This window comes from Rhizobium sp. AN73 (assembly GCF_030757975.1).
GTDB lineage: Bacteria > Pseudomonadota > Alphaproteobacteria > Rhizobiales > Rhizobiaceae > Agrobacterium > Agrobacterium arsenijevicii.
This window is the reverse complement of record NZ_JARWME010000001.1, coordinates 1-57,671: the sequence shown is the minus strand read 5'-3', so window position 1 is coordinate 57,671 and position 57,671 is coordinate 1. Positions and strand designations below refer to the sequence as shown.

Below are 57,671 nucleotides of genomic sequence, written 5' to 3'. Positions count from 1 at the left end.
CCGCGCCGGTATGGCTCGCCAAGGCCGGCCTGCTGAGCGACCGCCTTATCGCGCCGCACGCCACCAATGCGACGGAGGAAGATCTGGCGCTCTACGCGGAAAACGGTGTGTCCATCGTTCACTGTCCGCTGGTGTCGGCCAGAAGTGGCAGCACGCTGTCGTCCTTCTCTGCCTGTCGGCGCCTCGGCATCAATATCGCGATGGGCACCGATACGGCGCCTGCCGACATGCTGATGAACCTGCTGGTCGGTCTCATCACCTGCCGCATCAATGACGGCGCTCCCGATAGGGTCCGTTCAGCCGATCTGTTCGATGCCGCCACACTTGGCGGCGCTAGGGCGCTGGGCCGGTCCGATCTCGGGCATCTTTCCAAGGGTGCCCGCGCCGATATCGCGGTCTTCGATCTCGATGACATGGTGATGGCGCCGAGCGTCGATCCGATCACGACGATTGTCACCGGTGGTTCGGGCAAGATCACGCGCGCGGTGTTTGTCGATGGCCGTCTCTCCATGCGGGAAAGACAGGTCGCGAATATCGACATGGCGCGCGCCCGCATTCAGGCACAGGCGCAGTTCGATGGGCTGATCGCGAAATACCCCGAGCGAAGCTGGGCCAATCCGCCCGTTTCGGAAATTTTCCCCCCGAGCTACCCGGTGGAGGTGAATACCAATGGATGACATGAACCAGTCGGTTATCGATGTCCGCAATTTGAAAGTCGAGTTTCCCGGCCGCCGGGGAACGGTGACGGCGCTTTCGGATGTCAGCCTTTCCATCCGCCCCGGCGAAATCCTCGGTGTGGTCGGGGAGTCCGGTGCCGGAAAATCAATGACGGGCCTTGCGATACAGGGCCTGCTCGAAAAGCCGGGTCGCATCGCCGATGGCGAAATCTGGCTCGGCTCGCGCCGTATCGATCAACTCGATGACAGGGCGATGGAAAGCATTCGTGGCCGGGAAATCGGCGCGATTTTTCAGGATCCGCTCACCTCGCTCAATCCGCTGTTTACGGTTGGCGCTCAGTTGGTCGAGACGATCCGGCAACATCTGCCGCTCTCGAAAAGGGATGCGAAGGCACGCGCCATCCAGCTTCTGCGGGATGTCGGCATTCCGTCCCCGGAAGACCGCGTGGATCACCACCCGCATCAATTCTCCGGCGGTATGCGCCAGCGCGTCGTCATCGCACTCGCACTTGCGGCGTCGCCGAAATTGATCATCGCCGACGAACCGACGACGGCGCTCGACGTGTCGATCCAGGCGCAGATCATTTCTCTGCTGCGCAAGCTCTGCAAGGAGAAGCAGACGGCCGTCATGCTGGTTACGCATGATATGGGCGTCATTGCAGAGGCGGCCGATCGCGTGGCCGTGCTTTATGCCGGACGGTTGATCGAGGTCGGCCCGGTCGAACAGGTTCTCCACGCGCCAAGACATCCCTATACGCAGGGCTTGATGGCCTCCATCCCCTCGCTTGGCGCGCGGGTGGAACGGCTCAACCAGATCGACGGGGCCATGCCGCGTCTCGATGCCATCCCGCCCGGCTGCGCCTTCAATCCGCGCTGCGGTTTTGCGGGACCACGCTGTCTTCGCGAGCGGCCGGAACTGGAAGCGGTGGGTGATGGCGCCAGCGCTTGCTGGATGCATGCAGGAGGTACAGCATGAAAACGTCCGTGCAGAAAACGCCGGCATTGACGGTCAATGGCCTTACCAAGACCTTCGACGTCTCCGCCCCATGGCTCAATCGCGTCATCGAGCGGAAACCCCGTCAATTCGTGCAGGCCGTGAACGACATCGATTTTACGGTGCCGGCTGGCGGCTGTCTCAGCATCGTTGGAGAAAGCGGTTGCGGCAAATCGACGGTTGCCCGTCTGGTGACCGGACTGTTCCGCCCAAGCGCCGGTAATTTCCACTTTGCCAAGGGGCGCAAGGATACGCCGCTTTCGGCGCAGATGATCTTTCAGGATCCCTATGCCTCGCTCAATCCGCGCTGGCGGGTGAAGAACATCATTGCCGAGCCAATCCGGGAGTTGAAGCTGCGTGCGACCCATGCCGAAACCATGGAGCGGGTCGAGGAATTGTTGGTAACGGTCGGTCTCTCGGCATCGGACGGCGAAAAGTTTCCGCATGAATTTTCAGGCGGCCAGCGCCAGCGTATCTCGATTGCCCGCGCCCTGGCGAGCGAGCCGGAGTTTCTGGTTTGCGACGAGCCGACATCCGCACTCGACGTATCGGTGCAGGCACAGGTGTTGAACCTGATGCGCCGCCTTCAGGACGAGCTGGGGCTGACCTACCTCTTCATCAGCCACGACATGAGCGTGGTTCGCCACATGTCGGACCGTATCGCGGTGATGTATCTTGGCCGCATCGTCGAGGAGGGCGATACCGAAGAGTTGTTCGCCCGCCCGCGTCACCCCTATACGCAGCTTCTGCTGCAGACCATTCCCAATATCGAAGCGCCGCGTCGTGACCGGGAACTGGTTGCCGGGGAAGTTCCAAGCCCGCTTAAGCCCCCATCCGGATGCACGTTTCATCCGCGCTGCCCGCTTGCGACAGCGCGCTGTTCGGCGGAGGTGCCGCAGGTGCGCACGCTTGCCGGTGGTACGCGCGTGGCATGTCATCTTGTGGAAGAGCAGGAAGAGCTGGTGGTTGAGGAAAGAGAACTCGTCTGACCGTGAGGTCAGGCGAGTGCGGCACGCAGATCGTGGGAAAGGTCGCGGATTTCGCTGAGATCGAGTTCCGCTTCCACGTGTTCCAGATGGTGGGTCATCAGATGCGTGGCTTTTGCCGGGTCGTTATTGGCAATGGCGTCAACGATCTCCGCGTGCTCGTCCGGGCCGCAATTGAAGCGGTCGGTATTGCGGTAAACGGCGGTGATGAGGGAGGAACGCGAAATGAGGTCGCGCATGGTGGTGAACAGGAAATCGGAACCGGCCGTTTCCGCAAGCAACAGGTGGAAGCCGCCGGAAAGCTTGATAATATCGGTGGTGATGTTGTGAGCATTGGCGACACGCTCCTTGGAGACATGGTCGCGAAGCCGTTTCAGATCGGCCTTGGTGGCCGATTTGCACAGACGTTCAACGACACATTGCTCCACGGTGCGGCGCACGAAGAACACGTCTCTGGCTTCCTCGACCGACGGCTTGGAGACGAAAGCGCCGCGATTGGGCACGATGGTGACGAGGCCGTCGCGCTCCAGAACGGACAGAGCCTGACGGATGCGCGCGCGGCTGACACTGAAAATCGCCGCAAGCTGCTCCTCCTTCAACTGCACGCCCGGACGCAACCGTCGTTCAGCGATGGACAACCAGACTTTCTCGACAATTTGCTGCGTGGACTGGCTGTTCTGCTCGGTCATTGGGTTCGCTCTCCATTGGGGTTAGAGAAGCGTGATGCCGCCAAAAAAGTCAACTGTTTCAACAGGGTTTTGGTTGCATAATTGTCAACAATATGAAACAATATTGTATACTATAAATAGGGCAGTGTCATGGAATTCGACTTCACCACGCTTGAGCCGCAGAGCCGCTATCGTTTGCTGACCAATTTTATCGGTCCGCGGCCGATAGCGCTTGTCACGACGCGCTCGGTCGCAGGCCACAACAATGCAGCGCCGATGAGCTTTTTCAACGTCTTCTCCCATGATCCGCCCATCGTTGTTCTCGGAATCCAGCCGCGTCTGAATGGCGAGGAGAAGGACACGATGGCCAATATTCGCCGCACCGGCGAGTTTGTCGTCAATATGGTCGATATGGCTATCTCCGAACATATGCTGGTCTGCGGCCTCGGCTTCGACAGCGAGGTCGACGAACTTTCGATGGCGCAGCTGACGCCGGCACCCTGCAACAAGATCGATGCGAGCTTTGCGGCGGAATCGCCCTGCGCCTTTGAATGCCGGGTGGAGCGCCTGATCGATTATCCGCGCCGCACGCTGGTGCTGGGGGAGGTCGTGCACATGCATGTCCACAGGGACTGCCTCGACAGGGAAGGGCATTATGTCGATCCGGACCGATACCAGCCGATCGCGCGCCTCCATGCCGACAATTACATTACCTCGGATCGCCAGTTCGTTTTGAAGGCGCCACCGATTACCGACTTCATCAAGCCAGATGGCAAGTGAAAGTCCCGAAAGGCTGACCTGAATGCATATTCGTCTGATCAACCCGAACTCAACCGCCTCGATGACGGCGCAGGCGCTTGAGAGTGCCTTGCGCGTCAGGCAGGCGGATACGAAAATTTCCGCTGCAAATCCTGTCGATACGCCGGTCAGCATCGAGGGCGGGGCCGATGAGGCGCTGGCTGTTCCGGGCATGCTGGAAGAAATCTGCAAAGGCGAGCGGCTGGGCGTCGATGCCTATGTCATCGCCTGCTTTGATGATCCGGGCCTGCATGCGGCGCGTGAAGTGGCGCGTGGTCCCGTCATCGGCATCTGCCAGGCCGCCGTTCAGGTGGCCATGACGATCAGCCGCCGTTTTTCCATCATCACGACGCTGCCACGCTCTATCCCGATTATCGAAGACCTCGTCGACAGCTACGGCGCGGAGCGGCATTGCCGCCGGGTCCGCGCCATCAACCTGCCGGTGCTCGGTCTTGAGGAGGATCCGCTTGCAGCCGAGGCGATGCTGATCCGTGAAATCGAAGCGGCCAAAAAAGAAGATGCAGCGGAAGCCATCATCCTTGGTTGCGCCGGCATGTCTGCACTTTGCGACCGGCTGCGCGAGGCGACGGGTGTTCCTGTCATCGATGGCGTCACGGCCGCGATCAAGCTGGCCGAAGCACTGGTGGGCGCGGGTTACAGCACCTCCAAGGTCAATGCCTATGATTATCCGCGTGTGAAGGAAACCAAGCTCGTTGCCTGATCGGGAGAGGCGGGGGCGGCAAACCTCCTTCACGGGGTTTGCGACAATGCCCGCCTCGCTCTAGTGTCCGCTTTCGCACCGGCCCGCAGAATGGCCGCGTGCCAGGGGAGGCAGGATGATCGACAAGCTGGAGTTTTTCATAGCACTTGCGCGCGCGGAGCATTTCGGGCGCGCCGCGGAGGAGTGCGGCATTTCACAGCCGACGCTTTCCGCAGCCATCCGGCAACTGGAGGACCAGCTGGGCGTCGTGCTTGTCGTCCGCGCGGCGCGCTATCAGGGCCTGACGCCCGAGGGGCAGCGGGTTCTCGAATGGGCAAGGCGCATCGTTGCCGATACGCGCACCATGCGCGAGGAAATGCGCGCCGCCCGTAAGGGTCTTGCGGGACACATCCGTCTTGCTGTCATACCCACTGCTCTCGCCATGGTGCCCCGGCTGACCGAGCCATTTCAGGCGCGCCACCCGGCTGTCACCTTCTCCGTCACCTCCCGGACCTCGTTGCAGGTTCTCAGCCAGATCGAAAATCTCGAGATCGACGCGGGAATCACCTATCTCGACAACGAACCTCTGGGCCGGGTCACGACGGTTCCGCTTTATTCGGAGCGATATCACCTGATTGCGGCCGCCGGCACGCCGCTTGCCGATCAAGAGAGCGTGACCTGGAAACAGGTCTCCGGTCTTCGGCTTTGTCTATTGACTTCCGACATGCAAAACCGCCGCATTATCAACAAGCACATGGCGGAAGCGGGTGTCGAGGCGAAGCCAACGCTCGAATCCAATTCGATGATTGTGCTGTTCTCGCATATCCGCACGGGGCAATGGGCTTCGATAATGCCGCGTAACATAGCGGAATCGTTCGGTTTTCCAAAACAGATACGAATGATCCCCATAGTCGAGCCGGATGCCGAGCATCTTGTCGGCCTGATTGCCACCTATCGCGAACCTCATACGCCGCTCGTTTCCGCGCTGTTGCACGAGGCACGATTGCGTGTCGCGGCCTCCGCTTTTGATAGAAATTTCCTATCGATTGACGGAAAGCCGCTATTGACCTGATCTTGGTCCGCTAGCCATTCTTTCACCAACAGGAGTGCTGCGCGCCGGGACAGGATGTGGAGGTCCCCCGGTTCAAACGCCCACCACCTGTCGGTTTGGGAGGACTGGCTCATGAATATTCGTGCTGTCGCCGTGGATGAGGCGACACGTTTGCAGGCAATCATCGATGACTGTCTGCATCTGGAAGGGCCAATGCTGCCTATCCTGCACAGGGTGCAGGAAGAATTCGGTTACGTGCCGGAAAGCGCAAAACAGGTCATCGCCCTGGCGCTGAATGTGTCCCGTGCTGAAGTGCACGGTGTCGTCACCTTTTATCCCGATTTTCACGATCACCCCGGCGGGCGCCATGTGCTGAAGCTCTGTCGGGCCGAGGCTTGCCAGTCGATGGGCTGCGAGTCTCTTGCCGATACCATCAAGGGAAAACTCGGTCTTGACTGGCACCAGACGGCAGCGGACGGCTCCGTCACGCTTGAGCCGGTCTTCTGTCTCGGGCTCTGCGCCCAGGCGCCTGCTCTGATGCTGGATGGTGAAGTTCACGCCCGGGTGGACGAGCACTGTCTTGGCGACATTCTGGCGGAGGTGCGTCGATGAGCATCACCGTTTTCGTCCCTTGCGATTCCGCAGCCCTTGCCGTTGGCGCAGATCGTGTTGCCGATGCAATTCAACGTGAGGCCACCTCCCGCAATCTCGATATTCGTGTGGTTCGCAACGGATCGCGCGGCATGCTCTGGCTCGAGGTGCTGGTAGAGGTGCGCACCGAGCATGGCCGGGTTGCCTATGGTCCGGTCAAGGCCGCCGATGTGTCCGACCTGTTCGACGCGGATTTCCTTGATGGTGGCGATCATCCGCTCTGTCTTGGGCTGACGAAGGAAATCCCGTTCCTGAAAAATCAGACGCGCCTGACCTTCGCGCGCTGCGGTGTCACCGATCCGCTTTCGCTCGAAGATTACCGTGCCTATCAAGGTATGAAGGGGCTCGAGAAAGCCGTTTCACTACCCCCTGCCGAGATCGTCAAACAGGTCACCGACAGCGGGCTTCGTGGACGTGGCGGCGCCGGTTTCCCGACTGGTATCAAATGGAAGACGGTGGCGGATGCCGCCGCCGACCAGAAATACATTGTCTGCAACGCCGATGAGGGTGACAGCGGCACCTTTGCCGACCGCATGATCATGGAAGGCGATCCCTTCGTTTTGATCGAGGGCATGGCCATTGCCGGCCTTGCTGTCGGTGCAACGAAGGGCTTCATCTACACCCGTTCGGAATATCCCCATGCGATCAGGATGATGGAAAAAGCCATCGACATCGCCCGGCGCGAAGGGATGATCGGCGCTTCTGTGCTCGGTTCGGGGCGTGCGTTCGATCTCGAGGTGCGCATGGGCGCCGGAGCTTACGTGTGCGGCGAGGAAACCTCGCTGCTCAACAGCCTTGAAGGTAAACGTGGCACGGTGCGCGCCAAGCCGCCGCTTCCCGCCCTGCAGGGCCTGTTCGGCAAGCCGACGGTGGTCAATAATGTGATCTCGCTCGCGTCCATCCCGGTCATCATGGATCGCGGTGCGGCGTTCTACCGGGATTTCGGCATTGGCCGTTCGCACGGCACGATCCCGATCCAGCTTGCCGGCAACATCAAGCATGGCGGACTTTACGAGACCGCTTTCGGCCTGCCGCTCGGGCAACTGGTCAACGACATCGGCGGCGGCACGATTACGGGCCGTCCCGTCAAGGCGGTTCAGGTCGGCGGCCCATTGGGCGCTTATTTCCCGGTATCGCTATTCGATACGCTGTTCGACTACGAGGCGTTTACCGCAGCAGGTGGCCTGATCGGTCATGCGGGCATCGTCGTCTTTGACGATACCGCAGATATGCTGCGTCAGGCGCGGTTTGCCCTGGAATTCTGTGCCGTCGAAAGTTGCGGAAAATGCACGCCCTGCCGGATCGGTTCGACACGCGGTGTCGAGACGGTAGACAAGATTTCTCTCGGTATAGAACCCGAGCGAAACACGGCGCTGCTGGAAGACCTCTGCGAGACCATGAAGTTCGGTTCGCTCTGCGCGCTTGGCGGTTTCACGCCTTATCCCGTGATGAGCGCGCTCAGGCACTTCCCTCAGGATTTTGCACCCATCCCACGTGTCGAAGCGGCGGAGTAAGACCATGGCCCTTGTATCTGAAATCGACTATGGAACGCCGAAATCCACCTCGACGGAGATGGTGACACTGACGATCGACGGCCGTGAGATCACCGTGCCGGCGGGAACCTCCATCATGCGTGCTTCGAGGGAGGCGGGCATTGATGTTCCCAAACTCTGCGCGACCGACATGGTCGATGCCTTCGGCTCCTGTCGCCTCTGTCTTATCGAAGTGGAGGGTCGCAACGGCACCCCCGCCTCCTGCACGACGCCGGTGGCTTCCGGCCTTGTCGTCCATACCCAGACGGAGCGGCTGAAGCAGATCCGCAAGGGTGTGATGGAGCTTTATATCTCCGACCACCCGCTCGACTGTTTGACCTGTGCCGCGAATGGCGATTGTGAATTGCAGGATATGGCCGGCGCGGTCGGCCTGCGCGATGTGCGTTACGGTTACGACGGCGACAACCATGTGAAGGCCCGTGCCGGCGATGGCGGCCTTAACGCCAACTGGATGCCGAAGGACGAAAGCAACCCGTATTTCACCTACGATCCGTCGAAATGCATCGTCTGTTCCCGTTGCGTGCGGGCTTGCGAAGAAGTGCAGGGAACGTTTGCGCTGACCATCGAAGGTCGCGGTTTTGAAAGCCGTGTTTCGCCCGGTGCCCATGAGGCGTTTCTGGATTCCGACTGCGTTTCCTGCGGCGCCTGCGTGCAGGCCTGTCCGACGGCGACGCTGACCGAAAAATCGGTGATCGAGATCGGCCAGCCGGAGCATTCGCTGGTCACCACCTGCGCCTATTGTGGCGTCGGCTGTTCGTTCAAGGCGGAAATGCGCGGGGAAGAGCTGGTCCGTATGGTGCCGTGGAAGGACGGACAGGCCAATCGCGGGCATTCCTGCGTCAAGGGTCGCTTCGCTTACGGTTATGCCAGCCACCGCGACCGCATTCTCAACCCGATGGTCAGAGAAAAGATCAGCGACCCGTGGCGCGAAGTGACGTGGGACGAGGCATTTGCCCATGTCGCCTCCGAATTTCAGCGCATTCAGGGAACCTATGGCCGCGAATCCATCGGCGGCATCACTTCCTCCCGCTGCACCAATGAAGAGACGTTTCTGGTCCAGAAGCTCATCCGCGCCGGGTTTGGCAACAACAATGTCGATACCTGCGCCCGCGTCTGTCATTCGCCGACCGGTTACGGGTTGGGACAGGCGTTTGGCACTTCGGCTGGTACGCAGAATTTCGATTCCATCGAACAATCTGATGTCGTGCTCGTCATCGGCGCCAATCCGACGGACGGCCACCCCGTTTTCGGTTCACGCCTGAAGAAGCGGCTGCGACAGGGCGCAAAGCTGATCGTCATCGATCCGCGCCGCATCGATCTCGTCCGCACACCGCATGTGGAAGCGTCTTTCCACCTGCCGCTGCAGCCGGGAACGAACGTCGCCGTGCTGACGGCTCTTGCCCATGTCATCGTCACCGAAGGACTGTTCGACGAGGCCTTCATCCGCGAGCGTTGCGACTGGTCTGAATTCGAAGACTGGGCAGCTTTCGTGGCCGAGCCGCAGCATGGCCCGGAGGAAACCGAAAGCTTTACCGGCGTGCCTGCAGAGGAGCTGCGCGGTGCCGCAAGGCTGTTTGCCAAGGGTGGCAATGGCGCGATCTATTATGGGCTTGGCGTCACCGAACACAGCCAGGGTTCCACCACGGTCATGGCTATTGCAAACCTTGCCATGGCGACCGGCAACATTGGCCGTCCCGGTGTCGGCGTCAATCCGCTGCGTGGCCAGAACAATGTGCAGGGTTCCTGCGACATGGGTTCCTTCCCGCACGAACTTCCCGGCTATCGCCATATTTCCGACGATGCTACCCGGGAAATATTCGAAAAGCTCTGGGGCGTTACCCTCAACAACGAGCCGGGACTGCGCATTCCCAACATGCTTGATGCCGCCGTGGATGGCAGTTTCAAGGGCATCTACATTCAGGGAGAAGACATTCTCCAGTCGGACCCGGACACCAAACATGTTTCGGCCGGTCTCGCCGCCATGGAATGTGTCGTCGTGCACGACCTGTTCCTGAACGAAACGGCCAATTACGCGCATGTCTTCCTGCCGGGTTCCACCTTCCTCGAAAAGGACGGAACCTTCACCAATGCCGAACGGCGCATCAATCGGGTGCGCAAGGTGATGTCGCCGAAGAACGGTTATTCGGATTGGGAAGTCACCCAGAAGCTGGCGCAGGCCATGGGGCTGAACTGGAACTATACGCACCCGTCGCAGATCATGGATGAAATCGCTGCGACGACACCGAGCTTTGCCGGCGTTTCCTATTATTATCTCGAGAGCAGGGGCTCTGTGCAGTGGCCCTGCAACGAGAAGTTCCCGGAAGGCTCGCCGATCATGCATGTGGACGGTTTCGTGCGCGGCAAGGGCAAGTTCATCCGCACCGAATATGTGGCGACGGACGAGCGCACCGGCCCGCGCTTCCCGCTCCTGCTCACCACCGGCCGCATCCTGTCGCAATATAATGTTGGCGCGCAGACACGGCGCACGGAAAACGTCGTCTGGCACGAGGAGGATCGTCTCGAAATCCATCCGCATGATGCCGAACAGCGCGGTGTGAAGGATGGTGACTGGATCAAGCTTGCCAGCCGCTCCGGCGATACGACGCTGCGGGCGCTGATTACCGATCGTGTGGCGCCGGGGGTGGTCTACACCACCTTCCACCATCCGGGCACGCAGGCAAACGTCATCACCACTGACTACTCCGACTGGGCGACGAACTGTCCGGAATACAAGGTCACGGCCGTGCAGGTCTCGCCCTCGAACGGGCCGACTGAATGGCAGGAGGGATATGACGCACTCAGTCGCCGTTCGCGACGCATCGCGGGCAAGCTCGAGGCGGCCGAATAATCGGGGCCGGGGCAATCCCGGCCTTTTGACAACGTGAACGTCGTCCGTCAGGCGGCGCGGGGAAACAGCCATGTTGCTTAATCACACCGACGAAAAACTGGTGAGGATGGCGAACCAGATCGCGACTTTTTTCCTTTCCCAGCCGGAGGGTATCCGCGTTGAGGGTGTCGCCACCCACATTAACAAATTCTGGGAACCCCGCATGCGCAAACGGTTTTTCGAGATCGTGGATACCGGTGCCGGGGAGTTTCTGCCGCTGGTGCTCGCCGCGGCCCTCAAGATCAAGAGGCCCGGTGCGCCAGTCGCCGATGCGGTCGGGTTAGGTGACGACGCCAAGGGTGCGCCGGGCGGCAAGGGCGCTCAAGCGGGCGAGTCCCTTTCAGAACCGAGCATTCCCGAAACTACGTAAAGCCAGGCGGCGAAACGCCGCAAACAAATATCGCCGGATGGGAGGACATCCGGCGGTCTCGGTTGCGCCCGGTCAATGCGGCCATTGGGGCGCATCATGGTTGTCCAGACATTCACGAGGGAGGTAGTGTCGATGGCAGTAGCAGAGGTAACGGCGGGACGAACGGCGCAAGCCGGGATTTTGGACCGCGAACGGATCATAGCAAAACCGGGCTTTAACCGCTGGCTGGTGCCGCCTGCGGCATTGGCCATTCATCTGTGCATCGGCATGGCCTATGGCTTCAGCGTCTTCTGGCTGCCGCTGTCGAAGGCGCTGCCGGCGACGGATCCCAGTTGCGCCAGCCTTACCCTTGTCGGGGCGCTGTTCACCACCGAGTGCAACTGGCGTGTGGCCGATCTCGGCTGGATTTATACGTTGTTCTTCGTACTCCTCGGATGCTCGGCGGCAATCTGGGGCGGCTGGCTGGAACGGGTGGGGCCGCGCAAGGCGGGCTTCGTTTCCGCCTGCTGCTGGTGCGGCGGCATTCTGGTTGCAGCACTTGGCGTGATGACGCATCAGCTTTGGCTGATGTGGGTCGGGGCAGGGGTCATCGGCGGCGTAGGTCTTGGTCTCGGTTACATCTCGCCGGTCTCGACATTGATCAAATGGTTCCCTGACCGTCGCGGCATGGCGACCGGCATGGCCATCATGGGTTTCGGCGGCGGCGCGATGATCGGCGCACCGCTTGCCAATCTCCTGATGAATACCTTCAAGACGGACACATCAGTCGGCGTCTGGCAGACTTTCGTCGTTATGGCGTTGATCTATTTCGTCTTCATGATGGCCGGTGCCTTCGGTTATCGCATTCCGCCGGCTGGCTGGCGTCCGGAAGGCTGGACAGCCCCGGCGGCCAAAAGCGCGATGATCACCAACCGTCACGTTCATCTGCGCGATGCGCACAAGACGAAACAGTTCTGGCTCATTTGGGCGGTTCTGTGCCTCAACGTTTCGGCGGGCATCGGCGTGATCGGCATGGCGTCGCCAATGCTGCAGGAAATCTTCGCGGGTTCGCTGATCGGCCTGCCCGGTGTTGGCTTTGCCGACCTGGATGCCGGGCAGAAAGCCCAGATCGCCGCCATTGCAGCGGGCTTTACCGGTCTGCTTTCCCTCTTCAACATCGGCGGTCGTTTCTTCTGGGCTTCCATGTCCGACAAGATCGGCCGCAAGAACACCTACTTCTGCTTCTTCGTGCTTGGTATCATTCTTTATGCGCTGGCCCCGACGCTCGCGACGATGGGTTCCAAGGCGTTCTTCGTTCTGGCTTTCGGCATCATCCTGTCGATGTATGGCGGCGGTTTCGCAACCATTCCCGCCTATCTCGCCGACATCTTCGGCACGCAGTTCGTCGGTGCTATCCATGGTCGTCTGCTGACGGCATGGGCAACGGCGGGCATCGCCGGCCCCGTGGTCGTCAACTACATCCGCGAAGCACAGATTGCCGCCGGTGTTGCGCCCGGTCCGGCGCTCTATACCAGCACCATGTATATTCTGGCGGGCATGCTGGCGATCGGCCTCATTGCCAACGCGTTTGTTCGGCCGCTGCCGGAGAAATGGTTCATGTCGGATTCGGAGGTTGCAGCCCTTCAGGCCAAGACCGCCGCCGCCAATGCCGGGCCTACCGGTTCCTTCGGCATCGGCAGGGGTGGTCTCGACGCCAAGGCCGCATTCGCCTGGGCCGCGGTTGGCATCCCGCTTCTCTGGGGCGTATGGGTCACGGTCAAAAGCAGCCTTGCGCTGTTCGGCTGATGTACCGCAGCCATTGATGGATGTCCGGGCGGTCGTTGGGCTGCCCGGACTTCGTTCAGGCCCTCGGTTGCTCTCAGGTCCATTTGAGCTACTATGCGCCGATGGCGGGGAGGCCATTCTACAGGAGGGTTCATGAATTACCGGTCTTTGAGACGACGCATGGTGTTGAAACTTGGCGCCACGGCAGCTTCTTTATGCATGTTGGGACTGACGGCGAGCGCGCAGGGTTTTCCCGATCGACCGATCACGCTGGTCGTTCCCTTCGCTGCGGGCGGCTCCACCGATGTGGTGGCCCGTGTCATCGCGCAGAAGATGGGTGATGTGCTTGGCCATCAGATCGTCGTCGAAAATGTTGCCGGAGCCGGTGGCAATCTCGGCGCCGACCGTGTCGCCCGGGCAGAGCCCGATGGTTACACGATCCTGATGGGCACCGTTGCCACCCATGCGCTCAATCCACTCATTCTCAAGACAAAGCCCTATGATCCGGAAAAGGATTTCGCCCCGGTCTCCTTGCTCGTGGTGGTCCCCAATGTGCTGGTGGTCAATCCGAAGCTGAACGTCAACAGCGTCGAGGAGCTGATCGCCCTCCTGAAGGCCGAACCGGACAAATATGCCTATGCGTCTTCCGGTAACGGCACGCCGCTGCATCTTTCCGGTGAACTGTTCAAGAGCATGACGGGCGTCAGCATGCAGCACGTTCCCTACAAGGGGGCCGGTCCTGCGCTCAACGATCTTCTCGGCAACCAGATATCGATCATGTTCGACAATCTGCCGTCGTCATCGGGCCATATCAAATCCGGCACATTGCGGGCGCTTGGCGTGACGACCGCCGAACGCGCCTCGTCGTTCCCGGATCTGCCGACCATTGCCGAAACCGTGCCGGGTTATGAAACCTACACGTGGAACGCGCTGTTTGCGCCCGCCGGTACGCCGGCCGAGGTGGTGGATACGCTAAATGCCGCCGCCAAGAAAGCGCTTGCCGATCCGGCTATTGCCGCGCGCATGGCGGAATTCAGCGCCAAGATCGTCGCGTCTTCACCCGATGAGTTGAAAAGCCACGTTGCGGCCGAGATCGCCAAGTGGGAACCCGTCGTCAAGAACGCAAACGTGCAGATGGACTGAGCAAGACCCCGAGCCTCCAAGTGGGGCTCGGGATTTCGCTGCGCAACTGCGCTTCGGGTGAGCAGCGAAAGTGTCTATAAAACCACCAGTCCGCAAATCGTGGCGTTTTTGCATCACTTTCCGTAAGGTTGCATTTTTCCGGTTGGCAATGGCGATCTGGTCGGGTACAAAATAATCATCGCGTCAAATCGAACCAAGGGAGGCGTAGCATGACATCACCATTCATCAAGTTCCTCCCATGTGGAATGAACCGACACTAGGTCATTTCCATTCGTGGCCCGCCCTGAGCGCGCCCGACATGCGGTTTTTGTTTCCCTTCATAGCCCGATTGATCTGACGCCATTATTTCGTCTTCTCCACGGGCTGTGTCATCCAACTTCCTATTTTGAGGACCGGTTGCCGACAAGATGGCGCCGGGGCTGGCTAAAATGACTCGCAAGAAGCTCGATTTCCGCGCCGATGCCTACCGCCATGTGCTCGGCTTTGTTTTTCATCACTGGTGCCAACGGCCGGCATTGGTGGGTTTTATCGTTGTGCTGGTGATTGCCAGCACGCTGGCCGAAGTCATGGTGCCGGTTTTTTCCGGCCAGATCGTCGATGCCATTGCCGGCGGCAACGGGGCTGACCGGGCTCTCCGCGCCTTCGTCACCGTGGTCATCCTGGGGTTGACCAGCGTGGTGCTGCGCTGGTTCATCTTCAATGGCATCATCAGGCTGACGCTGCGAACCATGGCGGATGTGGCGAATAACGGTTTCCACCGGGTGCAGCGGTTTTCAACCGACTGGCACGCCAACAGCTTTGCCGGTTCCACGGTTCGCAAGATCACGCGTGGCATGTGGGCGCTGGACTCCCTCAATGACGTGCTGCTCGTCGCACTGTTGCCATCCATCGTCATGCTGGTGGGCGCTACCGTCGTATTGGGCAGCTACTGGCCGGTCATGGGCCTGATCGTCGGCATCGGTTCACTGATCTATGTCGGTGTTACCGTCGCACTTTCCATGGGCTTCGTGTCGCCGGCGGCGCAGCTTGCCAATGCCTGGGATACCAAGCTAGGCGGCGCGCTCGCGGACGCCATCAGTTGCAACTCTGTTGTCAAAGCCTTCGGTGCCGAAAGCCGGGAAGAGACACGGTTGCGGCATGTGCTGGCCAAATGGGACAGCCGTACGCGAAGGACATGGAAACGCGGCACGCTGAACGGCACGATCCAGAGCTTCATGATGGTATCCATGCAGGCCGGCATTCTCGGAACCGGCCTTGTCATGTGGCAGAAGGGGCTGGCGACGCCGGGCGACATCACCTTCGTGCTGGCGATGTTCTTCGTCTTGCAGGGCTATTTGCGAGATGTCGGACAGGATATCCGCAATCTGCAACGTGCCGTCAACGATATGGAAGAGTTGGTGCTGCTCGACAAGATGCCCCTGGGTATCGAAGACCGGCCGGACGCCAAGCAGATCAGGATCGCAAAGGGCGAGATCGTTTTCGACCACGTCACCTTTCGATATGGCGCGCATCCGACCCCGCTTTATGAGGACTTTTCGGTCACCATCAAGCCGGGCGAGCGTGTAGGTCTGGTCGGGCATTCCGGCTCGGGCAAGACGACCTTCGTCAAGCTCATCCAGCGGCTTTATGACGTCAATTCGGGCGCAATCCGCATTGACGGGCAGGATATCGCCAAGGTCCGGCAGTCAAACCTGCGCAGCCAGATCGCCATCGTGCAGCAGGAACCCATCCTGTTCCACCGCACGCTGGCGGAAAACATCGCCTATGGTCGTCCGAGTGCCTCGCGGCGCGAAATCGAGCAGGCGGCGAAACAGGCAAGCGCCCATGACTTCATCATGTCCCTTCCCAAGGGTTATGAAACCATGGTGGGGGAACGCGGCGTCAAACTGTCGGGTGGGGAGAGGCAGCGTGTCGCCATTGCCCGCGCTTTCCTTGCCGATGCGCCGTTGCTGATCCTTGACGAGGCGACTTCGAGCCTCGACAGCGAAAGCGAAGTGCAGATCCAGCAGGCCATGGAACGCCTGATGGACGGCCGCACCACGCTTGTTATCGCGCATCGGCTCTCCACGGTGCGGGCGCTGGACCGTCTGCTGGTGTTCGACAAGGGCAATATTGTCGAGGAGGGCGACCACCAGGCGCTGATCCGGCTGAATGACGGCATCTATCGACGGCTGTTCGAACGGCAGGCACTGGAATTGACCAAGGGTCTGGTCGCTTAAACACAGAACGCCGGGGCAATGCTCCGGCGTTTTTACTTTCTGCACGGATTGCGTTCGTCACGGCTTCCCAAGAGAAAACTTAGCGAGTTGACGAAGTTTTCCTTGCGCGACGGATATGTCGCGTGATAGTTAGTGACATGGCTAAGCATTCACTCGAACTTTCACTGATCTTTCAGGCTCTGGCTGATCCGACACGTCGGTCGATTTTAGCCCGGCTCGCCGAGGGGCCGGCTCCGGTCATGGAGTTGTCCGGTCCGACGGGGCTGCGTCTGCCCACCGTAATGCGGCATCTTTCGGTGCTGGAGGAGGCGGGTCTGATCAGCACGTCCAAAGACGGGCGTGTGCGCACCTGCGCCATCGTGCCCGAGGCTCTGGAGCCGGTGCGGACATGGCTCGATGACCAGCGGGCCATATGGGAGAGCCGGCTCAGCCGGTTGGATGCATTTGCAATGAAGGCGATGAAGGAGAATTCCGAATGACGTCTACACTCAATCTGCATGGCGCGACTGCTGCGCCCCATCTTACTGAGGGCCGTTTTGCGACGCTGAGCTTCGAACGGAATGTCGCTGTTCCCCTGTCGGCACTGTGGCAGGCCTGGACGGCCCCGGCCGCGCGGGCGGTCTGGGCTGCTCCCACGCCTTCGGTGACCGTGGAGTTTCTGGAGGCCGACACCAGCGTGGGCGGGCGCGAAATTTCACTCTGCAAGATCGAAGGGCAACCGGATATTCGCTGTGAGTGCGGATGGCTGGAGTTGCAGGAGGCCGTGCGTAGCGTCAACTATGAGGTGGTTTCATCCGAGGGCGTGACACAGTCGGCGGCGCTGGTGACAGCCGATTTTTCCGCTGCTGCCGGTGGCAGCCGACTGGTCGTAACGGTGCAGCTTTCCTCGCTCGCAAACAACATGCAGGCGGGTTACCGGCAGGGGTTCGATGCCGGCCTGAACAATCTCGCCGGAGTGGCCGAGCGAACCATGATACTGGAGCGAACGATAAAGGCGCCGCGCAACATTGTCTGGAATGCCTGGATGAATGCCGAGACGCTGCCGCAATGGTGGGGGCCGGAAGGGTTTTCCTGCCGCACAAAGAGGATCGATCTGCGAACCGGTGGCGAATGGGTATTCGACATGATCGGCCCTGACGGCACCGTCTATCCGAACCATCATCTCTATCACGAGGTCCGGCTGCAGGAGAGGATCGGCTATTCGCTGCTGTGGGGCGAGAATGGGCCGAAACATGCCGATGCCTGGGCCTCCTTCGAGGATCATGACGGCGCGACGAAAGTTGTATTGGGCATGGTGTTCAGCACGGCGGCCGAGTTTCAGGAAGCGAAGGGTTTCGGTGCGGTGGAACTGGGTCAGCAGACGCTGGGCAAACTGGAACGTTTCATCACCGTATCGGGATTGCACCGGGGCTGATCCTCGACAGGTGCGGGATGTTTTTTGGTGATCCTGCCCTGCGATTGAAGTCGAGTTACCGCACGGGCCTTGAGGCTCGTGCGTAAATTTAATTCTTGTTTATCCTAATATTATAAATAAATAAAATTATGTGTTCCTCGGTCACCATGTCCTGTTTCGCGTGGCAGCAGCTTTTTTTTCGACATTCCGCTAATTGATATAGCGCAAATTACAGCGCTGTCTTGCGAAGAAAAATACAGTCTTATCTGATAGTTATCACCATGAAAAGGAGGCTTTTCGATCCGTTGGCTCCGGTCTTCCGGTTTTAGTTGGTCGCCTATCGTCTCACGGATTTGTAGAAGTTTTCGTGGCAACTCCTTAGGGTTGCGAAGCGGTTGCGTCTGTGGCGTACTCGCACTCGTCAAATGGAATGGGTTGGGAAATCATTCAATTCGACGGGGGGATGATGAATTATCGTTGCCAATTGCGGGGCTTAAGACGATTTCTCTGTTCTGGAACTGCATTAGTTTCAGGTGCGATCTTTTTCTATTCGGAGCCTGTGGATGCAGCGTGCATCTTTACTCCGACAGCGGGTGACGACAGTTACATCTGCGACAGCGGTACGTCGGCGGGTGGGCTGACGGATACGGGTGGCAACAATACGTTGCTTCTTCCAACTGCCGGTACGGGAACTATCGCCGGCAACGTTACGTTTGGAGCCGGTGCCGACAGGATCGAAATCTATTCCGGCAGCATAAATGGCGCCGTTGTCCAGGGAAACGGCGACGACGCCTTTGTGATGTCCGGTGGAACCGTTACCGGCAATGTGCAGCAGGGCAGTGGCGTAGACGATTTCCGGATGACGGGCGGGACTATCCAGTCCCTCAACCAGGGCGACAATCTCGATACTTTCTTCATGTCCGACGGACGCATCATCGATGCGTTCGATGATGGCGATGTCGCCACCATGACGGGTGGCCGTATCGGTCGTGTCAACATGAAGCTCGACGACAACGTTTTCGACATGTCGGGCGGCATTATCGACCGGAATCTGGTGACCGGTTTTGGCAATGACACGATCATTCTCTCGGGTGGAACGATCGGCGGCAATATCAGCGTCAGCGGCGGAACCGACAGCGTCACCGTTACCGGTGGCGTGGTTGGCGGCAGCGTGCTGCTGAGCTTCGGCAACGACAGGTTCAACTGGAACAGCGGCGGCATCATCTATGGCGCGATCGACCTTGGCGCGGATGATGACACCGCCACGCTCACCAATCTTGCGAATGCTCACATAGGCGCAACCACGCAGATAAGCGGTGGTCTGGGCAACGACAGCCTGACGATGAGCAACGTCAAGACGGAAGGGGTTGCCCGCTTCGACAGTTGGGAAACGATAAACCTCACCAACGATACCGAGCTTGTCTTCGATGGCACGCTGACGCTTGGTGACAGCGGCACCGGGACGGGAACCTTGGCAATCGATTCTGCCAGCACGATCTATGGCGGCGGGCAGAATGGAAGAGTTTCCGCCTTTTCGGCGGGTGCCTTCGCCAATCTGGTCAATTCAGGTCGTATCGATCTTACCAACGGCGGCGGCGGCGCGTCGGACACGTTTACGATTTCCGGCAATTATGTGGGTAATGGCGGCCAGATTTTTCTCGACACCGTTCTTGGCAGTGACGGCTCCGCTTCCGACAAGCTGGTCATCGATAGAGGCACCGCATCCGGAAGCACGGGCATGAACGTGGTCAATGCAGGAGGTTCCGGCGCGGCGACTAATGCGGACGGCATCATGGTCATCGAGGCCGTGAACGGCGCGACCACCGCCGGCGGGGCATTTGCGCTCAACAGCCGCGTTGCCGCCGGCGCATACGAATATTACCTGTTCAAAGGCGGTGTTTCTGCCGGAACGCAGGACAATTGGTATCTCCGCTCGACGATCGTGCCGGGGAGTGGGGCGATTGCCGGGGCGCCGGACCCGCTTCAGCCAAATATCACGCCGGAGGCAGAAGCGCCCGAAATCACCGGAGCGCCTCCGGCTTCGCAACTGCCGTCCACGCCCATACCCACCGTGGGGGACCCGACGACGGCCCCGACGGACCCGACGCCGCCCATCAATGCGGGCGATCCGCAACCGGCAGCTCCGCCCACGCCACAGGCGGCCGCGGCCGCAAGTCCTCCTCCTGCGCCACCGTCGCCGCCGACCACGCTTGCATTGATCCCAAGCGCCGGCGCCGCGCCGCCGACACCGGGCGCCACGGCGGTGATTGCCGATATCGTGCCGCTCTACCGGATCGAGGTTCCGACCTATTCGGTTGTGCAGCCGCTTGCTCAATACCTGGCGCTGTCGACACTTGGCACCTTCCATGAACGGCGCGGCGAGCAGGCTTTGTTGCAGGACGACGGATGGATCCCGAATACATGGGGCAGAACCTTCGGCCAGAACACGGACATGAAGTGGGACGGCACCGTTTCGCCGAGCTTTGACGGCAATCTCTACGGCCTTCAGGCCGGTCAGGATCTGCTCGGTCGCGAAAGCGGCGATGGGCATTTCGACCGGTTCGGCCTGTTTGTCGCTTATACGAAGATGGATGGCGACGTGAAGGGGCAGGCACTCGGCTGGAATGATCTTGCCGTCGGCAACGTTAAAATCAGCGGCACGAGCGTTGGTGGTTACTGGAGCCATATCGCGCCACAGGGCTGGTATGTGGATGCGGTCCTCATGGGCACCTGGTTCGATGGCCGCGCCTCGTCAAATGCCGGCCAATCGATCGACATCGACGGTTCGGGTGTAACCGCCTCTCTGGAGGGCGGTTATCCGATCGCTCTCGACGAGCAATGGAGCCTCGAACCACAGGCGCAGATTGTCTGGCAGCACCTCTCGCTGGACGATACCGCCGATCGTTATTCTTCAGTCTCCTTCGATAGCGACGACACCGTCACCGGCCGGTTGGGCTTGAGGCTGCAGGGCAAATACGAGACGAGCGCCGGGCTCATTCAGCCCTATCTCAAGGCCAATCTCTGGCACAGCTTTTCGTCCGACCAGACGGTCCGTTTTGCGGGCGATCCGATTGTTACTGAACTCGGCGGAACATCGCTCGAGCTTGGCGGCGGCATCACTGCCGCATTGACGGAGACGGTCAGCCTGTTCGCGACGGTGGATTACACGACCAATCTCGGCGGCCAGAAAACGCGCAGCTGGGAGGGCAACATCGGCCTGAGCGTCAAGTGGTGATCGGCAGATCAAGACAGGTGGGAACGGGCTGATCGAGACGATCTGACGTCTCAGGCACAGCAGGTCATTTGGGGCATTTTGAGGGGTTTACGGAATGCGTAAAAGCAGGATTGTGGCAACGATTGCCTTCGTTTTGGGATTGTCCTTCCCGAGTTGGGCAGAGGCCGCTGGCTATATTACTCCCTGTCTTCCCGCGTCGGTCTCTCTCGGAGACCAGATGCGCAATCCCACGTCGTAACGGAAGGTGAGCCTGCCTCATGTCGTTGCGCTGGATTTCACTCTCAATATGCGGCCTGATCCTCATCTCCGGTTCCGCCCCGGCTCTCGCCCAAAGCTGTTCGACGATAAGAAGCCAGATGGGGGCCAGCGCCAGCGCTTCGAACGCGGAGACGATGCAGAAACAGCGGCAGATCGCCGCCATCCGGGCGCTCGAAAGGCAACGGTCCTGCACGCCCGAGAAGGCTGCATCGGGCGGGTTGTTCAATGCCTGCCGGGGGCTCGCCCGCCAGCGTGCTGATGCCGAGAGCGAACTTGCCGCCGCCCGGCGGAGCGAGCGGTCGGCCTCGTTGCAGGCACGCTTTCAGGCACTTGGATGCGACAGCACCAAGCAGCAACGCACGTCGGAGGCAGACCGACGTTCGGGGTCCGATGTCTATGCCCGCAACGCCCTTTATTATTGCGTTCGCCCTTCCGATGGATATCACTTCCCGGCACCGAACTCACAATTTGGCGGACCGAACTATGCCAAATCCGCAATCGATCAATGCCGCTTTATTTGTGAAAACCCGGCGATGACGGTTTATGTTCTCGAAAATCCGCAGCTGGAAACGTCGGAAATGCTGTCGGTCGAGACCAGAACGCCATACAAAGACCTCGCGACTGCATTTCGATATCAGACTGATCCGGGCCAAAATTCATGCAACTGGTCGCGCTATTTCGCGCGGATCAACGAACTGAAATCCCGCGCGGTTTCGACCACCGATCTCACCAGTTCGATTATCCCCGTTCCTTCCCTGCGGCCCGCAAACGGAGCATCTCAGGCCCTGGCCTTCGAGGAACCCAATCCGCCACCAAATATTGATCGGGTAGTCCGCATTGTCGGGCCGGTCTTCCTTCAGGATAGCGAGGGTGAGTTCCGCGCCAAGACCCAGCTGGACAAGGAGCGCTAGCCGCCGCCCTTAATGCTGCTCATTTGGCAAAAAGATTGGCGGCCATATAATCCACAAATGCTCTCACTTTCGGAGAGAGATATCGGTTGGTGGGCCAAAGGACACAGTAAGTACCTGTATCGGCCAGATAGTCGTCCAGAACTGGCACCAGTTTCCCCCGTGCGATTTCGGACGCGACGGCGAATGAGGGCAGGCATGTGATGCCGAAAGATCGCTCCGCAAGGAAGATCAGCGGATCGAGCGTGCTGGCAACGGTCGCAACCGGCAGATCGATCCTGATCTCGCGCCCTTCGCGAACCAGCGGCCACGGCTCGAGTTTGCCTGAATTTGCAAAACGGTGGTGAAGGCAACGGTGCCGGGCAAGATCTTCGGGAACCTGCGGACAGCCATGGGTTTCAAGATAAGCGGGGCTGGCCACGATCTTGTGTTTGAAAGTTCCGAGTTTGCGGCTCATCAGCCGCGTGTCCCTGATCTCGCCAGTTCGGATGACCGCATCAAACCCCTCCTCGATGACGTCAACCAGACGGTCGGTAAAATCGAGATCGAGATTGATCTCCGGATAGGCTTCCATGAAGGCCGATATTGCCGGCATCAGCAACATGCCCGCCAGCGGAAGGCTGACACGCAGCTGCCCGCGCGGCGCAGCCTGCGATCTCGACAATTGCGCCTGCGCCATCTCGTATTCCGACTGGATGCGCCGGCATGTATCGAGGAAGAAACCACCATCCTCCGTCAGGGTCATGCTGCGTGTCGAGCGATTGAACAATCGCACGCCCATCTCCTCCTCCAGACGGGCAATGGCCTTGCCGACCGCGGATCCGGAGATGCCGATACGGTGTCCGGCCGCCACGAAGCTTCCCGCCTCTGCCGCCTGAATAAATATGCCGAGGGTTCCGAGCTTGTCCGTGGTCATCTGATTAAGGAATTTTCTTCCTGTAAGTTGAGAATTACAGCCTGTTTATCCCTTATTTCTCCTCCGATATCCAGATGCAACCGCGGCTGAAATGGCCACGGCTGCAAATGGAGATACTTATGGAAACGAAACCCGTTGCAACCTTCGTGGGCGCTCCCGCTCCCACGACCTTCATTGTCAACGTCATTCACGTTCATCCGGGAAAGCAGGAAGAAGCCTTCGCCATCATTCAGGATGTCGTACATTACGTCGCCGAACGGAAAGAAGGGTTCCTCTGGAGCAGCCTTGCAAAAAGCACGGACGGACAGACGGTCGTTAATGTCGAGGCTATTCAGGGAGCGGGCAATATCGACGAATTCTTTTCCGATCCGGTATTCGTTGAAAAATTCCGGAAGCTGGACACCGTTTCAAAGAGCGAGTTCCATACCTACACCGTCGACGATCTGGTTCTCCCCAAGCTCATGACGGCATAACAGCTGTGAAGGCTGCTCGCCTGCGGCAACCACAGGCGGGCAGCCCGGTTGGCGTTATTTCGCCGCTGCCTGAATGATCTCCGGAGACGCCCCGTATTTTTTCTTCGTCAGGCGATGATAGGCAACGAATTCATTGACGGGAAGCGCCTTGGAGAACAGCCATCCTTGCCCGAAGTCGACGCCTTGCGCCTTAAGATATTCCGCCTGTTCCTCCGTTTCGATCCCTTCCGCCACGGTAAACAGGCCGAGCGCTTTGGCCATGCCGATGATGTGCGACGTAACCGAACTGGTGGCCGTATCCTTGCCCACCGTGTCGACAAAGGATTTGTCGATCTTCAATGCATCCATCGGCAGACCTTGCAGATATTGCAGGCTTGAATAACCGGTTCCAAAATCGTCGATCGCCACGGAGTGGCCGCGCTGCCGCGCTTCGGCCAGCGTAATTTTTGCCGCTTCGATATCGATAAAACCGCGCTCCGTCGCTTCCAGCCAGATTTGTTCGGGCCGGATACCCGTATGCTTCAGCTTCTCTTCGATAACGGTGAGGATGCGGCCGGATGCGACATCCTCCGCGCAGAGATTAACGGCGATATGCAACGTCCGGTCCTCGACTAGCACCTTCCGCAGATCGGTGACGATGGCATCGACAACCTGATCGGTGATCGCCAGGATCAACCCACTTTCTTCCGCCAGCGGAATGAAGAGGTCAGGGCGCACCAGAAAACCATCCGGCCGCCGCCAGCGAACAAGCGCTTCCGCCCCGATGCAGATACCCGTCTTCAATTCCACAATCGGCTGGTAATGAACGATGAACTCACGCTTCTGGACGGCAATGCCGAGTTCAGTCAGGGGAGACAGGCGGTTCCGCGATAACCAGATGACGGTGCCGACAAGGAATGCCGCGATGATCGCCCCGGCGGGCAGGTAAAATATCTGCTCGCCCCGAACCTTCGCGGTGATGTTTGCGCGGGGTTCCATTGCAATCGCGGCCAGTCCGTCGCCGCGGCTGACCGCGTAGATCACCTCGTCCGTCATGCCCCTTTTCGGCTCGCCCAGCAATTCCTTCACAAGCTGCGGGGCAGGCGCATTCAATTGGTTTATCAGGACGCCTTGCTCGGTTGTGAGGGCAAGGGACATGCTGTCATCGATCAGAATATCGACAAAACGGGAGGGGGCGACGAGAACATTGTGAGCGCCGAAGTGAAGCGCCGTCATTCGCGTGCCCTGGCTGACTGTCGGCTCTATCCGGACGGCGACTTCCATTCCGTCGGGCGTCGTATATTCGGTGCGGGATTTAGGGAAAAACCCCTCGGTAATGCCCCAGGATGTGCATTTCAGATGGCCGTCTTCGAAGTATCCGACTTCCTCCACTGACGGCGCGTTCATCGTCAGTCTGCGCATCAATTCAATATGTTCGGTGGAGCATGGCGGCAGATGGGCGGCCTCGGCTGCGTCGAGCACGCCTTTTGCATCCTTGAACGTATCGGACGCCCGCTGAATGACCTGGCTGGCAAGCACTTTCAGAGTGTCCTGATCCTTCCGGACGGCAATCACCCATGATGTATAGGCCATTGTCGCAATCGGGATAACAGCGCCGAGAACGCCCAGAAGAACGCCAAGCGCGATGATGCGGGAACGTCTTGCTTCCATTTAACGGCACTCTCGCGGATGCAATTGAACGTTACTCTCCATGCGCCTACCAGATGTTTTTTCCAATATTATTTCGGTTGTTCGAAGTGGTCCAAGGTGCCACTTTCAATCCAGCGATAAATTGCGGAGCCGGAAACCGGGCTTTCCTGACCCGTCCTTTTAAACCTTAAATTGCTAAAATATTCCACCATTCACCCTTCACTTCGCAGACGGCTCCGGCACACCTGAGTTTCAGATGAAGTAGCCGTTCGAAACCACAAAACAGACCAAGCCCGATAGCCGTCCCAAAAATGACAGCATCGAGCTTGGCGGGAACGCAGTCCCGGAGTGATGGAAGCCTGCTGCGCAAAACGCAAAGGTTGGAATATGACGGTCACATCCACAAAGCGATTGCGCGACAGCCAATTTTCACCGGGGGCAGGGATAGCCCGGTGCGATCCTGCACGTCGGCCGGCCGGGCTTTTGCCAGTGCGGAGGTCTCGGCCGGTGCGGAGGACGAATGACGATAGTCGGCGCAATCACGACGGGCCGTTGCCATCCCGACCGCTGCACATAATTCGCTGATACCCACCCCGAAACACCAAGGGCCCGCACGCTGCACCAGTTCGAGACACAACGACCGATATCAACGCGTGCACCTGCAGGTAGCGTGGCAATCTTTTGATAGTCCGCTCCCGGGCCACTGCGCATGTTGACATTCCCAGTCGTATGCCCCGGCGCCGCCGCCGCCATCGCCTGCATGAACAAAAGACAGAAACCGGCAGTTATCACCGTCTTGAACCCGTTTCGAAACATCATAGCCCTCCCGGCTGTTTCATGGATTAGTTCAACTCCGGCGGGAATGATGTCGCACTGCGCTCGCAAATACAATGCGATGTGTCTAATATAGTAAATTGTCTGGACGGCAGCGCTCGGGTGCTTGGCGTTTTCTGGCGGAACTACGATTTGGGTGCAAAGTTCATGGGGGCTGGAGGTTCGCTCAACTCTGGAGCAAAAGACACCAATTTACCGTCTGCCTACTGTCCTCGTGCTGCTATACGTCATGTGGTTGCCAAAGCAAAGTAGGGCTCGCACGGGCATCTGTCACATAGAAACGCTGTCGCGAAGATGGGTCGGAAACGATACCTTTGCCTGACTATGCCAAGTCCGAAAAGGAATCTTAGCATTCTCTTTACTCTGGCTTACACTGAGGTCTTGCAGCGCAACACACATTCCCTTAACTTGTAGTTGTCATTTGACTCGAAGGTTTGAGGTGCGAAGGCCACTCTTAGAATTTACATATGAAAAATGATAAGTGCGTCAACCCATTGTCGACGTTCATTATTATGTGAATTTTGGAATATTTTTGCTCGCCAGATTGCTTGAGAAATGATCGCTTCCGATTGGCGTTTCGCAACGGAAACTACTACTTTAACGCTTCTGCGGTCAGATGATCTGATCGACGGATCCGGTGAGGATCAACAGCAAGTACAGCTGCATAGTGAAGCATGAGCGGCATTGTCGCGCCATACTTCTTTCAAACGCAGGCTTACTGAAATGCTCCTTGCTGCTTTCCGTCCTTGTTTCCACCGGACGCTTCTTTTAGTTTTGGATATCGCAATCGCGTTGTGCGTTCCGCTCTCCGTCGGGGCTTCGATAGCTGCAGAGGCAACACATAAAGCCTCGCTGAGGTTGGAGAACGGGGAGGATGTCAATCTCCATTTCTTACACGGCGATCTGACGGCAGCGCTTGCCGCCTTTCATGCGACATCTGTCGAATAATCGGACGGCAGATACGATGAAACAAGCTGACCGGACATTCCTTGCGGTAATGATATCCTTGAGCTTCTTGGCTGCTGAGCCTGTGTGGGCACAAACGCCCGCTGATGATTTTTCCCGGCGACAGGATCATCAAGAGCAGATGCAGCGGCTCGAACAATTGAAACAGGTAACCCCGGGTGACTCAGGCAGTCGCCCAGCCCGAACAATCCCGGGTGAAACGAATACCTCAGGCCCATGCTTCGAAATTTTGCGTGTAAAGATCGAAGGGGCTGCAAATATTTCCGCAGGTACGCTCGGGAAGGTGACGCAGCCTTACAACAACCGCTGCGTCGGCGTTTCCGACATTACCAGCCTGCTCAAGACAATCACGGACCTCTATCTCGACAAAGGACTCGTGACCTCGCGAGCCTATATTCCGCCGCAAGATATTGCCGGAACAAAATTGCTCCGGTTGGTCGTCGTCGAAGGCACGATCTCGGACATTTATTTCAACGGCAAATCGACCGAGCGAAATAGTGTTTTCGCTACGGCCTTTCCCGGCATGAAGGGAGAGGTTGCCAACATCCGCGACATTGAGCAGGGACTGGATCAGATCAACCGCCTGTCATCGAACGACGCAAAGACCTCGATGTTACCGGGCAGGAAAGATGGAACGTCCATCCTCAACGTCGAGAACAAGCCGGGCAAGCGCTGGCACTTAACTCTTGCCAACAACAACCTCGGTCAGGAAAGTACAGGCTATTCGCAGAGCAATATTTCGTTCGGTTTCGATAACCTCCTCGGCCTCAATGACCAGTTGGGGTTATCATACGGACGAACCGGTCCGGATTACCCGTGGGATAGTGATGGTCGTGGACACAGCAACAGCTATTCGGTCAATACGAGTATTCCCTATGGCTACTGGACCTTTTCGGCAAACGGTTCCTGGTACGAATACGATAGTTCCATTCCGGGTAACTTCGGGCCTATCGAAACCTCCGGTGCTTCCGGCCAGGTTGGGCTCGGTGTTGATCGCGTCATTCTGCGGGACAAGGACTCGATTACGACACTGAGAGGTGGCCTCACTTATAAGCAGACCGACAATTTCCTTCTGGGTAACCGGATTGAGGTCGGGAGCCGTAGGTACACTTTCGGTACGATCGGCCTGTCTCATTCTGCCCGGACGTTGGGGGGAGTCGTAGCCTTCGACTTTGCCTTGGATCAGGGGCTGGATCTTTTTGACGCGGTTGCACCGGGGGAGCCGGGAGCCGGCATGGCTGATCCCCGATTTTCAAAATTCAGCGCAACGATCAGCGGCACGCGCCCGTTCGAGGTTGCCGACGAACATTTCGAGCTGTCCACACTCCTGAATGCCCAGTACTCGCAGGACAACCTGTTTGGCGCAGAACAGATCGGACTCGGTGGCTATAGCAACGTTCGCGGTCTCCGTGAGGGCGTTATTTTCGGCAATAACGGCTTTTTCAGCCGCAATGAACTCGCATGGCGAACGGTGCCCTGGGAGGGAAGCACGCTGGCTCCCATCCTTGGGGAACTGCGTCCTTATGTTGGGTTCGATTTCGGCCGGGTATTTTCACAAGATCGTTTCGACATTCCGGGTGGCCATCTCGCCAGCTGGACGGTTGGCGCAAAGCTTGTGGGCGGGAGTTTCAGCGCCGATATCGGCTATTCACAGACCTTTTCCAGTAGCGTCGGTGAAGGACGCGGCAACCTCATTTTCGCCAGCGTGACTGCACGCTGGTAATTTTCTAGAGAGAGAATCGTGATCAATCCATCTTTTCACACGCGTAAATTATCCTTCACAGGCGCCATAATGGCGACGGTCATTGCCGTCTCCGGTTGTGGTGGCCGAGCAGCCCATCCCGTTTCAGCCACCAACCCAACCGACAGCGCTTTCGATTGCGCCGGTATCAAGCGGGAATTCGATGCCAACGAGCGACAGGTCTTGGCGACAGTGAAGGAGCGGTCGGATGCGCAGGGCAAAAATGTGATCCTTGGCGCAACGGGTGCTCTGCTTTTCTGGCCAGCGCTGTTCTTTATGGATCCGAAGTCCCCGGAGAAGTTGGAGATCGACGCGCTGCGTAACCGCAATCAGGTCCTAGCCGAGATTGCCAAAAGCAAAAAATGCCCAGCGCCACAGTCTAAACTGGCAGACGTCTACAAGAAACTCGACAGCAAGCCATCCCCGGCCGACACGAGCAGAAAAGACCGCTAAGCCCAACTTTTATCGTCTGACACGAGAGGCGAACAGCAATGACATCACAGTTCAAGCGTCTTTCACGCAAAGAAACCAAAATAGTGCTGTTCGCCAGTGCCGGAAAACTGGCTCGAAAAATCATCGCGACAGTTGTCAGTTGTACGCTCGTGCTTCAGCCGGTGCTCCTCCATGCACAGGACATAACGCCGGATACAGGGGCTGCCGCGATCAATCGACCGGGTGTTGGCGCGGCCCCGAACGGCGTGCCGCTGATCGATATCGTCACTCCAAATGGTCAGGGTCTGTCGCACAATAAATACGGCAATTTCAACGTCGGCACGCCGGGTGTCATCCTCAACAACTTCAATGGTGAGGTGGGCACGTCGAAACTGGGTGGCGTGACACCTGGCAATCCAAACCTTCAAGGCAGAGGTTCTGCCACTGTCATCCTCAATGAGGTGACGTCGCAGAACCGCAGTTCGCTTCTCGGTCCAACCGAAGTGTTCGGCGGCAGGGCCGATGTCATCATCGCCAATCCGAACGGGATTACCTGCAACGGCTGCGGCTTCATCAACACGCCACGCGCCACGCTGACGACGGGTGTGCCTGATATTGGCGTCGACGGAGGCCTTAATGGCTTCACGGTCAACGCAGGGGATGTCACCTTCGGTCCTAACGGTGGGAATTTTGCGCTCGGTGATGGTGCGGTCGATCTGTTCGATGTCGTGTCCCGCACGATCCAGATCGACGGCACGATCTATGGCGAGGACCTGCGCCTGACTGCCGGTCAGAGCAAGTTCGATTATGCCACGGGGGAGGCAACTCCACTTGATGCGACCTCCGGAACACCTGAATACGCAATCGACGGTTCAGCACTTGGGGCCATGCAGGCCGGCCGCATCAAGATGGTCGTGACGGAAAAAGGCGCTGGCGTTCGCATGCGCGGCGACATGGCCGCCAATGCCGGGGAGCTCTCGCTGTCGGTAGACGGCAAGATCTCGATCGGCAACGCCTCTGGCAATAACGGCGTAAGCATTTCCTCGAAGGGAAGTGTTTCGACTGGTCGCCTGACCTCGAAAAAATCGGTGTCGGTCAAAGGGGGCAAGGACGTCAGCGCCGCATCGGTCGGCGCAGAAGAGGATATTCTGATTAATGGCGGAGCAGGCTTCGTCGATGTCAGCGGTACTCTCGGGGCTAGTGGTGCACTCCACGTTCTGGCAGATGGGCGTATTGCCTTGGCCGACGCGTCGGCTGCCGGTCCTGTTTCGCTGTGGTCGGGGGCTGGTTCCATTGCCATCAGCGGCACGGCCCAGTCTGGCGCGGCGATGTCGCTTACGGCTGCCTCAGGCGCGATCGCAGCGGGCTCACTACTTTCGAAAGGCGATTTGGCACTGCTCTCCGGCCTTGATCTCGGGATTTCCGGGCTCGTACTTGCTGAGGGCAATTTGCAGGCGTCCGCAGGCGGGAACATCCACTATGACAGCATGGAGGCAAACGGAGACGTTTGGCTGTCTTCGACACATGGTGTCATCAGCTTCGATAAACGCACAGCCGCCGGGGGCGACATCAGGATCAGGCAGCAAAATGCCGACCTTTCCAATAACAGGAGCAGGCTTGCCACATCTGGCACGCTCTACATCGATGCCAATAATATTAATCTCACCAACAGTACGCTGACATCAGGCGGTATTGATCTCACGTCATCTGGAACGACAGATCTGACGGGCGCGCGGCTCAATGCTGTCACTGCGAGCAGCACTGCTCGTTCCGCTCCTGGGTCAGGTGATATCGCGATCACAGCAGGTAGCCTCACTGCGAATGGCACCACCAATATTTTGGCTGCCCATGATCTGACGCTCTCCGTTTCACAACTTGTCAACGCCGGTCAGCTGGCCGCTGGCAACGATCTTACCGTCAATGTCGCCGGCAACCTGACCAACACCGCCACGGGGCTGATCTATGCCGGCAACGACGCGGCTCTCTTTGTCGGTGGCGTGCTCGCCAATGATCAGGGCGCGATTGTCGCAGGTCGTGATCTCACAATTGCTGGAAGTGTTTCTGGAGGGCGCAACGGAGCCGTTGTCAACAGTTCTGGCCTGATCTCCGCTGGCCGCAACATGTCTATCGTTACCGCAAATCTGCGTAACGAAAGAACAGTTGCTCCCACTTACACAACACAACTCCTCTCTAACACACTCGTTTCCGCGTATGACACGTATTATGCGAGAGAGTGCGGGAATTGTTCGTCGCCTATCGAGTTTTATAATCGGTCATTCGTTATCGGTAGCCCAATCCATCACGTTTACCGGGATGTTGTCGAGGATCGGCTCATATCTTCTGGTAGTCCCGCAGCTCTGATCAAGGCGGGTAACACCCTTTCCCTCGACACAGTCGATCTCACTAATGCCTATAGCGCCATTGAAGCTGGCTCCGGCATGACGCTTGTTGGTTCCGGCACGCTGACCAATCTCGGTTTGCAGTTGCAGCGCACAACTTCGCTCAATTGCAACCAACAAGGTGGCTGCCAATATTATCCCGATGTCATCTATGAGTGGCAGGAATCGAAAACAAGCGGCGATACAGGTGGTTGGGAAGGTTCATGGCAGGTCGCCATGCCTGGTCCCAGTCCCTTTGGAACGCGGGATGCGTCAAAGGATATCGGGCCAGGACGGAGTGTAGAAAGCGTCGAGGCGATCGGCGGTGTTCCCGCGGTGATCCGCTCTGGCGGAGCGCTGGGCATTACCGGCTTTGGTGCCGTTAACAATACCGCCGCAGCAGGTACGATCGCCGACCATGTCGCTGTGGCAGCGCCTGCGCCTTCGAGCGATCCCACCGGATTGCTCGCTGGTATGACCGCAAGCGGTGCGCTGTTCACTATCGGCTCCGTTGCAAGCCCGCAGTCCGGCGGCTTTGGCGGCACCATTCCCGGCCAGAGCTTTCTCTATGAGACCCGCGCTGCGTTCCTCGATGTCTCGAAATTCTACGGTTCCAGCTATTTCCTTGGCCGCATCGGTTACCAGCCGGATCGCCAGATCCAGTTCCTCGGCGACGCTTATTTCGAGAACCAATATATTGAGCAGCAGCTCAGACTGGCGACGGGCTCCGGTTTTACCGGGCAGGATTCGATCGCTCAGATAAAGCAGCTGCTTGACAACGGAGCCGCCTATCTGGGAGCGCAGCAGCGCCCGCTTGGTGAGCCGCTGACGGCTGAGGAGATCGCCAGCCTCACCGAATCCGTCGTCGTTTATGAGTGGCAGACGGTCAACGGTACGACCGTTCTTGCGCCGGTGCTGCATCTTGCCGCCAACGACAGAGAGAGACTTAACTCCGCTGGTGCGCTGATTGTGGGCAATCAGGTGACGATCGATACTGGCCTGCTTGCAACATCGGGGATGATTGCATCGACTGGCGATCTCACCGTCTCCGGTTCATCGATTGCGGCAATCGGCGGCACCTTCAACGCGGGCGGCAATGCGTCAATCAAAGGCAACGAGGGCATTCTGCTCGCCAACGCGAAGGTGAATGCCGGCGGCAATCTCGGCCTGACCTCGGACGGAGACATCAATATCTCCGTGACCGAAAGGTCGACAATCAGCACCTTGCGCGACAAGCGGAGCTCAACGACCGTTGTGAGAACCACAAGCCAGGGTTCCGAGATCACCGCGGGCGGATCGATCTCCGCCAATGCAGGCGGTAACCTCAACGTCATCGGCAGCACGATTGCCGCCGATGGAACCGTTGGTCTGAAGGCGACCGGTGATGTGACGATTGCCGAAGCTGTCGACACCACCACGATTGACTACGCCTACACGAAAAAGGGCGGTCTTTTCGGTGGCAAAAAACAGACGACGAGCCACACGGAAACGCAGACCGTCGTCGGATCATCGGTCAGCGGCGGGAAGGGCGTGTCCATTACCTCGGGTGGCGATACCGTCGTCTCCGCCTCGAAGGTGACGGCTGGTGATGAAACCAGCAAAGCCGATATCAATGTCAGCGCAGGTGGAGATCTGCTGATCGCCTCCGGCAAGAATACGGCGGAGTTTGAGCAGAGTTCATCAGCCAAGGGTTTCCTCTCCAAGAAAAGCTCCACCCAGTACAACTACGACGAAGCGACAGTCGGCTCCGAGCTTTCCGCGTCTGGCAACATCAAGCTGGATGCTGGCGGCAACACCGTCATAGCGGGGTCGAACATAACAGCAGGCGATGCAATCAGCGTCGCGGGTGACAGCGTCGCCATCATCGGAGCCGAGGAGCAGCATGCGCTGGAAAGCAGCAGCAAGAAATCCGGCCTGTTCGCCGGCTCCGGCGGCGGCTTCCTCTCGCTGTGGGGCAAGGAGCAGAAAGAAAAGAGCCAGTCGTCTACCCTCAACGTTGGCTCCGGGCTCAGCGCTGGAACCGATGTCACGCTCACGGCGCGCGAAAACGACGTCAATGTCATCGGCTCCTCTATCGCAGCCGGTCAGGATATAACGCTTGATGCAGCCCGCGACGTCAATATCACTCCCGGGGCAGAAAGTGCCTCATCGCAGGAGAAGGAAAAACGCTCGGGCTTCGGTATCAGCGTCTCATCCGGCGGTGGCGGCTTCTCGGTGGGTCTGGGAGTACAGAAGACCAAAGACAGCAAGGAGCAGCAGGCCAACACGAACGCGGTCTCGGTTCTCACTGCCGGTCGTGATCTCCTTGTTTCCGCAGGAAATAACGTCAATCTGCAGGCGGCAACCGCCTCCGCCGGACGTGACGTCGACCTCTTTGCCGGGAATGACATCAATCTCCTCTCGGCCAAAGACCGCACCAATTATCAGGAGATGCACGAGAAAACCTTTGCCGGAGTTACGGTTTCCGTGTCCAGCCAGGTTGGCAAAGCCGCCCAGAGCATCATGAACTCGGCTGAACGGCTGTCGGACGGCGGTGGGGTCAACTCCATCACAAATACCGCCATTGCCGGCCTTGGTTTCTATCAGGCCTATAAGGATTTGCAGGGCGTCTCGTCGGACCTTTCCGCGGGCAAGGGCCTGTCCTTCAACGTGGGTATCAATGCGGGCGTCAGCCACCAGGAAAATAGCGCTTCTTCTTCATTCTCCACGCCTGTCGTCACCGACATCCGTGCCGGTCGCTCGATCGCCATCGAGGCAGAAAACGGTAATATCACAAGCGAGGGAGCACAGATCCTCGCCGGTTACGGCAAGAATGGCCTGCCAGTCATCTCGCCCGATGCGCTGACCGGCGATATCTTCCTGTCCGCAGAGAATGGTGACATCAATCTCAATGCCGCCACAGGAACGTCTGACGCGGCAAGTTCAAACAACTCCTGGAGTGCAGGCGTCGGCATCAACATTGGCTGCGCGACATCAGGCGGCTGCAATGCCAGCGTTGGTGTCAACGGGTCTTACGGCAAGGGCGGTTCCACCACTTCCGCAACCAGCCATACGAATACCCATATTAACGGCACTGGCGATGTGACCATTGTCACCAATGATCTGGCGCTCAAGGGCGCGACTGTTGCTGGCAACTCGGTCACCGCCGATGTCAGAAACCTGACGATTGAAAGCCAGGTCGATACGGCCAAGGCAAAGGCGGACCAACTCAATGTGTCTGGCCAGCTTGGTATTGGAAACAACGGTGTCTCCGGCTCCACGCAGAAGGCCAAAGGCGATGCGGCGGTCGTTACCGAACAATCCGGCATCCATGCTGGAACGGGTGGCATCGACCTCAACATTGAGCAGCACACCTCGCTTATTGGCGGCGTGATTACCAGCGAGGCTGGCGCGGGACGCAACAACCTCTCCACTGGCACGCTTGACGCCACCGATATCGATACGCATTCAAGCTGGAAAGCCGAAACCTATGGCGGCTCGATCGGTACTGGCGGCCTCTCCATCGCACCGCCGGTCAAGGCTGGCGAGAGCGAGACCGGCAAGGCCTATTCGGCGATCGGCGGCAACATCCCGATCACCATTACCGATCCAGCCAACCAAACGCAGGATATTGGTACAATCCGCCGCGATACCGCCAATACCAACATCGCGCTACCCGGTCTGCCGGATCTCGTACACATTCTGCGTGAGCAATACAGAACACAGGCCGATCTCCAGGAAGCGCAGAAGACAATGGCCGGTTTGGCTGGCGATATTGCTTCCAGTCTCTACAACAACGCGACGACTCAGGCCGAACGTGACCTCTGGGATGAAGGTGGCGCAGGTCGAGCCCTTCTTCACGCCATCGGAGGCGGTATCCTTGGCGGCGTCAATGGATGGGAAGGAGCTCTCAGGGGTGCGCTTGGGGGAACCGCGTCGGCGCTCATGGCGCCAGCCATTGCGGACCTAGTCAAGGGCATGCTCAAGGACAGTAGTATGTCCGATCAGGACAAGCAGATACTTGCCACGTTGATCGGCGCAAGTTTGAGCGCCGGGGTCGGCGCGGCTGTAGGCGGCGGAGAAGGCGCTGCCTACGGAGCTGCGGAATATCAATACAATTATCTCAATCACGATGAACAACTGGCGCGGGAAAAGGCGAAACGACAGCTTGCAAAATGCGAGGCGGAAAACGCCTGTACAGACAGGCAAATCGCAGCGCTGCAGGAGCAGATTGGATATTGGGATCAGCTTGATACGCACCGCGATACGGTTCTTGTGGACGCTTGTAATGCTAACCGGACAAGTCAGGCCTGCGTTGCCGCCATTACCGATGCGCTGAAAGCCGTCGAGTATCTGCGTAACCCTGCCAACCCTATGGACCCCTCATCAATGGTTCCGGGCGGCTATGCCGACATGGAAAGGCGGCTGGTCAATGGAGGCTTCGGTGGCCTCTCAAACCAGGAGCTGAAAGCGGCTGTTTACGCCGAACGTCTTCAGACCATCGAGTTGCTGGCGCGATATCCGGATTCTGTCCAAACGGCTCTCAAGGGATTTGTTAATCAGTCAATTGTCAACGCAGCCATCGCTGTACTGACATTTGGCATCGCTGAAAAGCTGGGGCAGACCAGGCCCGGAAGCGCTGGGTCGAATGGCGCCGCTGGACAAGCTGTCAAAAGCATAGATGATATCTTAAAGCCGCATGGTGACTTTGTTGGGACCGTTAACAAAGGAGCCACACCAAACATTCGAACTCTTTCTTTAAGTGAGTTCAATACTCTGAAAAATGATTTGCTGAATGGAGCCACAATGTCTAGACCCTACGCGGGGGGAAGGGCGTTTGGTACGATCTCCCAAGCGGAGGACGGGTGGGGGTCCGAACCTCCAACAATTCCGGGGTAACGTTGGATATTGATATTCCCGGCTATCCCAAAGGTTTTAAGGTACACCAGCAATGACCCAAGAGCCTGTTGAAAAGTATTTTGGAACACCGATCAGCGAGTGGATCGCCCGTGTTGCGAACGAATTGGAGGTGGATGCTGTCGGGTTATGGCAGATTATTCCGGTGGGCATTGATAGCTTTGGGCTATCGAACGAGCAACTCGAAGATTTTGGATATCGTTGCGTGGTGGCTCTTCTTAAACGAGGAGCGGTCCCTGTCAAAAGCTCATCAGAACTTCCAGGTTGGGTTCCTGAAATGAAATATCACGGATCTCATGAAGAAATGGCGATGCGAATCATTAGTGATTGGAAGGCTGGTAAGCTTGTGCCCGATCATGATGGGTTATGGTTTGCGCTTCTTCCCTGATCTTGGGCGTCTCCGGAAAATCCGCTGATATCTATACACATTCAACCTGAAAGGCCGAAACCTATGGCGGCTCGATCGGTACCGCCGGCCATCGGCAGGAATGCCTCAGAGGTGGTTCGGTTTGTCTGAACAGTTTCGGGCGTTTCGCTAAGTGGATTTCCGCCTCGATTATGCTGCCACCATCATTGGTGCCAGCGCGTTAAAGTAGGCCTGATCCGGCGTCTGCCGGTCAAGGGATGAATGTGGGCGTCGGCTATTGTAGAAGGTCAGATATCGGCTGATGCCGACGCGGGCCTCGGATACTGTTTTGTAGGCGTGGAGGTAGACTTCTTCGTATTTGATCGAACGCCAGAGCCGTTCGACGAAGACGTTGTCCCGCCACGCACCCTTGCCATCCATCGAGATGGCAATCTCAGCCTTCTTCAGCACGGCGGTGAAGTCCATCGAGGTGAACTGCGATCCCTGGTCGGTATTGAATATGTCGGGTTTGCCATAACGGGCCAGCGCTTCCTCGACTGCTTCGATGCAGAAGGCTGCTTCCATCGTGATCGACAGTCGCCACGACAGAACCCTCCGGCTGAACCAGTCCACGACGGCGCAGAGGTAAACAAATCCGCGAGACATGGGGATATAGGTCAAGTCCATCGCCCACACCTGGTTGGGTCGGGTGACCTCCAGCTTGCGCAGGAGGTAGGGATAGATTTTGTGACCTGGCGCTGGTTTGGATGTGTTCGGGCGACGATAAATCGCCTCGATGCCCATCTTCTTCATCAGCGTGGCGACGTGGAGCCGCCCGGTTTTCAGCCCTTCTCCTCTCAAGAGCCCTTGCAACATCCGACTTCCGGCGAATGGGTAGTCGAGATGCAGTTCGTCGATCCGGCGCATCAAAGCCAGATCGCCGTCGGGCACTGGACGAGGCAGATAATAGACGCTGCCACGGCTGAAGCCGAGAAGCTTCGCTTGCCGTGCGACCGACAGTTTGTGTGCGCGGTCGATCATTTCTTTCCGCCCAGCAATCCCGCCTTGCCGAGCGCTCCGGCTAAAAAATCGTTCTCCAGTGTCAGTTCACCGATCTTGGCGTGCAGTGTTTTCACATCGACGGTTGGGCTCGCCGGTTCGGCCTTGGTTTCATCACCAAAAACGCCTGTCGCCCCCTCAAGGAGCTGGTCTTTCCACTGTTTGATCTGGTTGGCATGCACGTCAAACTGCTGGGACAATTCCACTAGCGTCTGCTCGCCTCGGATGGCGGCCAGCGCCACTTTTGCCTTGAAAGCCGGGCTATGGTTCCGACGCGGTCGTCTCGTCATGGTCACTCCTGTTCCCGGCATTTAAGCCGAAGTCAGGCAGAAATTCCACTTATCCCCGCTGTCCAGATTTCCCGAGCCAGCTCTTGATCCAGCCGGGCACGCGAGGTGCTCCGTCTGTGCACCCCGGATAGGGGAGCATTCCGTTGTCGGTTTGTTTTAACCCCACGGTGCAGGCTGATCCGCAACAATTGAGTTGAAGTCGCTAATGGAAGCGTAGCGCGCGGCTCGCACCTTGCCGAACTTGCTGGCGTCCACCACAAGATGCTTTTGCACCGAGCGTTGCATAACCATCTGTTTGATCGGCACTTCATGGAAATGTGAACAGGTAACGCCGTGCTGTTCGTCCACGCCACCGGCAGACAAAAATGCTTTGTTGATGTTGATGCGCTTCAGCACCTCAATACCCTCATCCCCCGAAAACGAGGCTGCTTCCGGGTGATAGAGCCCCCCGAGCATGATCAGGCGCACATCGCTTCTGCTCGCCAGCTCCTCTGCAACATTGAGGGAGTAGCAGATGACGGTTACATGGGCGTTAGCCGGAATTTGCCGCGCCAGATGCGGCATTGTCGTTCCGCAATCGATGAATACGGTATCATACGGTTCGATCAGAGCTGCCGCCTGCGTACAGGCGCGCGCTTTGGCTGTCGCATGGCAGTCCTTTTCCTGGTCCAGCACGTAGTCGCTGCTCACTGCGCCGTCCTGAACCGGAATAATGTAGCCGCCAAGACAGCTCAACCGCTCGCCGTCGGCGGCAATGTCGCGGCGAATGGTAATTTCGGATACGCCAAGCCGGGAAGCCGCGTCCCGCAGCCTCAGTACGCCCGTTTCCTGAACAAGAAGAGCCAGCGCGTCCAACCTGGCATTGTGTGCACTTATTCTGCTCACCGTATCTCCGCTTTCGGTTTGTCCCCTGCGCTTCTTATTTGGGTGTTACTTTCCTGGCAATTGCCCCCTGACTGCGCTTGACAAGGGAACGTCAATCATGAAACGATCGAAACATAATGATCGGATTGTATCATAATAGTTCGCATTATCGGGAGAGGAAAACAACAGGTTTCTGGGTCACATAGTGGTCCATGTACCGGGGCGTGGGAAGCCTTTCCGGGAGAATAAGGAGGCGTCAGGCGCGTGAGAAGCGATTGCCGGCGTTAGGGATCGAACATTGTCGGGTGCTGCGACCGGGATAGGCGTGGCACATTGCAGTTTCAAAGGGAGGAGTTATCCGTGAATAAAATCTTCGCAACCATTGCGCTTGCTGCGACGCTTTCGGCGTCGGCTGTCTTTGCGCAGAGCGCCGTCGATACGTCGAAGGTCAACAAGGAATTGATCACCGCGGCGAGCGGCAAGAAGTACACGATCGCAACCGTCGTGAAGGTGGATGGCATCGCGTGGTTTGACCGCATGCGTGATGGTGTGGAGCAGTTCAAGGGTGATACCGGCAACGATGTCTGGATGGTTGGCCCGAGCCAGGCTGATGCCGCCGCCCAGGTGCAGATCGTCGAAAATCTCATCGCGCAGGGCGTTGATGCCATCGCCATCGTGCCGTTCTCGGTCGAAGCGGTTGAGCCGGTGCTCAAGAAAGCGCGTGATCGTGGCATTGTCGTCATCAGCCATGAGGCTTCCAACATCCAGAACGTCGACTTCGACATCGAAGCCTTCGACAACAAGGCCTATGGCGCGAACCTGATGAAGGAACTCGGCAAATCCATGGGCGGCAAGGGCAAGTATGTTGCCACCGTTGGCGGTCTGACGGCCAAGTCGCAGATGGAATGGGTTGATGGTGCCATCGAGTACCAGAAGGCCAACTTCCCGGACATGTCGCTGGCGACCGAGCGGCTGGAAACCTATGACGACGCCAATACCGATTACACCAAGCTCAAGGAAGCGATGACCGCCTATCCGGGCATTACCGGTATTCTGGGCGCTCCGATGCCAACCTCCGCAGGCGCTGGCCGTCTGATCGCCGAGGGCGGTCTGTCGGGCAAGGTCTTCTTCGCGGGCACGGGTCTGGTTTCCGTCGCCGGCGAATATATCAAGAACGATAACATCCAGTACATCCAGTTCTGGGATCCGGCCGTTGCCGGTTATGCCATGAACATGCTGGCTGTCGCGGTTCTCGAGAAGAAGAACGATCAGATCAAGGCCGGTCTGAACATGGGCCTGCCCGGTTACGAAAGCCTGCTGGTCCCTGACGCCTCCAAGCCACATCTGCTCTATGGCGCAGGTTGGGTCGGCGTGACCAAAGAAAACATGGATAAGTACGACTTCTGATCCGAACCTCGGAGGGAGGGGCAACCCTCTCTCCTTTTACATCCGCGTTTTCCAGCCTTGCATGAGGCCATTATGACTGAAAATCTGATCGAGCTGCGCCATATCGGCAAGCGGTTTGGCGGCGTGAAGGCGCTCGACGACGTGTCGCTGAGCATTCGCCCGGGAGAAATCCATTGCCTTGCCGGTGAAAACGGTTCCGGTAAATCCACCGTCATCAAAATCATGTCCGGGGTTTACACGCCCGAGGACGGCGAGATTCTGATCGACGGGAAGCCTGTTGGCAAACTCGATCCGGTAAAATCCGTTCACCACGGTATCCAGGTGATCTACCAGGACTTTTCGCTGTTCGGAAACCTGACGGTGGCCGAGAATCTGGCGATCAATACCTTCCTGATGGAGGGCCGCAAGACGGTCGACTGGCGACATGTCCGCGATATGGCCAAGAAAGCGCTGGACCGCCTCGGCGTGACCATCGATCTTGATGCGGATGTCGAAAGCCTGCCGACGTCGGGTAAGCAGATCGTGGCGATCGCCCGCGCCGTCATGGCCGATGCGCGCCTGATCATCATGGATGAGCCGACGACGGCGCTGACGCGCCATGAGGTCGATGCCCTCTTCAAGATCGTGCGTGATATTCAGGCACAGGGCATCGCTGTGCTCTTCGTCAGCCACAAGATGCGTGAGATGCTCGAAATCAGCGAGCGCCTGACAGTTTTCCGCAATGGCAAGAAGGTTGCCGAAGGACCGATCGCCGAATTCGACGAGCCGGCGATCACCCGTGCGATGACGGGGCAGGAACTCACCGCCCACAGCTATCAGTGGGTGCCGCAGGAGGGCGCGGATACACCGGTACTGGAAGTGCGCAATCTCTCGGTTCCGGGTTCCGTGGAAAACGCCGATCTGACGCTTAAGCCGGGCGAAATCGTTGGCATTTCGGGCCTGATCGGTTCGGGCCGCACCGAACTTGCGCTGGCGCTGTTTGGCATGCGCCCCGGCTTCACCGGTTCCATGCGTGTGGGAGGCCGGGAGGTTCACCCAAGGACCGTTCAGGAGGGTATTGCCTGCGGTATCGCCTACGTGCCGGAAGACCGCCTGACCGAGGGCCTGTTCCTGACGCAATCGATCGAGCGCAATATCATCGTGACGTCGATAGATAAATTTGTCCGTGGTCTTTTCATCAATCGCAAAAAGGCGGACGAGACGATCCGCGATATGTTCTCGGCCATGCAGATCGTGGCGCCGGGACCGCATACGCCGGTCAATCATCTCTCCGGCGGCAATGCACAACGCGTGGTTCTGGCCCGCTGGCTGCTGACCGGCGCCAAAGTGCTGATCCTGAATGGCCCGACTGTCGGTGTCGATGTCGGCTCCAAGGCGCAGATCCATAACATCATCCGCAAGCTTGCCGAAAAGGAAGGCCTGGCTGTGCTGATGATTTCCGACGATGTGCCGGAACTGGTGCAGAACTGCAACCGCGTGCTGGTTATGCACCGCGGCCGTTTCGTCGACGAACTGTCGGGAGAAAGCATGACCGAAGACGCCGTTAATGACCGGCTCAAGACGCTGAATTGAGGGGTCGCAAAACATGAAATTCTTCAGAAGCACAGAATTTATTATCGCCTGCGTCTTGCTTGCGGCCATGGTCATCATTGGCCTCATCAACCCGGCATTCTGGTCACTCGACAACATCTTCGGCCTGTTACGGTCCAATGTCGTGATCGGCATCATGGCGCTCGGCGTCCTGCTGGTGATGATTTCAGGCGGTATCGACGTATCGTTCACCGCCTTTGCCATTGCAGCGATGTATCTGACCGTGCGGACCATGGTCTATCTCGACTATGACGGCGTGCTCATTCCCTTCGTTGCGGCAACGCTGATCGGCCTGGCTCTCGGTGCGTTCAACGGTTTCATCATCCACCGTTTCAAGATGATACCGCTGATTGTGACGCTCGGAACCGGCTCAATGGTGCGCGGTCTGGTTCTCGGCCTCGTCGGCACCAGCATCGTCAACATCAACAAGATGCCAAAGGAATTGATCGAGTTCGGCAAGACCGACGTGATCTCGCTGACCTCGGCCACGGGTTCGACTTTCGGCCTGACTGCGATGTTCGTGGTCTATCTGGGTCTGGCATTGGTCATTCATCTCGTCCTCACCTACACCATGATCGGGCGTAGCGTTTATGCCTATGGCGGCTCTCCTGAGGCAGCCAAGCGCGTTGGCTTTAATACGGGCGCGACGATCTTCTTTGTCTATTGCGTTGCCGGTGCGCTGGCGGGCTTCTCGGGCCTGCTGCATTCGTCGATGATCTGGCTCGCCAACCCGCGTGATTTTGTCGGTCTCGAACTCGACGTGATCGCGGCCGTGGTTCTGGGCGGTGCGTCGATCTTTGGCGGACGCGGCACGGTTCTCGGCACATTGATGGGCGTGTTCATGCTGGTGATGGTCAAAAACTCGCTGATCATCATGAAGGTGGACACCACCTGGCAGCGTGTCGTTGTCGGCCTGATCATCATCGTCGCCACTGCCATCACGGCATGGCGCGACCGTAAAAGCATAGCGTGACGGGAGAGCGCATCATGAAAAATTCGTTCGACATGCGCCGGCTTTTCGGCAACGACAACAACATCCTTCAGCTTCTTGTGATCACCGTCATCGTCTTCGCCCTGATGACCTGGATGAACCCCGGCAAGTTCCTGAATTATTACAATTTCGGATCCATCAGCTACATCATGCCCGAACTGGGGATCCTCTCCATCGCCATGATGATCGCCATGCTGACCGGTGGTATCGATCTTTCCGTGGTGGGAATTGCCAATCTGGCGGGCATCATCGCCGGCATTTATTTCCATTCCACCATGGTTCAGGCAGGGCAATCCTCCACGTCGGGCATGGTGTTCTACACCGGGCTTGGCATCGTGCTGGCCATGGCGGTCGGCCTGCTGGCCGGGCTGGTCAACGGCCTCTTGGTGGCGAAGCTGCGCATTACCCCGATCCTCGCGACACTCGGCACAGGCCAGGTCCTGATGGGGCTGGCGCTGGTGCTGACCGGCGGGCCGGCAATCGTCGGCTTTCCTGACGCATGGAACTGGATAGGTAACGGCAAGATCTTCGGTGTCGCGACGCCGTTTCTGCTGTTCATCGCCGTCTGTATCACCGTGGCAATCCTGCTGACGCGCTCCACGCTCGGCATCAACCTGATGCTGATCGGGACCAATCCGCGAGCCGCAGTGTTTGCGGGCATCCGCAAAGATCGCATGATGCTTTATTCCTACATGCTGACCGGCGTTCTGGCGTCGCTGGCGGGGATCATTCTGTCCGGGCGCACCAATGCGGCGAAATCCGACTACGGCGCGTCCTATCTGTTGCAGGCGGTGCTGATCGCCGTTCTCGGCGGCACCAACCCGGCCGGCGGGAAGGGGCGGGTTCTCGGCATCGCCATTGCGCTGATCGCCCTCATGCTGCTCTCTTCCGGCTTCCAGATGATGCGGTTCTCCAACCACCTTATCGACTTCATCTGGGGTGCATTCCTCATTCTCGTCATTGCCATCAATGCATGGCGAAACCCCGGCAGGTGATCCCATGCAGGCGACAGAATTTCATCTCCGCAGGCAGGACTTTACGGACGTCCCGCATCTTCTGGCGGCAAACTGCGGAGGGCTATCTCGACCGCGTTGCCGCCGATCAGTTCGGCGCCAGGATCAGCGCCCTTTGAAACAGGATATCCAGGGAATGTCAGCATGAGCAAGAAAATCGGGGTCGTAGGCTCCAACATGGTAGATCTCATCACCTATGTGAACCGTATGCCCGGACCGGGCGAGACCCTTGAGGCTCCCGCCTTCGAAATGGGTTGCGGCGGAAAGGGTGCCAACCAGGCTGTTGCTGCGGCGCGCCTTGGCGCTGAAGTCATGATGGTCACCCGGGTCGGTGACGATGTCTTCGCCGACAATACCATTCGCAATCTCGAGAGCTTCGGCGTGGATACGCGCCATGTGGTGAAGGTTGCCGGCAAGTCCAGTGGTGTCGCGCCGATTTTCGTCGAGCAATCAGGCGAGAATTCCATCCTCATCGTCAAGGGAGCCAATGCCGATCTCTTGCCGGCAGAAGTCGACAAGGCGGCCGCCGATCTGAGAGAGTGCGGTCTGATCCTCATGCAGATGGAAGTGCCGGTTGAGACCGTCTACCATACCATTGAGCTTGCGGCCCAAAACGGTATCGAGACGATCCTCAATCCCGCGCCTGCCGCTGCCAATCTCGATCCGGAGCGCATCCGCCAGGTAACGTTCCTCGTTCCGAACGAGAGCGAGCTGGCGTTGCTGTCGGGGTTGCCGACCGACACCGACGAAGCCATCGTCACCGCTGCCCGTTCACTGATCGCACGCGGTATTCGTACCGTCATCGTGACGCTGGGCGGACGTGGCGCGCGCATGATTACGTCAAATGAAATCGTCAACATCGAACCCGTCAAGGTAACGCCCAAAGACACCACGGGCGCTGGCGATGCCTTTATCGGCTCCTTCGCCCGCTTTTATGCCGAAACAGGCGAGGTTGTATCTTCACTAAAGAAGGCATCGCTTTATGCGGCGCATTCCATCACCCGTCCCGGAACACAGAAGGCCTATGCCAGCATCGAAGAGTTCGAGGTATTCTGCCGCGAACATGCCAATGCCGCAGCCTGACCAGAAGAATGGACAGAAAATGAGCGAAGCATTCCCCAGAAACAACGGCACCGCTCTCAAACCGGAATGGTTTGAAGATGTATCGGTCAATCGCAGTGCCTCCGAACGGCGTGCAGCAACAATCACCACCCGGCGCTCGGTCAAGAAGGAATATCAGGTCGCCTGGCAGATCAAGGCGATTACCTGCATCGATCTGACAACGCTTTCCGGCGACGACACGGCCGGCCGTGTGCGCCGCCTGTGTGCGAAAGCGCGACGTCCGGTCCGGGACGACATTCTCGAAGCACTCGGCCTTGCGGACGCCGGCATCACAACCGGTGCCGTCTGCGTCTATCCGACCATGGTGTCCCATGCCGTCAAGGCGCTGGAAGGCACGACTATTCCGGTCGCATCGGTGGCGACGGGCTTTCCTTCCGGCCTGACGCCGCTGCCGCAGCGGCTGGCCGAAATCCGCTACGCCGTCGAGCAGGGCGCCAAAGAGATCGATATCGTTATAACCCGTGAGTTCGTTCTGACACAGAACTGGACCGCACTTTATGATGAGATTGCCGCGATGCGTGAAGCCTGCGGCGACGCCCATATGAAGGCTATCCTTGCGACGGGTGATCTCAACACGCTTACCAATGTTTACCGTGCCTCAATGGTGGCGATGCAGGCGGGTTCGGACTTCATCAAAACCTCGACCGGCAAAGAAGAGGTCAACGCCACTCTGCCGGTTAGTCTGACCATGGTGCGTGCGCTGCGCGATTACGGCGAACTGACTGGCCAGATGGTCGGCTTCAAACCTGCAGGCGGGTTGAAGACAGCGAAGGACGCGCTGTCATGGCTGACGCTGATGAAGGAGGAACTGGGCAATCGCTGGTTGGAGCCAGACCTGTTCCGCATCGGCGCCAGCTCTATGCTTGGCGATATCGAGCGGCAGCTCGAACATTTCGTAACCGGCCGCTATTCCAGCGCTCATCATCACGCTGCCGCATAAGGACTGAAAAAATGCGACCCATTAAGGACATTTTGGAAACCATGGAATATGGACCTTCTCCCGAAGCCAATGGTGATGTGAAGCAGTGGCTCGACGCTCACGGACGCTCGTTCGGTCATTATATCAACGGCCGGTTCGTTTCCCCTGATGGCCGCAAGACGATTGCCGTATCAAACCCCGCAAACGGGGATAAGCTGGCGGAGATCGTTTGCGGCAATGAGGAAGACGTGGATCAGGCGGTCAAGGCCGCCCGCACGGCCTTCGGAAAATGGTCGAAGCTGTCGGGTCATGAGCGCGCCCGCTACCTCTATGCCATTGCCCGTCATATACAAAAGCGTGAGCGCTTCCTTTCCGTTCTGGAAACGATGGACAACGGCAAGCCGGTTCGGGAAACCCGTGATATCGACATTCCACTCGTCGCCCGCCACTTTTACCATCACGCCGGATGGGCCGAAATGGTGGAAGACGAGTTCCGTGGTTTCTCGCCCGTCGGTGTTTGCGGTCAGGTGATCCCCTGGAATTTCCCTCTGCTGATGCTGGCCTGGAAGATCGCGCCAGCGCTTGCGGCCGGCAATACCGTGGTGTTGAAGCCTGCCGACCTGACACCGCTGACCGCTGTCGCCTTTGCGGAAATCTGCCACGAGGTCGGCCTTCCGGCCGGCGTCGTCAACATCGTGCAGGGCGATGGCTCGACAGGCGCTGCGATCTGCGGCCATGACGGCGTCGACAAGGTCGCCTTTACCGGCTCGACCAAGGTCGGACGCGTTATTCGCGAGCAGATTGCCGGTTCGGGCAAAAAGCTGTCGCTGGAACTGGGCGGCAAGTCACCATTCATCGTTTTCGAGGATGCCGATCTTGATGCGGCGGTTGAAGGTGTTGTTGACGCGATCTGGTTCAACCAGGGCGAAGTCTGCTGCGCTGGTTCCCGCCTGCTGGTGCAGGAAGGTATTGCCGAGAAATTTTATGCACGGCTGAAAAAGCGGCTGGAAACCCTGCGGGTCGGCGATCCGCTCGACAAGTCGACCGATGTTGGCGCGATTGTTTCCGCCACTCAGGTGAAACGCATCACGGATCTGGTCCGTAAGGGCGTTGAAGAGGGTGGTGAACTCTGGCAGAGTTCCAACCCGTTGCCGGCCACCGGCAATTACGTCGCTCCCGGCTTCTTCACCGAAGTCGATCAGGCATCGACGGTTTGCCAGGTCGAAATCTTTGGCCCGATCGCCGCGGCGACCACCTTCCGCACGCCGGATGAAGCTGTTTCGCTGGCCAACAACACCCGTTACGGCCTCGCCGCCTCCATCTGGTCGGAAAACATCAATGTAGCGCTTGATCTGGCCGCCCGCGTCAAGGCAGGCGTGGTCTGGATCAACTGCACCAACATGCTCGATGCCGGTGCAGGTTTTGGCGGCTACCGCGAAAGTGGCTTCGGTCGCGAAGGTGCGCGCGAGGGGCTTTACGAATATCTGGCGGCAGACTGGGAAAAGAGCCTGCCGGTCACAAAGCCCGCTGAAGCCTTCACGCCATCTGCATTGCCGAACGCTGACAGCAAGATGGCGATCGATGGCCTTGATCGAACCATGAAGAACTATATCGGCGGCAAGCAAGCCCGCCCCGACGGTGGCTACAGTTATTCGGTGACTGGCAAGGGCAACGCCGTGATAGGCATGGCCGGAATAGGCAACCGCAAGGACATCCGCAATGCGGTGGAGGCAGCGTCCAAGGCAGGCAGCTGGAGTTCCGCAACCGCCCATAACCGTGCGCAGGTGCTCTATTATCTCGCAGAGAACCTCGATGCACGGCGTGACGGATTTGTCGCCCGCATCATCGATAGCACCGGTGTGAGCGAAAAGAAGGCGAAGGACGAATTCGACGCATCTCTGCGCCGTATTTCCTATTACGCCGCCCAGGCCGACAAGTTCGATGGCGCTGTGCACTCCACCAAGTCGCGTCACGTCACGCTTGCCATGAACGAGCCGTGGGGCATTGTCGGTATCGTTTGCCCCGATGAGGCGCCGCTGCTGTCGCTGGTGTCGCTGGTACTGCCGGCAATCGCCATGGGCAATCGCGTTGTGGTGATCCCGTCGTCGCTACATCCGTTGATTGCGGGTGATTTCTACCAGGTGCTGGATACGTCGGATGTACCCGGCGGGGTCATCAACATCGTGACCGGCGAACGCGATCTGCTTGCAAAGACGCTGGCCGAGCATGATGACGTTGCAGCTGTCTGGTACTTCGGCTCAACTAACGGAAGCGCGATGGTCGAGCGGGCTTCAGCGGGCAACCTGAAGGCCACCTGGGTCAATAATGGCCGTCAGCCCGACTGGCTTGACCGTACGCAAGCGCAGGGCCGTGACTATTTGCGCAGGGCCATCCAGGTGAAGAACATCTGGGTGCCATACGGAGCCTGACCCGCATCTTGCGGGGCCGGCGACTGACAAGACTGCTTACGGGGGCCAGCGGCCCCCGTAAGGTTTTTGAGTGATATCAACCGCTTTGACCGCAACTACCCGCTGTTGCTCATTCATCCTTCGCCAACAACATGGAAACGTCATTTCGGTTGCCCTGAGGCCGACGCATCCGCAGGTTGATGTTGTAGATGCGCGGCAGTCCTGCCATGACGAACCGGAAACCCAAAGGAAAGCGACCCGTTAGGGGGAGTTTCCATTCATATGGCATCGGCCGACACCCATTTGTTACGGCCTGTCTGCTTGGCGCTCAGAAGCGCAGCGTCCGCCCGTTCCAGGACGCTGCTCACGGTTCCGGCGCCCGGTGAAGTTGCGATGCCGATGGATATGGTGATCGAGTCGAGCAGGCGACCGCGGTAGGTGAAAGGTGCGCGCTCGACCGCGTGCAGGAGTTTCTCCGCAACCTTGATGGCATCTTCAATGCCCGCAGCCGGCATGAGCACGGTGAACTCCTCGCCGCCGAAACGGAACAGTTCCCCCAGATCACCGACGGCTTCCGAAAGGACCTTGGCGACATATTGCATCACCGCATCTCCGGCATCATGGCCGAAGCGGTCGTTGAAGCGCTTGAAATGGTCGATGTCGAGCATCAGGCAGGCAAGCGAATTGGGCGGCTTTTCAATATGCCTGTTCAGCGTTTCATCAAGAGATCGACGGTTCAGAAGACCTGTCAGGGCGTCCTGCCGTGCCATGCCAACCAGCCGCTGCCGAAGCTGGAGGTTTGCAACGGCAAGGCCGATATTTTCGGCGAGGAGTTCGAGATATAGCCGCTCTAACTCCAGCGTCTCGTTACTCTGCGGAATTTCCAGATATAATAAGCCGACAGTGTCTCCCAATGCCGTCAGTGGTATGCACAGGCCTGTTCCGAAACTGCCATGAAGGTGATGGCAGACGACGTCGTCTCCGCCCGGATTGCTGGCGTGGGGACGCCCACGACGGAGAGCCCAGCAATCGTCAATCGAAAATTCCGGGGCGGAAAACGAAGGATCGGACCATTGTCCGGTCGATTGAAGAACCGAACTGTGTTCCTTGAGAACAAGCAGGCGTCCGGCAATGGCTGGGAAAATCTGCGGCATGAATTTCGAAACGACGTCGGACAGTTCATCCTGATTCTGACAGGCCTGAATCCGATGCATCATCTGCAGGATCAGGTCCTTTATGCGCTGGTTCCTGCGGTGTTCCGCGTCAAGCCGTTCCCGTTCCAGCCCGTTGCTGCGGAAGATCCTGATAGCCTGGTTCATTTCACCAATTTCGTCACGCCGGCCTTCGTCGGGCACATCGATACTGTAGTCCTGCCGGGCAAGGCGCGTGACGATGTTGCTCATTTTGATAAGGGGCAAGGCAACGCGTCTGCTGAGGACAAAATAGAGTACGGCCACAAACATCAAGGCGGTGAGCGCCAGCATCACCTTGGCGATCGATCCGTAGAAATCGCTTCGGTCTTTAGCTTGATCAACCATTGCCTGCGAGCGGGCCGAAATGGCTTCTCTCAGCGTCGCGATGGTGTTCAGCAGGCCCGTTTGCAGTCGATAATAATCATCGCCGAACAAGACCTGTTGTGCATCGTTCTGGCGGCCGGATCGATAGGAACTGATGGCGTCGCGCTCCATCTTGTCCAGTGCGTCTGCGCTCTTTCGTATGTCCTGAAATGAGCCTGCCTCTTGCGGCGAAACACCAAGTGCTGCGAGTTTGTCCAGAGTGTTTTCGAGGTGCTTTTCCTGATCTTCGTCAACGTAGAATTTTGCCAGATGCTGCTCGTCACCTCGCATGACGTAAAGACGCGCCTCCTCGGTGCGCTCATTCGCAATGATCGCCAGTTCTTCGGCGAGATCAGTCAGTTCGAGGTGATCCTGGATGGCCACCCGCTCTTGAGAAGCGCTTCTCGCTGATAGAATGAATGTGGTCGCCGATATTGTCGTGAGCACGAGGGTGACAGCATAAGCCAGGTTCGTGATGGTACTAAGTCGCATGATGGCGCCGTATACTTGCCGCACGGCATGTCAACCGGGTGCGGCGGGTCCAATTTCGGAGTCTGCTTATATTAGGCCATCTCGTCAAACGGGAAGTCAACAAGCGGTTAACCGTCAGTATGATCTGTCGCGCCGCAGGCCAAGCAGGAACCCCACGAGATGGTTCTGCGATTGAGTGAGGAGAGAGCCGCATCCATCGGCCGCAGCGCGCTTGACGTCTGGCTGCGAAAGCACGGCTGGACTTTCAAAAAAAGACCGCACATGGAGCAGGAGCGCCCCGACCTACTGAAGCGTCGTTGGGACTGTTCCGGTTGATGGGACGCCATCCACGCATATCCTGAAGCCGGATATAAAGCGACTTGCGGGAAGCGTCGAGAACGAAGCCTTCTGGCTTGCCCTTGCGCGTGCCCGCGTCAAGGTGACGTATAGCCTGGCACGCGGAAGACCACCAAGGGAAGTGTAACTTCACGGTATCAAGTGCTCCTATCTTGCACGATGGCCAACCTGCGGCGAGGTTTGCGCGGAAAATGCAGACACGCGCCGATGGGCGAGCGCCGGTTGTTGTCGGCGTGAGGGTCCCTCGGCCAGATGGTGGCGAGGTTGTCAATATCGACGCGCCGCGCGTTCCCCGCCAGCGGAAGTTTCTAGGCGCGCGCCTCCAGCACCATGTTGAAAGGTCCGGTAAAGGCTCGCCTGACATGCGTAAAGCCACCCGAGCGGATGACCTCGGAAAGCTTCGCTTCGCCGGCCTGCGCCCCCAATCCTTCCCCGACTTCCTGATCAAGCGACGTCGGCACGCAGATCATGGTGGACGCATTGTAGTAGAGGCGGCCGACAGGGTTCATGTTGTCCGCCGGACGGTCGCCCGCGATGGGCTCGACGATCATCCAGGTGCCGTCCTTTTTGAGAATGCGGGACATATGCCCCGCGCACCCACGCGGATCACCCATATCATGCAGACAGTCGAAACTGGTGATGAGATCGAAATCCGTATCCTTGATGTCTTTGGCCGTCGCCGCAACGAACTTCACCCGGTCGTCCACCCCATGGCTTCGGGCATGCCTGTTCGCCTCTTCTATGGATGGCTCGTGGAAGTCGTAGCCTATGAAGCTGGCGTTGCGGTATGCCTCGGCCATAAGAATGGTCGAGAAGCCAACGCCACAGCCGACATCGGCCACCTTGGCGCCGTTCACCAGTTTGTCCTCCACGCCCTGAAGGGCAGGCAGCCACGATTGCACGATATTGTTCACATATCCCGGGCGAAAGAACGCGCCCGTTGCGCAGAACAGGCAACCTGCGGTGTCTCCCCACCGCACCCCGCCGCCGGTCCGGAAGCTGTGCTCAACCTTCGGCTCTCCCTCGATCATTGCGGCCACCAGATCGAAAGCGCCTTCCAGATAGACGGGACTGTCCTTGTTGACGAACACCATCGCCTGCTCGGGTGAGAGACTGAACATCCCGGAACCGCTGTCGTAGTCGATGTAGCCGTTTGCAGCCTGTGCCAGCGCCCACTCCCTGACATATCGCTCAGACAGGCCGCCAGAGGCCGCGGCCAGACCTGCGGACGTTACCGGTCCATCGCGATGCAGCGCATCGAACAGGCCCAGCCTCAAGCCAATCCTGACGGTTGGAACGCTGAAGGCTCCTCCGAGGTCGCCCAGCATTTTGCCAATGAAAGAATTCAGTTTTGTTTCGTCGAGCTGTGTCATCGCATTCCCCCCCCAATTCGCTTCGTTGGCGGGCAAAGGCTGACCGCAAATTGATGCGTCAGTGAATGCTCGTAAGGCCATGTAACATAGCCGAATACCTCGAAATTGTCACGCAAACGACTATCGCCCTTTCGGTGGTCCGTTCCGATCCAGGGTCACCCACACGGGCGATAGACGATGGTTCGGGGAAGTCGTAAACTGGCTGGAAGAGCAGGCAACGATATACTCCTGGGAGGAAACCAATGCCTATCTTCATGGACCGGCACGAGCTTGCCGGAGTTTCAGCGGCGGATATTGCCGCGGCACACCTTAAAGATCTCAACATTCAGGATCAGTATGGCGTCAAGTTTTTGACTTACTGGTTTGATGAAAGGCGCGGTACTGCGTTTTGCCTCATGGATGCTCCGGATGCTGCAACCGCGCAGTGCGTGCATCGGGAAGCGCACGGGTTTGTCGCCAGTGAAGTGGTCGAAGTCGCGCTGTCGGCTGTGGAAGCATTTCTCGGGCGAATACAGGATCCGGTAGCGGTTGAGGCTGTCTCGAAACATATGGACGCCGGCCACCGTGCAATCCTTTTCACGGACATTGTCGGTTCAACCGAAATGACGGCCCGCCTTGGCGATCGGATGTCGGCAGAACTCGTCCGGGCGCACGATGCTCTCGTTCGTGGTTGTCTGGGGCGACGCTCAGGACGGGAGGTCAAGCACACGGGTGATGGCATAATGGCGGTGTTCTCCTCCACGCCATTCGCCGTGGACTGCGCCATTGATATCCAACGCGAGTTCCACCGTTACAACAGCGACAAAGGCGAGCCCATTCACATCCGCATTGGACTGGATTGTGGGGAGCCAATCGAGGACAGCAATGATTTCTTCGGCACGACCGTGCAATTGGCAGCAAGGCTTTGCGCCGCCGCTGAGAGCGATCAGATCCTGATCTCGGACAAGACTTTCCAGGAATATGGCAGCGCTGATGTCCTCGTGCATGGCGATCGGTACAGGCTGAAAGGATTTGCCGAGCCGGTCCTCGCTTATCGTTGCGAGTGGCTGCACTAGTGCCAGGTGCTCGCATCGAATGCGATCACGACGAAACCGCCTGCCGATAACGGCAAGCGTGGAAACCTGTGTGCTGGCGTAGGCAACGCCAGCACAATTGCGCGTAATCAGATGCCTTGCCTCCAAATGATGTGAGGCGGGAAGGCCGTGATCAATCGGGGCGCTGCAGCAAGGCCAGAGCGACCGTGGATGCAGCCAGGATCGCGGTCAGCGCCAGCGGCGCAGTGGCACCGTAGGAATCGACGATATAGCCGCCAAAAACCGCGCCGATACTGATGGCCACCTGAAAAGAAACGACCATCAGGCTGCCTGCCGCTTCCAGGGCGTCGGGTGCGCCGCGGGAAAGGTTGGTCGGCAGCACCACAGGCGCCATGCCGAAGGCAAGACCCCAAAGGGCGACGAGAGCAAATGCGGCACCGGTATGAACACCCCAGACAACCAGGGCGATCGTCGCAAATGCCATCAGAGCGGCGGTAACGATGAGTGCGAGGCGGATACTGGTGTCAGCCATCCGGCCCCCCAGCACATTGCCGATTACGGAAGCGACGCCAAAGCCGAGCAGGGCGAGAGCAATCGGCGTGGTCTCAAGTAGCGTCACCTGTTCGAGAAAGGGACGCACATAGACCGAGCCGGCAAAATGCCCCGTCATCAGCAACAGGATGGCAAGCATCCCCAGCTGAACGCTGCGCCGCCGCGTCAGCCGGAAGACATCGGAAAGACTGTTGCTTGTACTTGCCGGCAGCGAGGGCAGGCTGAATATCTGCAGCAGCATGGCAATGACGGCAAGCCCCGCCGTCATCGACATGGCAATGCGCCATCCCACCCAGCCGCTGATCAAGGCGCCCATGGATGGAGCCGCAATGGTGGCGAGTGAAACGCCGAGTGTGACGATAGCCATGCCGCGCCCGGTCGAATTCGCGCCGACCAACCGCGCCACGACAGCAACCGAAAGTGCCCAGAAGCCGCTGAGCGCAATACCCAGTCCGGCCCGGCCGACCAGCAATAGCCAGAAATCGGCAGCAACTGATGCGAGAATGTTGGAGCCGATCGCCAGCGCACTGAGACCGACAAGCACGGTCTTGCGGTTCAGTTTGCCGATGAGAACATTGCTGAGCAACGCGGTCACAGCACCTACTGAGGCCGTCGCGGTGACGACCTGTCCCGCCGTACCCTCTGTAATGCCGAGATCGCGCGCCATGGGCGTCAACAATCCCGCTGGCAAAAACTCGGCCGATACCAACGCAAAGCTGGTGGCCGCCATCGAAAGAACCGCAAACCAGGTTGCGGCGGTCCATGCGGGTTCTTCTGCGGCCGCCAGGCCAATCGTTGATCCATCAAATTCTGATGTCGTGTCCGTCATGGTGTCTCTCCTTGAGTTGGGAGAGTTTTAACCGAATTTTTCCGGATGATATGTATCTAAAAATCCGAAATTCATGACTATTCCTCCGAAAATTGTGCGTTGCACAATATCCAGCGGCGCGTGTGCGCCCTGCCCAAAGGATCCAGTCCGCTTTAGGATTTGCGTTGCTAGGATACGTTGCCGAGCCGCTCATTTTGCGCAAGCTTGCCAGTTTCAACAGCGTCTGCGATAGTTTGATGACCTCGGGATGCTCGTCGGGATAGCTCGTGCCACGAAGCCGAAGATACAAGTCGAGGCCAAGGATATGCTCCTCACGTGTCCAATCTGGATTGCGAGAAGTTGCCCTTTTCTTGAGTTCTTCCGCGCCGGAGTGCGTGCTGGCGCGTGACCCGTTTTCCAGGCCTTCCGCCCAGGCCCGAACGGCTGTTTGATTGTCTCTGAGTTCGGCCTTCCACAAAGCATGGGCTTGCCCGGATAGTGAGTGCGTCAGAGTGGTCAGCCGATCGAAATGATGGGTCCGCCAACGAAATTCTCGCGCGGCTTGCTGCATCGACTTTAGCGGGAACGTCCAGGAACGATCCTCCTGCCGCCAGGCATCAGGAAAGGGTGCCGCTGCGGTCAGGCCGAGCGGAGGAAAGCCTAGACGATAGCATGCGAAGTCAATGCGTGATTGGATGTTGCCTTGGACGCGTCCATGCCGGGTCATGCCGAGCGCGGACGCGGCCTCAAGGTTCGTGAACGGCGCGATATGGCCATCATTCTCGTTCGCCCTGACGGAAAGCCAATTTAGAAGCTCTTCAGTCCGGATTTGCACGGGTGTCGACCGGCGAGCCGGCGCTTTTTCCGTCAAATTCGGCAGACCGAGGGTTCGCCGCGCGTACCAAAGGGCGCGCGGCGAGAATTCCTCTGGGTGATCGATAATGATCTGTTCGTAGGAAAGGTCGTCCAAATCCTCGTTGCGCAGTCTTTCAAACCCTTGCGTCGGCTTGGATTTCGAAACTGCGGCTTCGGCCGACTCAATCAGACCCCGATTGCGAAGCTGAATGAGCGTGCGCGTCGCGTCGCTGCCCTCGCGACGCTTTATCGCGAGATACTCACTCACGGCATGGACGACTTTTCCCTCGGCGGGCGTGAGTTCGCTCAAGTCAAGTCCAGTCCGTTCGGCGATCATTTCACGCGCGATGAATTCAGCGCGGTCCTTGAAGGCCGCCGCGACTTCCTCATTGAAGTCGACGCGGGTTCGCACGTTCTTTTCCAGTTGCGCCAACGCCTTGAAATCTTTGACGGTCCCTAAAGACCTTCTTATCTGCTCAATCATGCCGAATCCCCCCGCTTCAATTCTCAGGAATTGTAATCTTTTTTTCAACTTTGATCTGCGTTCCGCTGCAAAAGCTAATCCGCCGTCACGCGGCCACCTTCCTGTCGGCCTGGGTTTGAGGATCGAGGGTTATGATCAGTCAGTGGTGACACGGTGTGCATGCCTAAGTGTGGCAGGGTTTATTATCGCATGCGTGGCTGCGGTTGTTGTCCAGCCAATCTGGGGTGACGGATGGCTGATTTCGGCTCTTCCATTTCCAATCGGCGGGGTATTGACTTCCAACTATCATGATTGAGAATTCCAATCGGCAAGGAATTGGAAACGGGTATGTTTGAGCGTCTGGTTGAAAATCGGGTGGTGGAGGCCCTTTCAGACACCCCGGTGGTCCTGATCGTGGGGCTACGCCGGGCGGGCAAGACCACCCCTGTTGGGTGGTTGAGTAAGGCTTTTTTCTCCCCGTCCTTCGGGGAGTTTATTGCGCGCCGTCGCTTATCCAGCGAGGTTTACCGCGCCCGATAAATAACCGGGCGATGTTCGCGTAACGGCGAGGCTGTCGTCTTTTTTTCTCGCTTTCGATCTCTGGCAGGCAGGGCGCTTGTGGAGACTTTAGTCGCGAGGTCTTCAACAGTCAGACGACGGTACCGGCGCTATCGTTGTCGATCCGTGGCAGGGCTGATTTTTTGGGAATACACTCGTGCACATCCTTCTGCCGCCGCCAGTTCAGTAGCAGCGGACATGAGCAGGTTTCCTGTGCACGAGGGCTCGTGCTGCTGGACCGGAGTGTCTTTAAGCCATGCCTTACACGCCTTTATGATGTCGCAGATACCCTTGCGGATGACGTCCTTGTCGGCGATCTGTCCTGCCTGAATGTTGAAAACAGCATCGATCCGGACAGCGGCGCCTTTCTGGCGGGCGACAACGCGCAGCGTCTGAATCCTGCCGCTTCCGCTGGTTTCCTGATGGGCATCGATTGACGACAGTTCCTTGTTGATCTGGATACCTGAGAAACCTTCTGCTGCGACGGCCTGGGCGAGCTTTTGAAGGACAGCGGGTGCTTTGGCTTTCGGCAGTTCCTGAAAGGATTTGTAAGAGACAGCTGTGACCATCGGCACACCTGGAGACTGTGAAGTTTTTCTCGCACGATGCTGCGAAGGCCGGGCTGGAGACGGTGATCAGACCGAGAATTGCGATGGCATGTTTCATATTGCGTAATCCGGTTGTTGGTGAAGGTTTTCAGCTGTTGGCCGCATCAGAATGTCGACCGTTTTCCTCTGTAGGTTGATGGCGGTGGTAATGCTTCATGAGCTTGCGCGAGCGTTTCCATGTTGCGAGGCCATCGGGAACTGTATCGTTGCCGGCTTCCAGCGCCTCGATCCATGAGAGTTCACATTGCAAGGCAGAGGCAATATTGATCGGCGTCCAGCGGATCACCCGCAGGCATTCATTAAAGCGTTCTGGCGACATGATGATTTGTTATGTTCCCCGTATTTTCGCGCAGAGGCTCCCTCACGCAGCCGCGATAGTCAATCATTTTTGCAACTTTTGATAGGCTGAACGATCCGTATTTACCTGTCATTCGATTACATAGGTGCTGTTCAGGGAACAAACCAAGTTACGTTTAACCTTAGCAATACGTAACTGAACGAAGTACA

At 58.3% G+C, this 57,671-nt stretch carries 40 protein-coding genes and 3 pseudogenes (1 of these 43 running past the window's edge); 31 read left to right on the top strand and 12 right to left on the bottom strand.

From position 1 onward, the window contains the following. The 3 genes in view from RBH10_RS00215 to RBH10_RS00205 are tightly spaced (each overlapping or abutting the next) and all read left to right on the top strand, a layout consistent with a single transcriptional unit that may run on beyond the window. Nucleotides 1–677, top strand: the final stretch of a protein-coding gene (locus RBH10_RS00215) for an amidohydrolase family protein (RefSeq protein ID WP_281039159.1). Its footprint begins 817 nt before the window's first position; only the last 677 of its 1,494 coding nucleotides appear in the window; its start codon lies off the left edge, out of view; it ends in the stop codon at nucleotides 675–677. Next, a complete protein-coding gene (locus RBH10_RS00210; protein WP_281039158.1) occupies nucleotides 670–1,653 on the top strand; it encodes an ABC transporter ATP-binding protein in 984 nt (327 codons plus the stop codon). Before RBH10_RS00215 ends, RBH10_RS00210 begins: the two co-directional genes overlap by 8 nt. Continuing rightward, nucleotides 1,650–2,660, top strand: a complete 1,011-nt coding sequence (locus RBH10_RS00205; protein WP_281039157.1) for an ABC transporter ATP-binding protein — start codon at nucleotides 1,650–1,652, stop codon at nucleotides 2,658–2,660. The genes RBH10_RS00210 and RBH10_RS00205 overlap by 4 nt, the downstream gene beginning before the upstream one ends. Nucleotides 2,661–2,668: 8 nt before the next feature. Here the strand turns inward: RBH10_RS00205 and RBH10_RS00200 are convergent, their stop codons facing one another. Next, the gene (locus RBH10_RS00200; protein WP_281039156.1) at nucleotides 2,669–3,346 is read right to left on the bottom strand and encodes a GntR family transcriptional regulator; all 678 of its coding nucleotides are present in this window, start codon (nucleotides 3,344–3,346) and stop codon (nucleotides 2,669–2,671) included. Nucleotides 3,347–3,475: 129 nt separating this feature from the next. Here RBH10_RS00200 and RBH10_RS00195 point away from each other — a divergent pair, with 129 nt between their 5' ends. The 14 genes from RBH10_RS00195 (at nucleotide 3,476) to RBH10_RS00130 (ending at nucleotide 22,258) form a co-directional block, all read left to right on the top strand. After that, nucleotides 3,476–4,105, top strand: coding sequence for a flavin reductase family protein (locus RBH10_RS00195; protein ID WP_281039155.1), 630 nt, complete (start codon nucleotides 3,476–3,478; stop codon nucleotides 4,103–4,105). 22 nt (nucleotides 4,106–4,127) lie between these two features. Then, entirely contained in the window at nucleotides 4,128–4,844 is a 717-nt protein-coding gene (locus RBH10_RS00190) for an aspartate/glutamate racemase family protein (RefSeq protein WP_281039154.1), read from the top strand. Between the two features lie 115 nt (nucleotides 4,845–4,959). After that, the gene (locus RBH10_RS00185) at nucleotides 4,960–5,895 is read left to right on the top strand and encodes a LysR family transcriptional regulator (protein ID WP_281039153.1); all 936 of its coding nucleotides are present in this window, start codon (nucleotides 4,960–4,962) and stop codon (nucleotides 5,893–5,895) included. 111 nt (nucleotides 5,896–6,006) lie between these two features. Continuing rightward, on the top strand, nucleotides 6,007–6,486 hold the full coding sequence (locus tag RBH10_RS00180; RefSeq protein WP_045020894.1) for a formate dehydrogenase subunit gamma: 480 nt from the start codon (nucleotides 6,007–6,009) through the stop codon (nucleotides 6,484–6,486). Continuing rightward, on the top strand, nucleotides 6,483–8,039 hold the full coding sequence (locus RBH10_RS00175; RefSeq protein ID WP_281039152.1) for an NADH-quinone oxidoreductase subunit NuoF: 1,557 nt from the start codon (nucleotides 6,483–6,485) through the stop codon (nucleotides 8,037–8,039). The genes RBH10_RS00180 and RBH10_RS00175 overlap by 4 nt, the downstream gene beginning before the upstream one ends. Before the next feature lie 4 nt (nucleotides 8,040–8,043). Beyond that, the gene (gene fdhF / locus RBH10_RS00170; RefSeq protein ID WP_281039151.1) at nucleotides 8,044–10,926 is read left to right on the top strand and encodes a formate dehydrogenase subunit alpha; all 2,883 of its coding nucleotides are present in this window, start codon (nucleotides 8,044–8,046) and stop codon (nucleotides 10,924–10,926) included. Nucleotides 10,927–10,996: 70 nt separating this feature from the next. Further along, nucleotides 10,997–11,335: a formate dehydrogenase subunit delta gene (locus tag RBH10_RS00165; RefSeq protein ID WP_281039150.1), complete on the top strand. Its 339-nt coding sequence runs from the start codon at nucleotides 10,997–10,999 to the stop codon at nucleotides 11,333–11,335. A gap of 132 nt (nucleotides 11,336–11,467) precedes the next feature. Beyond that, nucleotides 11,468–13,120, top strand: a complete 1,653-nt coding sequence (locus RBH10_RS00160) for an OFA family MFS transporter (protein ID WP_281039149.1) — start codon at nucleotides 11,468–11,470, stop codon at nucleotides 13,118–13,120. Nucleotides 13,121–13,252: 132 nt separating this feature from the next. Further along, the gene (locus RBH10_RS00155; RefSeq protein WP_281039148.1) at nucleotides 13,253–14,242 is read left to right on the top strand and encodes a tripartite tricarboxylate transporter substrate binding protein; all 990 of its coding nucleotides are present in this window, start codon (nucleotides 13,253–13,255) and stop codon (nucleotides 14,240–14,242) included. Nucleotides 14,243–14,670: 428 nt separating this feature from the next. Next, nucleotides 14,671–16,461 carry an ABC transporter ATP-binding protein gene (locus RBH10_RS00150; RefSeq protein WP_281039147.1) on the top strand — a complete coding sequence of 597 codons (1,791 nt, stop codon included), beginning with the start codon at nucleotides 14,671–14,673 and terminating at the stop codon, nucleotides 16,459–16,461. Between the two features lie 137 nt (nucleotides 16,462–16,598). Then, nucleotides 16,599–16,940, top strand: coding sequence for a helix-turn-helix transcriptional regulator (locus RBH10_RS00145; RefSeq protein WP_281039146.1), 342 nt, complete (start codon nucleotides 16,599–16,601; stop codon nucleotides 16,938–16,940). Then, on the top strand, nucleotides 16,937–17,875 hold the full coding sequence (locus RBH10_RS00140) for an SRPBCC family protein (RefSeq protein WP_281039145.1): 939 nt from the start codon (nucleotides 16,937–16,939) through the stop codon (nucleotides 17,873–17,875). Before RBH10_RS00145 ends, RBH10_RS00140 begins: the two co-directional genes overlap by 4 nt. Before the next feature lie 445 nt (nucleotides 17,876–18,320). Continuing rightward, nucleotides 18,321–21,089: an autotransporter outer membrane beta-barrel domain-containing protein gene (locus RBH10_RS00135; protein ID WP_281039144.1), complete on the top strand. Its 2,769-nt coding sequence runs from the start codon at nucleotides 18,321–18,323 to the stop codon at nucleotides 21,087–21,089. A 257-nt stretch (nucleotides 21,090–21,346) separates the two neighbouring features. Further along, the gene (locus RBH10_RS00130; RefSeq protein WP_281039143.1) at nucleotides 21,347–22,258 is read left to right on the top strand and encodes a DUF2865 domain-containing protein; all 912 of its coding nucleotides are present in this window, start codon (nucleotides 21,347–21,349) and stop codon (nucleotides 22,256–22,258) included. Nucleotides 22,259–22,277: 19 nt separating this feature from the next. Here RBH10_RS00130 and RBH10_RS00125 read toward each other — a convergent pair whose 3' ends face one another. After that, complete coding sequence (locus RBH10_RS00125; RefSeq protein WP_281039142.1) at nucleotides 22,278–23,171, bottom strand: LysR family transcriptional regulator; 894 nt, start codon at nucleotides 23,169–23,171, stop codon at nucleotides 22,278–22,280. A 119-nt stretch (nucleotides 23,172–23,290) separates the two neighbouring features. On the opposite strand from RBH10_RS00125, the gene RBH10_RS00120 reads away from it, so the two are divergent. Next, nucleotides 23,291–23,644 carry an antibiotic biosynthesis monooxygenase gene (locus RBH10_RS00120; RefSeq protein ID WP_281039141.1) on the top strand — a complete coding sequence of 118 codons (354 nt, stop codon included), beginning with the start codon at nucleotides 23,291–23,293 and terminating at the stop codon, nucleotides 23,642–23,644. 54 nt (nucleotides 23,645–23,698) lie between these two features. Here RBH10_RS00120 and RBH10_RS00115 read toward each other — a convergent pair whose 3' ends face one another. Continuing rightward, the gene (locus RBH10_RS00115; RefSeq protein WP_281039140.1) at nucleotides 23,699–25,294 is read right to left on the bottom strand and encodes an EAL domain-containing protein; all 1,596 of its coding nucleotides are present in this window, start codon (nucleotides 25,292–25,294) and stop codon (nucleotides 23,699–23,701) included. A gap of 408 nt (nucleotides 25,295–25,702) precedes the next feature. Beyond that, entirely contained in the window at nucleotides 25,703–25,984 is a 282-nt protein-coding gene (locus RBH10_RS00110) for an SH3 domain-containing protein (RefSeq protein ID WP_281039323.1), read from the bottom strand. A 1,087-nt stretch (nucleotides 25,985–27,071) separates the two neighbouring features. Between RBH10_RS00110 and RBH10_RS00105 the strand changes: the two genes are divergently transcribed. The 4 genes from RBH10_RS00105 (at nucleotide 27,072) to RBH10_RS00090 (ending at nucleotide 36,908) form a co-directional block, all read left to right on the top strand. Continuing rightward, nucleotides 27,072–28,796, top strand: coding sequence for a ShlB/FhaC/HecB family hemolysin secretion/activation protein (locus tag RBH10_RS00105; RefSeq protein WP_372339756.1), 1,725 nt, complete (start codon nucleotides 27,072–27,074; stop codon nucleotides 28,794–28,796). Between the two features lie 69 nt (nucleotides 28,797–28,865). Beyond that, nucleotides 28,866–29,267 (top strand): hypothetical protein, encoded by a 402-nt coding sequence (locus tag RBH10_RS00100; protein WP_281039321.1) that lies wholly within the window; start codon nucleotides 28,866–28,868, stop codon nucleotides 29,265–29,267. 38 nt (nucleotides 29,268–29,305) lie between these two features. Continuing rightward, nucleotides 29,306–36,502: a hemagglutinin repeat-containing protein gene (locus tag RBH10_RS00095; RefSeq protein WP_306180344.1), complete on the top strand. Its 7,197-nt coding sequence runs from the start codon at nucleotides 29,306–29,308 to the stop codon at nucleotides 36,500–36,502. 52 nt (nucleotides 36,503–36,554) lie between these two features. Next, nucleotides 36,555–36,908, top strand: coding sequence for a hypothetical protein (locus tag RBH10_RS00090; protein WP_281039137.1), 354 nt, complete (start codon nucleotides 36,555–36,557; stop codon nucleotides 36,906–36,908). Between the two features lie 168 nt (nucleotides 36,909–37,076). On the opposite strand, the gene RBH10_RS00085 is transcribed toward RBH10_RS00090, so the two are convergent. Together RBH10_RS00085 and RBH10_RS00080 are read right to left on the bottom strand one after the other, a co-directional pair. Further along, a protein-coding gene (locus tag RBH10_RS00085) for an IS3 family transposase (protein WP_281039752.1) occupies nucleotides 37,077–38,215 on the bottom strand; the annotation gives its coding sequence in 2 pieces (ribosomal slippage) (nucleotides 37,077–37,948 and nucleotides 37,948–38,215; 1,140 coding nt in all). Nucleotides 38,216–38,371: 156 nt separating this feature from the next. Next, nucleotides 38,372–39,100 carry a DeoR/GlpR family DNA-binding transcription regulator gene (locus tag RBH10_RS00080; RefSeq protein ID WP_306180342.1) on the bottom strand — a complete coding sequence of 243 codons (729 nt, stop codon included), beginning with the start codon at nucleotides 39,098–39,100 and terminating at the stop codon, nucleotides 38,372–38,374. 339 nt (nucleotides 39,101–39,439) lie between these two features. On the opposite strand from RBH10_RS00080, the gene RBH10_RS00075 reads away from it, so the two are divergent. The 7 genes from RBH10_RS00075 to RBH10_RS00045 all read left to right on the top strand — a co-directional run bounded on the left by RBH10_RS00075 (nucleotide 39,440) and on the right by RBH10_RS00045 (nucleotide 48,550). After that, nucleotides 39,440–40,486 (top strand): autoinducer 2 ABC transporter substrate-binding protein, encoded by a 1,047-nt coding sequence (locus RBH10_RS00075; protein ID WP_281039735.1) that lies wholly within the window; start codon nucleotides 39,440–39,442, stop codon nucleotides 40,484–40,486. Nucleotides 40,487–40,558: 72 nt separating this feature from the next. Continuing rightward, entirely contained in the window at nucleotides 40,559–42,058 is a 1,500-nt protein-coding gene (locus tag RBH10_RS00070; protein ID WP_281039734.1) for a sugar ABC transporter ATP-binding protein, read from the top strand. A gap of 13 nt (nucleotides 42,059–42,071) precedes the next feature. Beyond that, complete coding sequence (locus tag RBH10_RS00065) at nucleotides 42,072–43,049, top strand: ABC transporter permease (RefSeq protein WP_281039733.1); 978 nt, start codon at nucleotides 42,072–42,074, stop codon at nucleotides 43,047–43,049. A gap of 14 nt (nucleotides 43,050–43,063) precedes the next feature. Next, nucleotides 43,064–44,062 (top strand): ABC transporter permease, encoded by a 999-nt coding sequence (locus tag RBH10_RS00060; protein WP_306180341.1) that lies wholly within the window; start codon nucleotides 43,064–43,066, stop codon nucleotides 44,060–44,062. 162 nt (nucleotides 44,063–44,224) lie between these two features. Beyond that, nucleotides 44,225–45,163, top strand: coding sequence for a ribokinase (gene rbsK / locus RBH10_RS00055; RefSeq protein ID WP_281039732.1), 939 nt, complete (start codon nucleotides 44,225–44,227; stop codon nucleotides 45,161–45,163). 19 nt (nucleotides 45,164–45,182) lie between these two features. Then, nucleotides 45,183–46,142, top strand: coding sequence for a deoxyribose-phosphate aldolase (deoC, locus tag RBH10_RS00050; protein ID WP_281039731.1), 960 nt, complete (start codon nucleotides 45,183–45,185; stop codon nucleotides 46,140–46,142). An 11-nt stretch (nucleotides 46,143–46,153) separates the two neighbouring features. Beyond that, on the top strand, nucleotides 46,154–48,550 hold the full coding sequence (locus RBH10_RS00045) for an aldehyde dehydrogenase family protein (RefSeq protein ID WP_281039730.1): 2,397 nt from the start codon (nucleotides 46,154–46,156) through the stop codon (nucleotides 48,548–48,550). Nucleotides 48,551–48,807: 257 nt separating this feature from the next. On the opposite strand, the gene RBH10_RS00040 is transcribed toward RBH10_RS00045, so the two are convergent. Continuing rightward, entirely contained in the window at nucleotides 48,808–50,577 is a 1,770-nt protein-coding gene (locus RBH10_RS00040) for a diguanylate cyclase (RefSeq protein WP_281039729.1), read from the bottom strand. A gap of 153 nt (nucleotides 50,578–50,730) precedes the next feature. Here RBH10_RS00040 and RBH10_RS00035 point away from each other — a divergent pair. Beyond that, nucleotides 50,731–50,880: pseudogene (locus RBH10_RS00035) on the top strand (IS630 family transposase); the annotation flags it as partial. Nucleotides 50,881–51,221: 341 nt separating this feature from the next. Here RBH10_RS00035 and RBH10_RS00030 read toward each other — a convergent pair. Beyond that, nucleotides 51,222–52,286 (bottom strand): class I SAM-dependent methyltransferase, encoded by a 1,065-nt coding sequence (locus RBH10_RS00030; protein WP_281039728.1) that lies wholly within the window; start codon nucleotides 52,284–52,286, stop codon nucleotides 51,222–51,224. A gap of 242 nt (nucleotides 52,287–52,528) precedes the next feature. On the opposite strand from RBH10_RS00030, the gene RBH10_RS00025 reads away from it, so the two are divergent. Continuing rightward, nucleotides 52,529–53,341, top strand: a complete 813-nt coding sequence (locus tag RBH10_RS00025; RefSeq protein WP_281039727.1) for a nickel-binding protein — start codon at nucleotides 52,529–52,531, stop codon at nucleotides 53,339–53,341. 151 nt (nucleotides 53,342–53,492) lie between these two features. Here RBH10_RS00025 and RBH10_RS00020 read toward each other — a convergent pair whose 3' ends face one another. The 4 genes and pseudogenes from RBH10_RS00020 to RBH10_RS00005 form a co-directional block, all read right to left on the bottom strand. Further along, complete coding sequence (locus RBH10_RS00020) at nucleotides 53,493–54,701, bottom strand: MFS transporter (protein WP_281039726.1); 1,209 nt, start codon at nucleotides 54,699–54,701, stop codon at nucleotides 53,493–53,495. Then, complete coding sequence (locus RBH10_RS00015; protein WP_281039725.1) at nucleotides 54,676–56,019, bottom strand: hypothetical protein; 1,344 nt, start codon at nucleotides 56,017–56,019, stop codon at nucleotides 54,676–54,678. Before RBH10_RS00015 ends, RBH10_RS00020 begins: the two co-directional genes overlap by 26 nt. A gap of 806 nt (nucleotides 56,020–56,825) precedes the next feature. Next, nucleotides 56,826–57,222 (bottom strand): annotated as a pseudogene (locus RBH10_RS00010) (hypothetical protein); the annotation flags it as partial. 46 nt (nucleotides 57,223–57,268) lie between these two features. After that, a pseudogene (locus RBH10_RS00005) lies at nucleotides 57,269–57,483 on the bottom strand (hypothetical protein). Between the last annotated feature and the right edge of the window lie 188 nt (nucleotides 57,484–57,671).

Bases quoted from the DNA above. Each gene is read 5' to 3' on its own strand.
- deoC (WP_281039731.1), top strand. From the start codon at position 45,183: ATGAGCGAAGCATTCCCCAGAAACAACGGCACCGCTCTCAAACCGGAA.
- RBH10_RS00110 (WP_281039323.1), bottom strand. From the start codon at position 25,984: ATGCGCAGTGGCCCGGGAGCGGACTATCAAAAGATTGCCACGCTACCT.
- RBH10_RS00125 (WP_281039142.1), bottom strand. From the start codon at position 23,171: ATGACCACGGACAAGCTCGGAACCCTCGGCATATTTATTCAGGCGGCA.
- RBH10_RS00040 (WP_281039729.1), bottom strand. From the start codon at position 50,577: ATGCGACTTAGTACCATCACGAACCTGGCTTATGCTGTCACCCTCGTG.
- RBH10_RS00175 (WP_281039152.1), top strand. From the start codon at position 6,483: ATGAGCATCACCGTTTTCGTCCCTTGCGATTCCGCAGCCCTTGCCGTT.
- RBH10_RS00030 (WP_281039728.1), bottom strand. From the start codon at position 52,286: ATGACACAGCTCGACGAAACAAAACTGAATTCTTTCATTGGCAAAATG.
- RBH10_RS00205 (WP_281039157.1), top strand. From the start codon at position 1,650: ATGAAAACGTCCGTGCAGAAAACGCCGGCATTGACGGTCAATGGCCTT.
- fdhF (WP_281039151.1), top strand. From the start codon at position 8,044: ATGGCCCTTGTATCTGAAATCGACTATGGAACGCCGAAATCCACCTCG.
- RBH10_RS00025 (WP_281039727.1), top strand. From the start codon at position 52,529: ATGCCTATCTTCATGGACCGGCACGAGCTTGCCGGAGTTTCAGCGGCG.
- RBH10_RS00195 (WP_281039155.1), top strand. From the start codon at position 3,476: ATGGAATTCGACTTCACCACGCTTGAGCCGCAGAGCCGCTATCGTTTG.
- RBH10_RS00140 (WP_281039145.1), top strand. From the start codon at position 16,937: ATGACGTCTACACTCAATCTGCATGGCGCGACTGCTGCGCCCCATCTT.
- RBH10_RS00135 (WP_281039144.1), top strand. From the start codon at position 18,321: ATGAATTATCGTTGCCAATTGCGGGGCTTAAGACGATTTCTCTGTTCT.
- RBH10_RS00200 (WP_281039156.1), bottom strand. From the start codon at position 3,346: ATGACCGAGCAGAACAGCCAGTCCACGCAGCAAATTGTCGAGAAAGTC.
- RBH10_RS00065 (WP_281039733.1), top strand. From the start codon at position 42,072: ATGAAATTCTTCAGAAGCACAGAATTTATTATCGCCTGCGTCTTGCTT.
- RBH10_RS00100 (WP_281039321.1), top strand. From the start codon at position 28,866: ATGGCGACGGTCATTGCCGTCTCCGGTTGTGGTGGCCGAGCAGCCCAT.
- RBH10_RS00105 (WP_372339756.1), top strand. From the start codon at position 27,072: ATGAAACAAGCTGACCGGACATTCCTTGCGGTAATGATATCCTTGAGC.
- RBH10_RS00160 (WP_281039149.1), top strand. From the start codon at position 11,468: ATGGCAGTAGCAGAGGTAACGGCGGGACGAACGGCGCAAGCCGGGATT.
- RBH10_RS00045 (WP_281039730.1), top strand. From the start codon at position 46,154: ATGCGACCCATTAAGGACATTTTGGAAACCATGGAATATGGACCTTCT.
- rbsK (WP_281039732.1), top strand. From the start codon at position 44,225: ATGAGCAAGAAAATCGGGGTCGTAGGCTCCAACATGGTAGATCTCATC.
- RBH10_RS00020 (WP_281039726.1), bottom strand. From the start codon at position 54,701: ATGACGGACACGACATCAGAATTTGATGGATCAACGATTGGCCTGGCG.
- RBH10_RS00180 (WP_045020894.1), top strand. From the start codon at position 6,007: ATGAATATTCGTGCTGTCGCCGTGGATGAGGCGACACGTTTGCAGGCA.
- RBH10_RS00155 (WP_281039148.1), top strand. From the start codon at position 13,253: ATGAATTACCGGTCTTTGAGACGACGCATGGTGTTGAAACTTGGCGCC.
- RBH10_RS00090 (WP_281039137.1), top strand. From the start codon at position 36,555: ATGACCCAAGAGCCTGTTGAAAAGTATTTTGGAACACCGATCAGCGAG.
- RBH10_RS00095 (WP_306180344.1), top strand. From the start codon at position 29,306: ATGACATCACAGTTCAAGCGTCTTTCACGCAAAGAAACCAAAATAGTG.
- RBH10_RS00130 (WP_281039143.1), top strand. From the start codon at position 21,347: ATGTCGTTGCGCTGGATTTCACTCTCAATATGCGGCCTGATCCTCATC.
- RBH10_RS00015 (WP_281039725.1), bottom strand. From the start codon at position 56,019: ATGATTGAGCAGATAAGAAGGTCTTTAGGGACCGTCAAAGATTTCAAG.
- RBH10_RS00060 (WP_306180341.1), top strand. From the start codon at position 43,064: ATGAAAAATTCGTTCGACATGCGCCGGCTTTTCGGCAACGACAACAAC.
- RBH10_RS00150 (WP_281039147.1), top strand. From the start codon at position 14,671: ATGACTCGCAAGAAGCTCGATTTCCGCGCCGATGCCTACCGCCATGTG.
- RBH10_RS00120 (WP_281039141.1), top strand. From the start codon at position 23,291: ATGGAAACGAAACCCGTTGCAACCTTCGTGGGCGCTCCCGCTCCCACG.
- RBH10_RS00070 (WP_281039734.1), top strand. From the start codon at position 40,559: ATGACTGAAAATCTGATCGAGCTGCGCCATATCGGCAAGCGGTTTGGC.
- RBH10_RS00145 (WP_281039146.1), top strand. From the start codon at position 16,599: ATGGCTAAGCATTCACTCGAACTTTCACTGATCTTTCAGGCTCTGGCT.
- RBH10_RS00210 (WP_281039158.1), top strand. From the start codon at position 670: ATGGATGACATGAACCAGTCGGTTATCGATGTCCGCAATTTGAAAGTC.
- RBH10_RS00165 (WP_281039150.1), top strand. From the start codon at position 10,997: ATGTTGCTTAATCACACCGACGAAAAACTGGTGAGGATGGCGAACCAG.
- RBH10_RS00185 (WP_281039153.1), top strand. From the start codon at position 4,960: ATGATCGACAAGCTGGAGTTTTTCATAGCACTTGCGCGCGCGGAGCAT.
- RBH10_RS00115 (WP_281039140.1), bottom strand. From the start codon at position 25,294: ATGGAAGCAAGACGTTCCCGCATCATCGCGCTTGGCGTTCTTCTGGGC.
- RBH10_RS00190 (WP_281039154.1), top strand. From the start codon at position 4,128: ATGCATATTCGTCTGATCAACCCGAACTCAACCGCCTCGATGACGGCG.